The organism is Nonomuraea sp. NPDC049129 (assembly GCF_040648495.1).
Lineage (GTDB): Bacteria > Actinomycetota > Actinomycetes > Streptosporangiales > Streptosporangiaceae > Nonomuraea.
In genome coordinates, this window is the sequence record NZ_JBEZDU010000019.1 from 1 (window position 1) to 54,163 (window position 54,163).

Consider the following 54,163-nt stretch of genomic DNA (forward strand, 5'->3'; position numbering starts at 1 on the left):
ACGTCCTTGCGCCCGGCCTGACGAGCCGCCTCAACCCGGGCCTTCCATTTCTCGTTGCCCAGCAGCCAGTCGAACGACTCGGTCTGCAGAGCGAGGAGGTCAGGAACTTCGAGGGGCTCCTGGATGCGCGAAAAAGAGACGCGACGGGGACCAGCGGGTACGGCGGAGGCGTTGCGCGAGGCTGCCAACAGATGTCCTTCCGAGGGCTCGCGGCGGACTGACTACACGCACGCCAGACAACCTCGCAACGTGAGCAAGCGGAGCGGGTTGTCAGAAAAGCAGCGTGGAAGCATGAGCGTACTCGCTCAAATGCAATTTGTCCACGCTTACGCAGACCCAGCGTTCCGGTCGCATTTCCATGATGACGTATGGAGCCCCCACTTGTCAACGCCGAACGCGACTGAAGATAGTCTCCGACGAACCGTGGGTGCGGCGGCGATGTGCCGCCTCGCGAAGGGGAAAGGGGATTATCCGCACCTTTCCACTCTCAACGTATAGCGCACCGGGGGGCTTGCGGCAAGACCCGGGTCGTGCCGCAGAATCAGCGGCCGAGGCCAGAACGCCAGGAACGGGTCCCCAGTGACCTCAGATCGGAGCTTGTTACGTGAACCCCCTGACCACCAGCGCGTTCGACCTTCCCGACCGTCTCGCCCTCAAGGGCGACCAGGCGCTGATCGCCGGCGATGAGCGACACTTCGCGGCCATCGCGGAGAGCCTTGAGCAGTCGATCGCCGACCTGTCCGACCGCCTCGACGCCGAGCGCAAGGCGCCCGGCGGCATCGGCCGGGCGGCGATGGACCGGGACATGGAGATCCACCGGCTGACCGCTCGCCTGCGCGCGCTCCGCCGGTTCGGTTTGGACCTGTGCCTCGGACACATGGTCAGCGCGGACGACCCCGAGCCCGTGTACGTCGGCCGGCTCGGCCTCAGGGACAGCCAGGGTCGTCAACTGCTGGTCGACTGGCGTTCCCCGGCGGCCGAGCCGTTCTTCGGAGCCACCCACGCCAACCCGATGGGCCTGGCCAGCCGCCGCCGGTATCGCTGGACCCGCGGCCGGATCAGCGACTACTGGGACGAGGTGTTCACCTCGGACGGGCTGGTCGGGCACGCCGCGCTCGACGACCAGTCCGCCTTCATAGCCAGCCTGGGCAGCAACCGGTCGGCCCGGATGCGAGACGTGCTCGGCACCATCCAGGCCGACCAGGACGCCATCATCCGCGCCGGCTCCCGGGGCGCTCTCGTCGTCGACGGCGGTCCGGGTACGGGCAAGACCGTCGTCGCCCTGCACCGCTCCGCCTACCTGCTCTACTCCGACCCTCGCCTCGGTCACCACCGGGGCGGCGTCCTGTTCGTCGGTCCGCACCAGCCCTACCTGGCGTACGTCGCCGACGTACTCCCCAGCCTCGGAGAGGAGGGCGTGCAGACCTGCACCCTGCGGGACCTCGTCGCCGAGGGAGCCGCGGCGGCGATCGAGGCCGACCCGGACGTGGCCCGCCTGAAGTCGTCCGCGAACCTGACGCAGGCGATCGAACCGGCCGTCCGGTTCTACGAGAACCCGCCCACCAAGGGGATGACGATCACGACCCCCTGGTCCGACATCTGGCTGAGCGCCGAGGATTGGGCCGAGGCGTTCCAGGCACCGGATCCCGGCACTCCGCACAACGAGGCGCGTGACCAGATCTGGGAGGAGCTGCTCACGATCCTGATGGACAAGCACGACGGCGACGCCTCGGCTGACCTGCTCCGCAAGTCGCTGCTGCGGGACAGGGAGCTGCTCACGATCTTCAACAAGGCGTGGCCGCTGATCGAGGCGGCCGACCTCGTCGGGGACCTGTGGTCCGTACCCGCCTACCTGCGGATGTGCGCTCCCTGGCTCAGCCCCGACGAGGTGCGAGCGCTGCAGCGCGCGGACGCCCAGGCGTGGACGGTGTCCGACCTGCCGCTCCTGGACGCGGCACGGCAGCGGCTCGGCGACCCGGAGGCGGCGCTCCGTAAGCGCCGGCATGACGCCTCTCTCGCCGCCCAGCGTGAGCAGATGGACATGGTCGTCGACAACCTGCTCGCCGCCGATGACGACGGTGAAGGTCTGGTGACGATGCTGCGCGGACAGGACGCGAAGGTCTCTCTGGTCGACGAGACCACATTGCCCAGCATCGAACCGGACCTGCTCGCCGGCCCGTTCGCGCACATCGTCGTGGACGAGGCCCAGGAACTGACGGACGCGGAGTGGCAGATGCTGCTGCTCCGGTGCCCGTCCCGGAGTTTCACCATCGTCGGGGACCGCGCCCAGGCCAGGCATGGGTTCACGGAGTCGTGGCAGGAGCGGCTGGAGCGGATTGGGCTCGACCGGATCAACCTGGCCTCCCTGAGCATCAACTACCGGACGCCGGAAGAGATCATGACGGAAGCCGAGCCGGTCATCCGGGCCGTGCTCCCGGACGCCAACGTGCCGACCTCCATCCGCCGCGGTGACGTCCCCGTCGTCCACGGATCCGCCTCGGATCTGGGCTCGATCCTCGACACCTGGCTCGCCGCACACGCCGACGGGATCGCGTGCGTCATCGGGGACCCCACCTTCCGTACGACGTCCCGCGTCCGGTCGCTGACCCCGGAGCTGTCGAAGGGGCTGGAGTTCGACCTGGTCGTCCTCGTCGACCCGGAGGCGTTCGGCGAGGGCATCGAAGGCGCGGTCGACCGCTATGTCGCGATGACCCGAGCGACCCAGCAACTCGTCATCCTCACCAGCTCCTGACAGGCGCCCTCCGGTCAGTCGTGGCTGATGACGATCTTGCCGAAGCCGCCGCCCGCCTCGCAGTAGCGGTACGCCTCGTGGACGTCCTCGAACGGGAACACCCGGTCGAGGACGGGACGCAGCCGGTGCGTGGCGACCGCGTGGTTGACCTGGAGGAAGTGGGCGCGGCTGCCGGTCGCCACGCCGCGCAGCACCGCGCCCGCCCCGAACAGCAGCGCCGGGTCGACCGGCCGGGCGCCCTCGGCACCGGACAGCCGGTAACCGACGAACGCCACCTCGCCGCCGAACGCCACCGACTTCAGCGACTGCTCCAGCGGCCCCGCCGGGTCGACGACGCGATCGGCGCCCATGCCGTCGGTGAGCGCGCGGACCTCCTCCGACCATGACGGGTTCGCCCGGTAGTCGATCACCTCGTCGGCGCCGAGCTTCCGCAGCCGCTCCGCTTTGGCGGGGCCGGACGTCGTCATGATCACCCGGGCGCCGCTCAGCTTGGCGAACATCAGCGTGAACAGCGACACCCCGCCCGAGCCGAGCGTCAGCACGGTCTGGCCGGGCCGTGGGGCGCTGCCGGAGGTCAGCGCGTTCCACGCGGTCACGGCCGCCAGCGGCAGCGCCGCCGCCTCCTCGTACGACAGGTGCTCGGGGATGGGCACCACGCCGTCCTCGCTCAGCACCGCGTACTCGGCCAGCACTCCGTCGGTCATGGTGCCGAGCTGGGCGGCGTTCTCCAGCAGGAAGGGCCCGTCCTGCCAGCGCGGGAACACGGTGGCTGCCACGCGGTCGCCCGGCCTGACCCGGGTCACGTCCTCGCCGACGGCCACGACCTCGCCAACGCCCTCGCAGCCGGGTACGACGCCGGGCCTGATCGGCAGCGGATAGTCGTTCGCCAGCACCATCAGATCGCGATAGCCCAGCCCGTTCGCGCGGATCCTGACCACGACCTGCCCGCGCCCCGGCGCGGGCTCGTCCCGGTCCTCGATGGTCAGCCCGGCGAGACCGCGTCCCGGCCGCAGGTGATAGCTCCTCATCGCACGTCCTTTCCCCCGCTTCGGTTACGTGAGGATCCTCCGGGCGAGTCATGACATCGGACAATTCCCCTCAGGGAATCGCTCACGATTGCCAGGCATTGCGGAAGCTCAGCCGGGCCCGCGCCAGCCGGGACTTGACCGTGCCCACCGGCACCGCCAGCAGCCTGGCGGCGGTGGCCTCGTCGAGCCCTTCGACATCGCGCAGCACCAGCACGGCGCGGTGCTCGGGCGTGAGCCGTTCCAGCACGTCGCGGATGTCCACCGCGTTCTCCACGTCCTGCCGCGACGGCAGGTCGCCCGGCTCCGCGGGGCCGACGCGGTTGTCGCGCCTGGCGATCCTGACGGCCTCTCTCACGGCGATCGCCCGCGCCCAGCCGTACAGCGCGTCGGGCTCGCGCAGCGCGCGCAGGTTGCGGAAGACGGCGATCAACGCCTCCTGGACCGCGTCCTGTCCGCTGTCGAGCGCGATGGGCCCGCAGATCCGGCCGAGGTACGGCGTCAGCTCGCGGAGCAGGTCGTTCATCGCCATCGTGTCGCCGCGCTGAGCGGCCCGGACGAGCGCCGCGCTCATCGGGCACGCTCGGCGACCCGTGTCGCCAGCCGGGCCAGGGCCTTCTCCCCGGCTCTCCTGACGCCTAGGGGCACCAGCGCGCTACGTCCGGGCACGCGGATGCCGCCGGTCTGCGCCACCAGCGTGCCTTCCGGAACGGCGGTGGCCGCCAGGCCGACGAGCAGGAACCTGCTCTGCATCCAGCACCAGCCGGGCCGCAGGTCGACGTCGAAGCGGGCGCGCATGCCGTACGTGCTGCGGGCCTCGGCCACCAGCCGCCCGCCTCCGTCGTCCGCGACGATCCGCAGGTTCCGCATGTCCGGCTCGAAGGTGCCGAACTCCCGCTCCAAGTCGCTCGCCACCTCCCAGACCAGCTCCAAGGGGTCGGGCAGAATCCGCTCGGCGACACGCGCACCGGGGACGCCGGCGGCGAGCACGCGCAGCCGGCGCACCGGGTCCAGGTCGGCAACAGGCCAGTTCATCTGAATGGTGGCGCGGAGACCCTGTCCTTCAGGGCCGGGAGGAAGCGCCACCCCTCCTTTCGAAAACAGTATGGAAAGACTCGGTCACGTTCGGTAATATGTGCGGTGAGTGAGGACACTGTGACAGGAGGTGCGCGATGGCGATCCGCCGCTCCGCCACCAAACGCCACGGCCTGCCCACGATCGTGCAACTGCGGCTCACGCCCACCCCGGCCCAGGCCGACGCGCTGGCCGCAGCAGTGCAGGTGTGCAATCAGGCGGCCACCCTCGTCTCCCGCCTGGCCTGGCAGCACCGCACGTTCGCTGTGGTGGAACTGCACCGCCTCGCCTACTACGAGGTGCGCGGGCAGGTGGCCGGGCTGGGCGCGCAAGCGGCCGTGAGGGCGATCGCCCGGGTCGCGGGCGCATATGCCAACCGGCGCGCCAGCAAGAAACGCGCCCATATCTTCCGCCCGCAGGGCGCCGTCCCGTACGACGCCCGGCTGATGAGCTTCAACCGTGACGCCCGGACGGTGTCGCTGTGGACTCCCACCGGCCGCGTCACCGTCCCCTACACCGGTCGGCCAGAAGACCTCAAAGCCGTGGACACGCTGCCGCGCGGGGAAGCCGACCTGATCTGCCGGCGCGGGGTGTGGCTGCTGCAGGTCGCCCTCACCCTGCCCAAACCCGTGGTGCGTGAGCCGGTCGGCGGCTTTGTCGGGGTGGATCAAGGGGTGGCGAACCTGGCGGTCACCTGCGACGGCGTGGTGCTGCCCGGCCCCGCCTTGCCGGGGCCGATCGGCGCTAACGGCCACGTCCGCACCCTGCGGGAGCGGCGACACCGCCAACGCCAACGGCTGCAGAAGAAGGGCACGTCTGCGGCGCGGCGGGTGCTGCGCCGTCTGTCCGGTCGTGAGCGCCGGATGATGACCGACCTCAACCACCAGATCAGTAAGTTTGTGGTGCGTGAAGCCGAACGCACCGGTCGTGGCATCGCCCTGGAGGATCTGCAGGGCATCCGCGGGCGGGTAAGGGCTCATCGGTTCCAGCGGCGCACTCTGCACAGCTGGGCGTTCGCCCAGCAGATCACCTTCACCCGCTACAAGGCCGCCCGCGCCGGGATCGCCTTCGTGCTGGTCGACCCCGCCTACACCTCGCAGACGTGTCCGGGGTGCGGGCATATCGGCAGGGCGAATCGGCCGGCGCGGGGCCGGTTTGTCTGCACAAGGTGTGGCCTCGCTGGGCACGCCGATCACATCGCGGCCCGCAACATCGCCGCACGCGGCGTTGCGGGCTGGGCTGTTATCAACCAGCCGCACGCTACCGGCCTCCTTTCAGCCAGACGGGACCGTGAGAGCAAACCACCAACTTCAACCGGTGGTAGTTGATGTCTATCCAGAGGCGGCTCGGGGGCAGAAGGTTCCATGGAACCATTGGCGAGTTCAGCGCCTCTTCGAGGGCATGAACATCTCACGCCCCGGCGCGTTCGCGGCCGCCGTCCTGCTTCTCGACGCACTCGTCCATCTGTTCTGGGTGGTCCGGCCCATCGCCGACCCCCGCGCGCTCTCGCTGGCCGTCCTCAACGCCGAGGTGCCCTTCACCCCACGGGTGCTGCTGCCGCTCATCCTCGTGCTGAGCGTGGGGGCCCTGTCGGTGGCGGCGGCCTCCGGCGGGCGGGGCGGGTGGCCGGCCAGGGCGGTCACCATGGCCGTGGGCGCCGGTGTGCTGGTACGAGGGCTTGTCGGCGTGGTGTGGGCTTTCGGCCTCGGCACGGACACCGGAAGCCCGTTCTATTGGCTGAACCTGTTCCTCTACACACCTGTCTGCCTGGCCATGACGCTCGCGGTCGGCATCGTCCTGGTACGCGGGCGGCGGCCGGTGAGCATCAGCTCATAGCAGTCGTCTTTGCGTGACATCGGCGATGACGGCGTTCACCACCTTGCCGACTTCCGCCGGCTCCGGCGCGACCCCGTCCCGGCCGGCGAACAGCATGTGCCCGGCTCCGATCAGGGAGAGCGCCAGCGCGTCCACGTCGGCGTCCGCCGCGATGCGGCCCAGCTCGCACTCCTCGTTCAGGTAGGCGGAGATCATGGCCACGGCATCCGTCAGGACCGGGATGCCGAAAGCCGGCCGGGTCTGAGCCAGCCGGGCCCGCAACTCATCCCGGAAGATGACGAGACCGACTATCGACACGGCGACCGAATCGAACAGGTCCATCAGCGCCCCGATCAGGTTGCCGGCGACGGTGCCGGTCCCGGCGGAGTCGCGAAGGGCGGCGGCCTGGCCTTCGAGCCGGGCGATGCGGTCCTGCACGAGCTCGGCGAGGAAGGCGTCGAAGTCCTCGAAGTGCTTGTGCAGGACACCTTTGGCGACGCCCGCCTCCGCCGTGACCGCCCGGCTGGTCAGGCCGGGCGCCCCGTCCCGGAGCAGGACGCGCTCGGCGGCGTCGAACAACTGCTGCCGCACATCACGGAGGGCCACTCCAGTCGGCATCGCCCGTTCCTCCTTGTCGCACTCCTTCGCCCACCCTTCGCTCACCGCGAACGTCTGCCCGATTGCGGAGTGGGCGCCCGCCCACTATGGTGGGCGCATGCCCACTTTATCGCAGGAGCAACCAGAGCCTTCGCGGAACGAGCCCCATAAGGCCAGGCAGATGGCGGAGTCGTTCGGGGTCGACGCCGAACGTTACGACCGGGCCCGCCCCGACTATCCCGACGCCCTGGTGCGGCAGATCATCGCCGCCAGCCCCGGCCGTGACATCGTCGACGTCGGCTGCGGCACCGGCATAGAAGCCCGTCAGTTCCTGGCGGCCGGGTGCAAGGTGCTGGGTGTCGAGCCGGACGTCCGGATGGCCGAGTTCGCCCGCCGTACCGGGATTGAGGTCGAGGTGGCGACGTTCGAGGACTGGGACGCCGCCGGCCGTACCTTCGACGCGGTCGTCGCCGGGCAGTCCTGGCACTGGGTGGACCCCGTAGCGGGCGCCGCCAAGGCGGCGCGGGTGCTGCGGCCCGGCGGCCTGCTGGCGGTGTTCGCGCACGTGTACGACCCGCCGCCCTTCGTCGCGGAGGCGTTCGCCACCGTCTTCCGGAAGGTGGCGCCCGACTCGCCGCTCAGCGCCGGACCGCCGCGGCCGGGCCAGGACATCTACCAGGCGATGTTCGCCCTGTTCGCCGACGGCATCCGGAAGGCGGCCGAGTTCGGCGAGCCGGAGCAGTGGCGATTCGACTGGGAGCGGTACTACAGCCGCGACGACTGGCTCGACCTGCTGCCCACCACCGGCGCGCTCACCCAACTCCCACCGGACCAACTGGCCGAGGTGCTGGCGGGTGTCGGTGCCGCCATCGACGCGATCGGCGGCGGCTTCACCATGGCCTACACCACGATGGCGATCACCGCGTCACTGAACCCCCGGTAGTCGCTGAACGCTCGGTAGTCGCAGAACCCCCGCTAGGGTGCACCTCCGCACACACCTCGAACAAGCCCGGATACGCCTTGACGCCGGGTACGCGCTGCCCGGCTGGGGTGAAGTTCCGGAAGACGGCACGGTAGGACTCGACGTCTTCCCACAGTGCGATGTTCACGTACTGGAAAGTGCTGTCGTTCATGCCGGTGTTGCGGTGCAGGCGGGCCTGGATGAAGCCGGGCGCGCCCGCGAAGTGATCGATGGTGCTCCGCCAGGTCTGGAGGAATTCCTCCTCCTTGTCCGGCGGCACGGTGAAACTGTTGATGAGGGTGATGGTCATTGCCGTCCTCTCTGGGATCAAGGCACGGTGACGATGATGCGGCCCCGGACATGGCCGGTCGCGCTCGCGGCCTGCGCCGCTCCGGCCTGAGCGAGCGGGAAGGTCTGTGCGACGGGCAGGGTGAGCCGGCCGGCGGCGGCCAGGCGGGCGCCCTCGCGTAGGGCGTGGGTCTTGTCCCGGCCGAAGCCGGTGGACACCCGGGCCCCGAGTTCGGGGGCGCTGAAGTCGGCGATGGAGACGACCCTGGCGGGATCACCGGTCAATTCGATGAGTTCGGCGATGATGTCGGAGCCGGCGATGTCCAGAGCGGCGTCGATGCCGTTCGGGGCGAGCGCGCGGACCCGGTCGACGAGGTAAGGGCCGAAGGTCGTGGCGACGGCGCCCAGCGAGGCGATGTAGTCCTGGTTGGACGGACCGGCGATGCCGATGACGGTGGCGCCTCGATCGACGGCGAACTGGACGGCGGCCGATCCGACGCCGCCGCTGGCGCCGTTGACCAGGACGGTGTGCCCGCCGCGTACGCCGGAGTCGTCGAGGACCCGCAGGGCGGTCTCGAACGGGGTGGCGAAGCCGGCCGCTTCCTCGAAGGACACTTCCGGCGGTTTCTGCGCCCATGAGGTGAGTACGGCGTGCTCGGCGTACGTCTCCTGGCCGGAGCCGAACACGGTGTCGCCGACCCGGACGTCGGTGACACCGTCGCCGACCTCGTCGACGATCCCGGCGGCGTCGCCGCCGATCCCGGCGGGCAGCCGCAGCGGTCGGACGTCTCGCAGCAGGCCCTGGCGGATCTTCCATTCGAGGCCGTTCACGCCGGCGGCGCGTACGGCGATGCGAATCTGACCCGCTCGCGCGTGTGGGGCGTCACCGTCGACGAGCTCCAGGACCTCCGGTCCCCCGTAGCGGGCGAAGCGCACAACCTTCACAGCTCATTCCTCCTCAGCGGCGTGCCTCGAGGATCGCCGCCGGGTGCCGTATCGCGCACCAAAGCCCACCACATTGCAAGAATCCGACACGATGTCCACCATGAAGATGGCTTCCGTCACAGTGGACAGCGTCGACCGGAAGCTGCTGCAGGCCCTGCACCTCGACGCGCGAGCGTCGTTCGCGCGTGTCGGCGAGGTGATCGGCGTCTCCGACCGGACGGTCGCGCGCCGCTACGCGCGGCTGCGCGACAGCAAGGTGATCAACCTGGTGGGGGAGGTCGACCCCAGCCGTCTCGACGGCGCGGAATGGGTCGTGCGGATGCGGTGCAAGCCCGGATCCGCCGTGCAGGTCGCGGAGGCCCTCGCCCGCCGCAGCGACACCCGATGGGTCGCCCTGCTCTCCGGCGGCACCGAGATCTGCGCGAGCCTCCAGGTATGGTCCACGCACGAACGCGATGAGTTGATCCTCCAGGGCCTGCACCGCACCGCGCCGGTGGTGTCGGTGACCGCGCACAGCGTGCTGAACGTCTTCAGCACCACCCGGCACGGCTTCGAAGGACCGGGATCGCTCACTGCCGACCAGATCGCCGCTTTGCGGCCGACGTACGACAACCTTGACACCGCCCGCCTGGTCGACACTGCCCGCCTAGCCGACACTGCCCGCCTGGTTGACGCCGACCGGCCTCTACTGGAAGCGCTCGCCGTCGACGGACGGGCGCCGTACCCCGCGCTCGCCGCCGCGACCGGCTGGTCGGAGTCGACCGTCGCCCGCCGTATCCACCTGCTGCGCGCGGCCGACCTGCTCCGTTTCGACCTCGACGTCAACGCGGCGGCGCTGGGCTACCGCACCGAGACGCGCCTGTGGGCCAGTGTGCCGCCCACTCACCTCGCGGCCACCGGCGCCGCCGTGGCCGCCCACCCCGAGGTCGCCTTCTGCGCCGCCACCACCGGACCGACCAACCTCCTCGTCTCCATCGTCTGCCGCGACAGCCGAGACCTCTACCGATACCTCACCGAGCGCCTCGGCACCCTGCCGCTGATCGGCGAGATCCAGACCGCGCCCGTGATCCGGGTCATCAAACGCGCCGGCCTCCGACCCTGAGCACAGCACTTTCACAGCTGAGGGGGCGCTTGATTCCCCCGCCCGCCCCGGTTACGGGCGGCTATGGTGCGCGTTACCCGATTTGATCTAGATCGCAGGAGCGCGCGGTGCTGAACACGAGGGAGCCCGACTGGGCGTACGTGGCCAGATCTCTCGTCAAGGTCCTGGCCGTCACCGCGGCGCTGTTCCTGGCCTTCAGCGCCGTCGATCGGGTCCTGTGGGTGTTCATCGATCCCTCCGACGACGCGCGGATCGGCGAGGTGTACGGCACGGCCGCCCGCATCGCGAACCCGGACAAACGCCTGTCGTACGGGTACGGCAACGGCGGAGGGCTGCTGGAGACGTCCTACACGCTGCAGGGGGAGCCACGCCGGGCCGGTCCCAGCGCGGGCCGGACGGATTACGAAATCGTGGAGAACCTGTTCGGCACCGTCCGCGCCCCTTCCCTCGGCGGGCCGGTGGGCAGCCTGAAGGACGCGATCGATTCCGTGGAGCCGGACTCCGAGGTCGACAACGAGGGGGTCCGGAAGACCATCGACGGACTTCCGCAGACGCTCGAGGCCGTCGCGGTCGTGGAGTTCGCGCATCCGATGGCCACCGACCGGCTCGTCGCCTACGGCCAAGGAGGGTATCGTGTACGGGCTCGTCGTCGACCGCTGGAAACTCGCCGACCTGCGCAAGCTCCTCGACGACCCGGAGGTCGGGACGGTCCGCCTGGCCGACGTCTCCTTCGGTCTTGGCGAGGAGAAGTAGCGGATCATCGTGCGATCAAGGTAGTTCACCGACCGGCGCGACAGTATGCGAGCCGTCGCCGGTGCATCGCCATACGGTGATCCCCTGTTCGCAGCCGACATGCAGGCCACGATCGTGCGTGGCGCAGACCGGCCAGACTTTCCAGGTCAGCTCCATGATTGTTTCTTGGACGGCCTCGGCGACATCAGCGAGCAGGTCATTAATGTCGCCGTCGGCGATAATGCCGGCGCCGTGGTAGCCGCCCTGGAACTCCACCCAAGTAAGAGCGCCGTCGCCCGGGGTGATCAAGCGGAGCGCACCGGTGATTCCTCGGGCGCGAACGTCGCGCTCGACCACCTCCAGCGCCTGCTCCAGCGCCGACGGCATACGGGGTTCGAATGCCGTGTAGATGCGATCGCTCAAATCGTCCATTGCCCTATTCAATAGGGCGTCACAGCCGACACGCCGTACAAGGCGGCCTGCACGATGACGATCCCGGTGGCGACGCGTAGCACGATCAGTTTCCGGTAGAGCGCCAGAGCCACCCGATCTACCTGCGCCGACTTCGACGCGACGCGCTGCTCGCTGGGACTGGAGAGGTCCAGTAGGGATTTACCGGTGCTGGGCCGATACCAGAGCCCTAACAGGAGAATGATGGCGGCCACGGGGGCGCACGCTTGCGACACCACGCCCGTCGCCGCCGATAGGTAGCCTTCGAATGCCGTCTGCCTGCTCAACGAAAAGAAGAACCCTGTTCCTAACAGGACGAGCACGCTCACCGCATCCGCATAGAAAATGTTCCGCCGAATGCGGGCGATATCTGTAGGCGGCGGGAGGATCGACCCAACCATGACCCGACGGTAACACGCGGGTAGCAAATGGCGGCTGAACCATTCTCGCCGCTGCGGTCGAGGCGGCGACAATGCCGTCTCGACCGCTTCTGAGGTGCGCGCGACGCTACCGGATCTTGGACAGGTCGATCATGTACAGGTCGTCCCCGAGCGGGTAGCTGAGGATTCTTCCAGTGGAATCAGCCGTCGGCAGCTTGATCGAATTGCCCACCGGCTTGATGCCCAGGCTGGCCGACTTGCCGCTGACCAGGTCGTACAGTCCGACACCCGCGGGCTGCGGGCCGTACGCCGAGAAGGCGAAGCGGTCCTGGGTCGGTGGTTCGAGCATGAGAGGGTAGCCGATCGCTTTCCTTTCCTGTGAGCCGTCCCGTTGCCGGTAGAAGCTCTCGCCGCTCGAGGTGGTGCCCAGGCAGATGCGCACGCCACACGAGCGGAGTTGCTCGCCGGCGTGGACGACGGCGGTGGCGGTCTCCCCGGTCTCCAGGTTCCGGATCCGTTCGAACAGCGGGCCCCCTCTCCGTTCGACCACTGGGCCCGTCTCGGGCTGGCCGCCCGGCCCCGGTGTGCCGGCCCACGGCCAGGTCAGCAGGTGCATTCCGGCGCTCTCCGCGATCGGCTCCACCGTGCCGCCCCCGAGGGGAACGGTGGAGACTCCGCCCGAGCGCAGCGAGAAAACGATCTTGTCGTTGACCACCTCGAGCCCGTCGATCCTGTTGCCGTCGTCGATCTGGATCTTCTGGTCAGCGACGATCTTCGCCTCGCCGCCCTTCAGTGGCACGGCCCAAAGGTGCGCGACCGAGTCCTCCGTCGCGGTCCACCAGGCCACGTGGCCGCTGCCCACGGCGAAGTCCGAGGCGACCGACACCGTCCCCGCAGGCCGCGGCACATCGGCGATCTTGCGTTGGGCGGCGGTCTCGAGGTCGTAGGCGTAGATGGCCGCCGTGCTCTCGAATCCATCCCTTGTCGTCATGAGCACCGTGCGGTCGTCGATGACCGCGGCCGGCTGCCACGCCGTCCCGCCGTACCCCTTCCCCGCGACCTTGAGCACCGCCTCCGGCCAGACCTTCTCCACGGGCTCGGCCGGCGTCTCGGCGCGCGCCTGCGAGGCGACTTCGCCTTGTACGGCCGTCGTGGTCTCGCCGCCACGCACTACGGCCAGCGTCCCGCCCGAGACCAGCACGACCGCCGCGGCGGCCAGCGCCATCCGGGACCGCCGCCTCCTGCGCAGGTGAACCCGTTCGAGCCGCTCGGGCAGCATCCCCGGCAGTCTGGGCGCCTGCTCGGCCGCCTGACCGAACGTCCTGCGCAGGGTCTCCTCGACCTCGTTCATCGGACCTTCCCTCCGGTCGTCGAATTTCGCTCAGTCGGCAGGGCGGAGCGCAGCTTGCTCAGCGCGCGGGCGGCCTGGCTGCGTACCGTGCCACGGGATATCCCGAGCACGGCGGCGATCTCCGCGTCGTCGAGTTGCTCGTAGTAGCGCAGCACCAGCACCGCGCGCTGTTTGCGTGGCAGCCCGGCCAGCGCCTGCCACATGCTGCGCTCGTCGCCGCTGGGCAGCGGATCGTGGTGCTCGCGCTCCGGCAGGTCCCAGACGAGCAGCTCACGTCGCCGCAATCGCCACTTGGCGATGTGCAACCTGGCCATCGTGGTACGTGCGTAGCTCTCCGGGTTCTCCTTCAGACGTAATCGCGGCCAGGCGCCACGGAGCTTCAGCAGCGCCTCCTGGACCAGGTCGGCCGCGTCATGGGGGTTCCCGGCCAGTACATAGCCGTAGCGCAGCAGCGCGTCGCCGCGTTCTGCGACGAACTCTGCGAATCGGGGATCGCCTTCCAACGGTTCTCGCCCTTCGTCGTTCTTTCACCTCCGAGAGGAGCGAGGGGCAAAAACTGTTGCACGCGAAGACCACGGCCCGCGCCGAATCTTGCATGATCATGCGAAGCAATGCATACTCTTGTCTCATGTCCAAGGTTCTCACCTCCCTGCCCACCGGCGAGCGGGTCGGCATCGCCTTCTCGGGTGGTCTCGACACCTCGGTCGCCGTCGCCTGGATGCGCGACAAGGGCGCCGTCCCGTGCACCTACACCGCCGACATCGGCCAGTACGACGAGCCCGACATCGCCTCGGTGCCCGGTCGCGCGACGGCTTACGGGGCTGAGATCGCGCGTCTGGTCGACTGCCGCGCGGCGCTGGTCGAGGAGGGCCTGGCCGCGCTGACCTGCGGCGCGTTCCACATCCGATCGGGCGGGCGGGCCTACTTCAACACCACCCCGCTGGGCCGGGCGGTCACCGGAACCCTGCTGGTCCGGGCGATGCTCGAGGACGACGTGCAGATCTGGGGCGACGGCTCGACGTTCAAGGGCAACGACATCGAGCGGTTCTACCGCTACGGCCTGCTCGCGAACCCCCACCTGCGCATCTACAAGCCCTGGCTCGACGCCGACTTCGTGTCCGAGCTGGGCGGGCGCAAGGAGATGTCGGAGTGGCTGCTGGCCCACGGCCTGCCCTATCGCGACAGCACCGAGAAGGCCTACTCGACCGACGCCAACATCTGGGGCGCCACCCACGAGGCCAAGACCCTGGAGCACCTCGACACCGGCATCGAGACCGTGGACCCGATCATGGGCGTGCGGTTCTGGGACCCCATGGTCGAGATCCCCACCGAGGACGTGACCATCGGCTTCGACCAGGGCCGCCCGGTGACGATCAACGGCAAGGAGTTCGCCACTCCGGTCGACCTGGTGATGGAGGCCAACGCGATCGGTGGCCGGCACGGCATGGGCATGTCGGACCAGATCGAGAACCGGGTGATCGAGGCCAAGAGCCGCGGCATCTACGAGGCGCCCGGGATGGCGCTGCTGCACGCGGCGTACGAACGGCTGGTCAACGCGATCCACAACGAGGACACGCTGGCGACCTACCACAGCGAGGGACGGCGGCTCGGCAGGCTGATGTACGAGGGCCGCTGGCTCGACCCGCAGGCGCTCATGGTCCGCGAGTCGCTGCAGCGCTGGGTCGGCACGGCGGTCATCGGCGAGGTGACGCTGCGGCTGCGGCGCGGTGAGGACTACTCGATCCTCGACACCTCCGGTCCGGCTTTCAGCTACCACCCGGACAAGCTGTCGATGGAGCGTACTGAGGACTCGGCGTTCGGTCCGGTGGACCGGATCGGCCAGCTCACCATGCGCAACCTCGACATCGCCGACTCGCGCGCCAAGCTGGAGCAGTACGCCAGTCTCGGCATGCTCGGCCCCACCCATCCCGCGCTCATCGACGCCTCCCAGACGCCCTCGACCCCGCTGATCGGCGACATGCCGCAGGGCGGCGCCGAGATCATCGCCTCACGCGGCGAGGTCTCCGAGGACGAGGAGATGCTCGACCGCGCCGCGATGGAGCTCGGCAACGACTGACCGGCCTCGGGCGGACGCGGCGGCGCCGCGTCCGTGCTGAGCAAAAGGCGCAGAAGTCTGTGTGTGTAGCTTCCGACTTATAGGATCTTGCCGAAGTATCATCGAAAAGTTACTCCGTGTAACCCGTCGAGGACGGATGGTGATGGCGTTGCCTTCGGCTACACCCGGCGCAGGCGCGGATGAGTCGGCCCGGATATACGACAGGGCAACAATCAGGAGGCTCGGCGACGCGCTGGTCGACGACGCCAGCGGGACTTCTCCCGTGTCACATCTGGAAGAGGCCGGCGGCTTTCCCCACAATATGCGGCTCGGCTGGGGCGCATTGGGAGTGATCGGATTTCCGTTCGCCCAAGAGCACGACAAAATAGTCACCGCCGCAGAGTCGAAGCTGGGCGACATGGCCCAATCGTTGCGCGGTCATCAAGACAAGTTGTATACGGCATCCGCGAACGTCGACACTGCGGAAGTGGAGAGCATCGAGCATGTCAGACGCATTTAAACTCCCCATTCCGGGTGGCACGCCCAGTCCGTACGAGCCCGGCGGGGGCGGCGATCTCCGGTGGATGCAGCTGACGACGCTCGGCGAATACGCCTTCTGCGCCGCCATATTGCCGGTGATGCAGAGGTCCGTGCTCCACCACGCCCTCACGCTGCCGGCGGATCCGCAGTTGCTGCACAGGGCGGCGGACGGCTGGAGTGCCATCAGCGGCAAGGTGTCCGCCTCCGGTGAGTCCATGCGGGATCGGCACGACGGTGTGTCGGCGGCCAGTTGGCAGGCGCTGGATCGAGCGGCCTTCGGGCAGAAGGTCGAAGAGTTCGCCATGGGCTCGCAGGACGCCGCCAACTCGGCCCATCGTCTTTCGTTGATTCTCAGAATTCTGGCCAACATCTGGACCGCGTGGATCTACTTCAACTTCGTGGCTGCCACGAGCTCGGCGGCGCTGACGGTGGCGGGGATGCTCGGCGGAAGCGGCCGGATCTACGCTGAATTGAAGGCGCGTTCAGTGGCTCTCTCGATCGAGGAACGGATTTTGGTGCTGCGCAAGCAGGTTCTGTGGAAGCTTGTCAAATTGCTCGTGGTGTATGGGGCCGCCTGGGGGTACGACAAGGCACTGACAGACGGCCTGAAGTGACGGGTGCGGTGACATCACCGAATGACTCCGGTCGCCGCACAGTCCGGCGCGGGTCACCCGGTCAGTAGCCGAACTCCTTGCGCATGCGGTCCAGCTCGCCCATCGTGTCGCTCACCATTCGGTCGAAGGCTCTCTGCGCCTCTTCGACCTGCGCTCTGGCGGCTTCTGGGTCGCCGGCCAGGTTCAGGGCGTCGCCGTCGAACGAATCCGTCAGGATCTCCGACAGCTGACGCTTGAGGTCCGCGTCGGCCTCGTGAATCGCTTTGAGTATCGCCGCGGACATCTCTTCCACGCTCATGCGCTTGGCCCGCGGGTCGATGTCGAGTCTGCTCACCCCGGAAATGGTGCACTCGACCGCGATGTGCTCGTCGGCGGTGGTGGCCCGGCCGACCGCGTCCGTGGCCCTCTCCTGCGCTTCCGTGAAACGGGCCACCCGCTTCTGTGAATCCCGCAGGAACGCGTCGACATTAATGTTCGCGAAATCACCGAAGCCAGGTGCCGCCACTTGTCCTACCTCAGCTCTCTACGTGCCGTCAGGGCGATGCAGGGCACAACGATATCGACACTGACCGAGATCGCGTTTCGGACCATGCCCTGACATGATCTTCGCGTATCGCTCCCCCGGTATGAAGGAGACACATGTCGCGTATCCGTGCCGCACTCCTCACGACAGCCATCGCTGTCATGAGCGTCAGCGTGCTCAGCACCCCCGCTCAGGCGGCTGGCTGGGTGTACATCGGCGTCTTCACCACCAAGTCCAAGTGCATCGACATGGGCCAGCAGTACGTCCGGGAGGGCTTCAGTCAGTACGACTGCACAGGTAGCCCCGGCTACTACCCCCTCTGGGTTCGATAGGACTCGCACGGTCGCCGTCTCCCGCAAGGGAGGCGGCGTTCCGTTCAGAGACGGTCAGATCCGGTCGGCCAGTTGCCTGGCGAGGGTCAGTCCCGTGAGGACCGGGTTGACCGATCCGACCGTCGGGAACAACGACTGGTCGCAGGCATAGGCGTTCCGTACGTGATGGAAGCGGCCCACCGGATCGGTCACCGAGGTGGCCGGGTCGTCGCCCATCCACAGCGTGCCGGATTCGTGGTAGGTCGTCCCGAGTCCTCGATGCCATTCGGGGAACGGCCTGTCCAGGGGGAACGGCTGCGCGTGCCATGCGTTGTCGTACAGATACTGGATCTGGTCCGGCGAGCCGGAGACCACCTGGGCGATGGCGACCGCCGCGTTGTCCATCGCCTGCCAGACCTGCTCATCCCGCGGATCGAGCGTGAGGTGCAGGTACGCGCGCGCTATGCCGTACTCGTCGACCTCGTGCGGGCTGAGATTGATCCAGCTCTTGTCCGGGTCCGGTATCTCGGTCGTCCGGTCCCCGTGCATCTCGCCGACGCAGCGCAGGGTGACGGTGATCCAGTCGGGATCGGTGTTGGCCAGCTGCCGTTCGAGCAGGTCCATGTCCGGGAGCATGCGGAACAGGAGTTCGTCGGATCCGCCCTGGCTCGTCGACGCGGTGATCTGGATGTGGAACCGGCCGGCGGGCACCAGCCCGCGCAGCAGCAGCGCGCCGGTCTGCACGTGTTCGGGCAGCGGCGGCAGCGCCGTTCGGCGGATCCTGACGGTGAAGTCGCTGCGTACGTGCGCCATCAGGTTGCGGCCCATGAGCGGGGTGGGGAACGAGCCCAGGGCGAGCCGGGTGGTCTCCACCGCGCTCGCGGCGAGGATCACGGCACAGTCGGGGGAGATCGGTAGGGACTCCGGCCGCCCGGCGGCGTCGACGTCGATCGCGGTCACCACCCCGTCGGCCGCGTGCGCCCGGAGGACGTGCGCCAGGGGCACCACGAAGAGCCGCCGGTCCGCGTCGCGTCCCCCGGAGGCGGTCACATCCTCGCGGACCGCGTCCATGAGCATCGGCACGCTGCTGTACTTGTCGAAGCTGAACAGGCCCGACACCGGCGAGTCTCCCTGCACCGCGAGCGGCGCGACCTCGGCGCCGCGATCGCCGAGGCCGGTCTCGAACCCCGGTGTCACCGCGGCGGCGGACGCGAACGCCTCGAACAGCGTCGTATAGAGGTCACCCGCGATGAAATCGGTCGCGGGCACGACGCCGATCTCGCTCTCCACCTCCAGGTAGGTGCTCTCCAGGTACGCGGCCGTCGACGCCGGCCAGTGCCGGAGATCATCCGCCGTGAGCCGGGGGCACCAGCCGCCCCAGTAGAGGGACTTGCCGCCGGTGCAGTACGCGAGCCCGGGAAAGTCGACGTTGCCCCGCCACGGCAGCCCCCACACCAGCTCCCGGGGCACGCGCGGATCGGCGCCGGGCGCGATGGGCGCGGGGACGTTGAGCCCGATACGGCCGAGGTTCTGCACGTGCTCGGGCACCAGGTAGGGGCCGGCGTCCAGCAGCAGCACCCGCTTGCCCGGGTGCCGCCGGTAGATCTTGGTCGCGCAGTACGCCCCGTACATCCCGCCGCCGACCACCACCGCCGAGAACGGCGGCCCGCCGCTGCCCGTCGCCTCCTGCCAGGTGCTGCAGAAGAAGCGGCCGAGAACATCGAGTGAGAAACTGGTCTTCTGGACGTCCACCGGCTGCCCGGAGGGGACGAGTTCGGGGAGTGCCATGGACGAAGTAGACCCCGCGAAAGACCCTCCCGCAATCCTTCGCGCCGCCGCTCCTCCGCGCCGCCGCTTCGTCGCGCCGCGATCCTCAGAACCGCGATCCTCAGAGCTGCATCAACCCCGCCGCCGTAGGGCGGAAGCCGCACTGGGCGTAGAACCCCTCAAGATGCGGTTCGTAGTCCACGTGCAGCCACTCGGCGCCGCGCGCCTTGGCCTCGTCGGCGGCCGCGCGGACCAGGCGGACACCGAGGCCCGCCCGGCGTTCGGCGGGATGCACGGTGGTGTCCAGGACGAAGGCGTGGATGCCGCCGTCCGTGGCGACGTTCACGAAGCCGACCAGGCGGTCCGCGCGGTGGGCGGCGACCCAGCAGAGGCTGTGGCCGAGGATGGGGGCGAACGAGATCGGGTCGTGGCCGGGCCATGAGGCCGTGAAGAGGTCGTTGAGGTCGTGGTCGGTAAGGGGAGGGCACACGGTGAGTGTGATGCCGTCCTCAGGTGTCGGATTCATGATCGACAAGCTACCTGAGCGCGTCCACCGGCTCCATTCTGGCCGCCCGCAGTGCCGGGTACAGACCGGCCAGCAGCCCGACCACGGCTCCGGCGATGGGCGCCCCGATCGCCAGCCGTACGTCCAGGAGCGGCGTCCACTGCTTGGCGGCCGAGACGGCGACGACGGCGACCACGCCGATGCTCGCGCCGATCACCCCGCCCGCGAGCCCGATCAGCGTTGACTCCAGCAGGAACTGGGCGGCGATGTGGCGGCGGGCCGCGCCCAGCGAGCGGCGCAGGCCGATCTCGGCGACGCGTTCCATCACGGTGACCAGCGTGACGTTGGCGATGCCGACCGCGCCCACCACGAGCGAGACCAGGCCGAGGATCAGGAACAGCGCGTTGACGTCGTCCTGCGCCTGGTCGCGCGCCCTGGTGGGGCTGGGCGGGGCGACGACCTGCAGTTGGTCGCCGTTGCCGGGGGAGAGCGCGTTCGGCGCCTGCCCGGCGATCAGGTCGGCGGCGCCGAGGCTGGTGTTGACCAGCACCCTGGTCACGTCACGCAGCCCGAACTGCTTGCCCACCGTGGGCGGCACGATGACGGCGGCGCTCAGGTTCCGTTCGCGGCGCAGGTCGCCGAGGATGCCGATGACCGTGTACGCGTGCTTGCCGATGAAGATCGCCGGAGCCCGGTCGAGACTGGTGACGCCGAGCATCTTGGCCGCCTGGTCGCCGAGCACGGCCACCCGGTCCGCCCGCTTGACGTGGCCGGCGTCGTAGAACCTGCCCTGCACGACCCGACCCCTGGCGGTCTCGGGCAGGCCGGTCGTGGCGGCCAGTACGGTCAGGGTCTGCGTGGTCACCCTGGCCGGGTCGACGAGGTCGTTGGAGCGGACGGACAGGTTCGAGCTGTCCTTGGTCTCGGCCACCGCCGCGGCGGAGACCACCCCGCGCAGCCTGGTCACCCGATCGAGCGAGTCCCAGGCGACCAGCGGTACGTTCGCGCTCTCCGGTACTTCCACCGTGATGGCCGTGGCGACCAGCTCGTCGAAGCGTCCGACGATCTGGTTGCCCGCGGTGGCGGCCACGCCGAGCGTGATGACCAGCGTGGTGATGCCCAGCACGGTGCCGAGCGTGGTGAGCGCGGAGCGCACCGGCCTGGCGAGCATGCCCGCGACGGCCTCGCCGAGGAGATCCCGTACGTGCATCACGCCTCTTCCACCAGCACGCCGTCGGTGATCCGCACCCGGCGACCGGCGCGCGTGCTGACCTCCCGCTCGTGCGTGATGACCACGATCGTCAGCCCCTGCTCGCGCAGCTCGTCGAACAGGTCGAGCACCGCCTCGGTGTTGCGGCTGTCGAGGTTGCCGGTGGGCTCGTCGCACAGCAGCAGGGACGGCTCGCCCATGAGGGCCCTGGCCATGGCCGCGCGCTGGCGTTCGCCGCCGGACAGCCGGTCGGGCAGGAAGCCCACGCGGTGGCCGAGCCCGACCCGCTCCAGCGCGGCCAGCGCCCGCTCTCGCCTGCCCTTGCGCGGGTGGCCGCCGTAGATCTCCGCGAGCATCACGTTCTCCACGACGGTGCGGTGGGCGAGCAGGTGGAAGGACTGGAAGACGAAGCCGATGCGGTCGCCGCGCAGCTTGGTCCGTTCGCCGTCGCGCAGGGTGGTGGTCTCGGTGCCGTCCAGGCGGTAGCTGCCCGAGCTGGGCCGGTCCAGCAGGCCCAGGACGTTGAGCAGCGTGGACTTGCCCGAGCCCGACGGGCCGACGATCGCCAGGTAGTCGCCGCGCGCCACCCGGAGCGAGACGTCGTCGAGCGCGCGGACGGGCGGCTGCGCGGGGTATTCCCTGCACACGGCGGTCAACTCGATGACCGGCTCAGGCACCGCTGACCACCACTCGGTCGCCGGCGTTGAGCGCGCCGGTGACCTCGACGTTCCCGTCGGCGGTCAGGCCGGTGCGGATCTCGACCTCCTTGGTCTTGTCCGTGGCGTACTCCACCTGCACACGCGCCTTGCCGTCGGCCCCCGTGACGACCGCGGCCACCGGGACCACCAGCACCGGCTCCTTGGTCGCCCCCACGGTCACCCTGGCCGTGACCGTGGCGCCCGACTGGCCCTTGAGCCCCTTCGCCGAGCTCGGCGTGAGCAGGACCGGCTGGGTGCCCTCGGGGCCCTTCTCCTGGACGGGCACCGTGGCCTTCTCGCCGACCGCGGTGAGCGCCGCCGGGTACGTCTTGCCCGAGTCGAGCTCGATGACCGCGCTCATGCCCGTACGCAGCAGGTCGGATTCCGCGCTCTCGACCGACCCCGTCACCATGAACGTCGAGCTGGTCACCGTGGCGACCTCCTTCTCGACGACCTCGCCCGCCTTCACCGCGGCCTTCTGCACCCGCGCGGGCAGCTTCGGCAGGAACACGATCTCGCCCGGCGGAATCGCCGTGCCGTAGGTCCGTTCGAACTCCGCCAGCAGCGACCTGGCCGCGCTCACGTCCTTGGCCGCGTTGGCCACCTTGAGCTTGGTGGGGGAGAGCCGCCGGGCCTGGCGCAGCGCCTGCTCGGCCGTGACCAGCCCGTCCTTCGCCGTGCGCTCGGCCTTGCGCAGCTCTTCCAGCAGCTTCTCGCGGGCCTGCCGCGACTCCTCCTTGATCCGGCCGTACGCCTCCTGCGCCTGGTCCAGATCGGCCCTGGCGTTGCGTACCTTCAGCTCCAGCAGGCTCGTGTCCTGGGTCGGCTGAGGCGCGGCGGTGGCGGTGGGCAGGGCGGTAGATGTGGCGGTCGGGGCGGCGGTCGGCTGATTCCTGGCTGCGGCGAGCGCCTGCTCGGCTTCGAGCAGTTTCTCCTCGGCCGCGCGTACGGTCGCGTCGGCCGTCGCCAGCTTGGCGTCGTCCTCCGAAGTGAGCCGCTGCCGCTCGGCCTCCTTCAGCGCGGCGCGCGCCGACTTCAGGTCCGCCTTGGCGTTGGTCAGCTTGACCTTCAGCGGGAGTACGTCACGCCCCTGGTCGAGCGTGTTCTTCTCGGTCGCCAGGGTCTCCTGCGCCGTCTGTACGGCCTTGCGCAACTGGTCGTGGGTCTGCCGGTCGGTCAGTGTGGGCTGCTGGGCCTCGTACCCCTTCTTCTTGTACATCCTGGTGACGGCGGCGATCGTGGCCTTGTCGAACACCCCCGAGGTGGGCCCGCCGTACCCGAGCCTGCGCAGCGCCTTCTGCAACTGCTTGACGTCCTTGCCCTCGGTGCCCGGGCCGATCGTGCGGTGCATCGGCACAGTGCCGCGCAGCGCGAACACCGGGCGGCCGTTCACCTCCATGAACGCCGCTCCCTCTTTCAGCCTGCCCTGGCGCGGCGCCCGGGTGACCCGCTGCAGCTCCGAGGTGCCACCGACCACTCCCGCGAGGGTGATGGGCAGGGGGGAGCCGTATTCGAGCGTGCCGCTGACCACGACCGTGCTGACCAGCTTGCGGCGCTCGACGGCGGCGGTGACGAGCGACGCCTTCGGCGCGGCGCGGCGGGCGGCCTCGTCGGCGGGGGATCGCAGGCGGGTGCTGACGACCCAGCCGGCGGCGGCGATGGCCACGACACCCGCGATGACGAAGGCGAGCAGCCGCCTAGGGGACTTCATACGGCCAGCTCGACCAGCTGGGGCTGGTGGGACGGCTCTGGCGCGTTCTCGGCGGTGCCCCCGCAGCCGCCGAGTGCGACCAGCGCGGCCATTGCCATGACAGGAGCAAGAGGGGATCTCTTGGGCATGGCAGAGGACCATACTCCGTTTAACAGAGCATGGTCAATCCAGGGCGTGCCGCCGCTGTCGGTAGGGCGCGAACGCCGTCGCCAGGGTCAGTACGACCAGTACGCCCCAGTAGGCGAGGTGCTGCCTGGTCAGCTGGTCGCCGTGCAGACCCAGGTCGCCCGACGTGACCACCAGGTAGATGCCCGAGGCCAGGGCCCAGCGCGGGTCGCGGGCCAGGTACGCGCCCGCCACGGCCAGCCCCAGCGCCACCACCTCGACGGCCATCTTGCTCAGACTGATCGGGAACAGCGTGCCCTCCGGCAGCCACGACGGGCCCGCCCACGCGGCCGCCAGCGCCGCTGCGAACCACCACCACGACCGGACTCGTGGCCGGTGCCGCCGCCAGGCCAGCACCGCCAGTCCGGACAGTACGACCGCGTAGCCCATGGCCACCGCCTGCGGGCTGCTGGTCTCGAACAGGGGACGGTCGGCGAGCGCTGACGGGTAGACCGGCAGGAGGGTGAGGTCCAGGGGCTGCCAGCCGCCGGCGATCGAGACCGCCTTGACGCCGGTGGCGAGAGTGAGCAGGAACGCCGTCCGCGTCCATCCGCGCATGACCGCCAGCAGTGCGAGCACCGACAGTAGCGTCCACAGCGGCAGCGAGCCCGCGAACGGCAGCAGCGCGGCCAGGTTCACCGCCGACACCGCCGTCACCCCGAGATGCAGGCCGTCCGCCCATGCGGTGCCCGTCGCCTGATGGGTGATGCGGGTGCGCACGCCGCCTCGGAGCAGTCCCCACGCCTCCCTGAGCACCGGGGTGGACTGTCCTGGAGCGGCGGATTCGAGTAGAACGTCGAGTAATTCGTCGCCGTGCGCCGCGCGGTATCGCCTCGGGTAGGCCAGCAGCAGCCTGCGGTAGCGCCGTTCGAGCGTGGTCATGCGGTCAGGAGACGGACGAGGGAGGCGAACATGGTCGGCCGCAGGACGAGGGACGCGGCCTCCTGCATGCGTCTCGCCTCGGCTTCCACCAGTGCCTGGCCCTCGTCGGTGATCCTGAAGTAGCGCCTGTTGCGGCCGTTGACCGTCTCCTCGCGGTCCACGGCGATCACGCCTCGCTCGTTGAGCCGCTCAAGGATGCCGTACAGGGTGCCGACAGAGGGCTGGACCCGGCCGCCGGACAGCTCCTTGATCGACTTGCTGATCGCGTGTCCGTGCAGCGGTCCGCCGCGCAGCGCGGTGAGCACGAAGTACATCGGCTCGCTGACTTCTGAGGTTCCCCTGGGCATGGGACGAGATTATTCCGTTAAACGAAGCGTGTGCAACGGCTAGAGCGTCCGGTACGCGATCAGCCAGCTCTGCCCGGCGCACAATCGTTCCACCTCCTCGGCCGCGAGCCAGGCGGCCCGCGTACTCTCCGACCCCGGAGCGGGCCGTACGGCGGGTCCCGGCGAGTCGAGCCGCGCCTGGAACATCACCAGATTCGTCAGCGCCTCATAGCGGTACCCATCGGGCACCGGCCCCGTCAGTTCGATCCGCAACCACGCGAAAACGGACAGCTCCTCGGGCGCCAGCACCAGCCCGGTCTCCTCGGCCAGCTCGCGGACGGCGGCGTCCACGGGGGACTCGCCGGGTTCGAGGTGGCCGCCGGGGATGTCCCAGCCGCGTCCCGCCCGGTCGACGCAGGTCAGCAGCATCCTGTCGCTGTCGTCCCGTACGACGGCGAAGGCCGTGGTGATCTGGCCGGTCGGCGGCAGCCGCGAGGACAGGACGACCTCCAGCCGGTGCGCCACCGGGATCCATGGCACGGTCTCCGTCGCGATCACGTGATCCATGGTCTATTTCACCTCAAAACGGATGACAAGGCATGATCGGTGGTAACTCCGGAAGATTGGGCAACACCCTGTATATGCTTCGTTACATAACGAGACAGTGGATGGTCGCCGTCCCCCTACTCGCGCTCCTCGCTCTGGTCCTGTCATGGGGTCGCGAACTCCCGCCCGTCCTGGTGATCATCGTGGCCGTACTGCTCGCCGGCGCCGTCCTGGCCGCCGTGCACCACGCCGAGGTCATCGCGCACCGGGTGGGCGAGCCGTTCGGATCGCTGGTGCTGGCCGTGGCCGTGACGGTGATCGAGGTGGCGCTGATCGTCAGCCTGATGATCTCAGGTGGCGAGCATTCGGCGTCACTGGCCCGGGACACGGTGTTCGCCGCGGTCATGATCACCTGTAACGGCATCGTCGGTCTGTCACTGCTCCGCGGAACGCTCCGGCGAAAGGTGGCGGTCTTCAACGCCGAGGGCACGGGCGGCGCGCTGGCGACGGTCGCGACGCTGAGCACGCTCAGCCTCGCGCTGCCGACGTTCACGACGAGCGCCAAGGGGCCCGCCTTCTCCGCCGCGCAACTCGGGTTCGCGGCGGTGGTGTCGCTCCTGTTGTACGGGCTGTTCGTGCTGACGCAGACCGTACGGCACCGCGACTACTTCCTGCCGGTCACCACCGCTGAGGCCGCGCCCGCCACGGCTGAGGCCGCGCCCGCCACGGCTGAGGCCGCGCCCGCCACGGCTGAGGACGCGACTGCCGACGCTGAGGAGCACGCGCCGCGGCCCTCGGCGCGGGCCACCATGATCAGCCTCGGGCTGCTGCTGGTGGCCCTGGTGACGGTCGTCGGCCTGGCCAAGGTCGAGTCGCCGGTGATCGAGCTGGCGGTGTCGTCGGCCGGGCTGCCTCAGGCGGTGGTCGGCGTGGTGATCGCGCTGCTGGTGCTGCTGCCGGAGACCATCGCCGCCGTCCGCGCGGCCAAGCGCGACCAGATCCAGATCAGCCTCAACCTGGCCCTGGGCTCGGCGATGGCCAGCATCGGGCTGACGATCCCGGTCATCGCGGTGGCCTCGATCTGGCTGACGGGGCCGCTCGTGCTCGGCCTCGGTGCCACGCATCTGGTGCTGCTGGGGCTGACCTTCGTCGTCACGACGCTCACCGTGGTGCCGGGGCGGGCGACGCTGCTGCAGAGCGGCGTGCATTTGGTGCTGTTCGCCGCGTTCCTGTTCTTGGCGATCAGCCCCTGAACGTCACGTGCCCCGTCACACGCCCCGGCGCATCGCCCGGTTGCCCAGCCAGAGGCCGATCGCGGCGATGAGGCAGGTGGCCGCGGTGCCGTACAGGATGGACAGGTTGGTGAGGTCGCCCGCGAAGAGGGCGCGTTCGGCCTCGACGATGTACGAGATCGGGTTGATCTGTCCGATGACCCGCAGCCACGCGGGCCCGGTCTCCACAGGGAGCAGCACCCCCGACAGCAACAAGACCGGGAAGAGCACCACCTGGGTGACCACGTAGAACAGGTTCCCGCTGGGCGCCGACTTGATCGCGAGGACGAACGAGAGCGCCCCCAGCCCGACACCGAGCACGATCAACATCGCGAGCCCGCCCAGCACACCCGCCGGATACAGCCGGAAACCCAGCGGAAGCGCCAGCAGGATGATCAGCACGGCCTGGCAGAACAGGACCGCCATCTCCTTCATCGTCCTGCCGACCAGCATCGCCGTACGGCTCAACGGGGTGACCATCAGCCGCTCCATCGAGCCGCCCAGCAACTCGACCAGCATCAGATAGCCCGACGACATGGGCGCCATCAGGCACATCATGACGAGAATGCCCGGCACGAACCACTGCCACGACGAGCCCATCGCCCCATCGAGCAGCGAGCCGAACAGGAACAGGAACAGCAGCGGCTGCCCCATCGAGAACAGCAGCCCGACGGGCTCGCGCAGCGCGGGGGTGATTTCGCGGGTGAAGACCGTCGTGGTGTCACGCAGGAATGTCGTCATCGGTGAGACTTCTCCCGGTAAGAGTGAGGAACACGTCATCGAGGGTCGGGCGGGCGGTCTCGGCGGTGGCGACCTTGACGCCGTTCGCCTCCAGGGTGCGCAGATATTCGGGCAGGGCCGTGGCCGCGTTGGCGACGCGCAGCCGCACGGTCGTGCCCTCGACCTCGGCGGCCGCCTCACTGGTCATCCCGGCAGCCGTGGCCGCTTCCTGCTCCGTCGCGGTGGTGATCGTGATGCGGTCGCCGGCCAGGTCGTTCTTGAGTCCTTCTGCCGTGCCGTCCGCGATGATCTCGCCGTTGTCGATGATCACCACGCGTTCGGCCATGCTGTCGGCCTCTTCGAGGTAGTGGGTGGTCAGGAAGAGCGTCGTGCCGTACTCCGCACGCAGCCGCAGGATGTGCGACCAGACCTCGGCACGGCTCTTGGGGTCGAGGCCGGTGGACGGCTCGTCGAGGAAGAGCAGTCCCGGACGGTGGACGAGGCCGAGCGCGATGTCGAGGCGGCGGCGCTGGCCGCCCGACAGCGTGCCGGGCTTGCGCTGGGCCAGCGGCCGCAGTTCGAGCAGGTCGAGCAGCTCGTCGGCGCGCCTGCCCGCCTCCGCCGGTGCCAGGCCGTAGCAGCGGCCTTGGGTGACGAGTTCGTCGCGGACGCGGAAGTTCTCGCCGGCGCTGTTCTTCTGGCCGACGTACCCGATGCGGGCGCGTACGCCGGAGGGGTCGCGGGCGATGTCCCGGCCCGCCACGGTGGCGGTGCCGGAGGTGGGCGGTAGCAGGGTGGTCAGCATGCGGAGGGTGGTCGACTTGCCGGCGCCGTTCGGGCCGAGGAAGGCGACCAGCTGGCCGGCCTCCACATCGAGATCGATGCCGCGTACGGCCTCGACGGCCTCTTTCTTCAACTTGAACACTCGGGTCAGTCCCCGGGCGTGGATCATGGTCGTTCTCCTCCGGGCATGGCGAAGAAACCCCAGGTCGGGGGCTCGATTGAGGATCGGAATCAGCTTGAGCCAGATAAAGCCGGTTTGGCAAACGTGAAAGTGACGTTCATAAACGGCACTGACCTGCGAAAACGTCATCTCGTACACACCCTGTGGATGACCAATTTTCGGCCGCTGAAATGCGGTTTTATACCGATATAAGAAATTTCTTGCGAGGCTGCTCGGCGCTCGGCGATGATCTCCCGCGTGAAACGTCTGTTGTTATTGGCGGCGGTCGCCACGGCCGGGATGACCGGCACCGCGTGGGCCGCCGACGGGGTCGTCGGGGTGGACGTCAGCAACTGGACCGGCGAGGTCGACTGGTCGACCGTCGCGTCCGGCGGTGGCAAGTTCGCGTTCGTCCACGCGACCGAGGGGACCGACTACCGCAATCCCTCCTTCGACGCGCAGTACGACGGCGCGGCGGAGGCCGGATTGCTGCGCGGGGCGTACCACTTCGCGCAGCCGCACGAGTCCGACGGTGCCGCCCAGGCCGACTTCTTCCTGCAGAACGGCGGGGACTGGAAGATCGACGGGCGAACGTTGCCCGGAGTGCTCGACCTGGAGGAGAACCCGTACAAGGACAAGAACGGCAAGGACGGCTGCTACGGCCTGTCGCACAAGGACATGGTCGGCTGGATCAAGTCGTTCACCGCGAAATACCGGGAGCAGACCGGCCGCCAGGCGATCATCTACACGACCCGGGCCTGGTGGCAGACGTGCACCGGCGACTCCGGCAAGTTCGGCGCCCACCCGCTGTGGCTGGCCCGATGGGGCGGCGATCCCGGTGAGCTGCCCAAGGGCTGGGAGCGGCACACGTTCTGGCAGTCCGCCGAGAAGGGCACGCTGGCCGGCGGCCAGAACTCCTTCAACGGCTCCGAGGACGAGCTGGCCGAGCTGGCCAACCCGCCCGCCGAGGTGACGGTCTCCGGCCTGGCCAGGAACAGGAAGACGTACACGGTCACCGTGTCCAACACGGGACCGGTCACCGTCACGCACGTCAAGGTGTCGGGGCGCGCGTTCGGCGGCCAGCGGGTGGTGCGGGCGCCGGGCTGCGACTTCAGCGGCACGGCGGTGCGCTGCGACGTCGCCGAGCTCGGGCGCGGCCAGAAGACGACGCTGACCTTCACCACGAACGCGAGGCCCAAGGGCAAGGGCAAGGTCGGCGTACGTGTCACGGTCGGCTCGGTGAAACTCACCCTCACGGCCCGATAGACCTGGTCTGCTCGCCGGGCCGCCCGATAAAGCAGAATAAATCCCGATGCCTAGGTTGCGAGGGTTAGCGGCGGCATCGGGATGGCGTTGGGTGGCGATCGCCCTCATCCTGCTGACCGCCACCGCGTCGGTGCCGCTCCTGCGGCACCCCGCTCCTTCGGCGATCGTCAGAATCGCGTACGAGATCCAGCAGCGGGGCGTCGTCTACTCCTGGGGAGGCGGCCACGCGACGGATCCCGGACCGTCGAAGGGCACCTGCCTGGGCTACCGGGGAAAGACGCGCCCCTGCCCGGCGGCCAAGACCCGGGGGCTCGACTGCTCGGGTTTCACCAGGTGGGTGTACGCCCGAGCCTTCGGCGCCGACGTACTCGGCCCCGGCACCACCGACGCCCACGTACGCAGACTGCGCCGAGTCGGCTCGGCCGAACCAGGCGACCTCGTCTTCTTCGGAAAAATCACCAAAAACACCGTTAAGACCCACCACGTCGGCGTCTACCTGGGCCACGGCAAGATGATGAACGCCCCCGAAACTGGAGCCTCGGTACGCGTCGACGACATCCGACGGATCAAGGACCTCGCGGGCTTCTACCGCTACTGACCTCAGTGTGTACGGTCCACGGGAGTGAGAGGAGGCCGGTAGTCGTGAGCGATGCCAGGCGCATCGATGGTGAGGTGATCCAGCGCTTGCTGTCCCAACGCGTGACAGGGTATGAGCCGCTGTCTGGATTCGCGGCCAACACGGTCGCCGCAGTGACCCTGGAGTCCGGGGCACGCGCTGTCTTCAAGGCCGCCGCCGCGCGTGAAGTCGAGGTGGAGTTATGGGCCTTGCGATCCATGTCGGAGAGGGGCGTTCCGGTCCCCGAGGTCATCGCCGGCGCGGCCGACGCGGAGATTCCGTACCTGGTGACGCGACTCGTCTCTGGCGAGCCAGGGGCCGCGTCGCTCAAGGCGGCGTCCGAGGTGGGACGGTTGCTGCGTGCCGTGCACTCTCTTCCTGTGAAGGGAGCGGGCTTTTTCAAGGAGGCGTCCGGCTCGCCACCATGCGCAGGTGAGGGAACCTGGGCTGATCAGGTCGCGGGGCTGGCGGATCGACTCGGCCTTGTCGCCAATGCCGGGATCTTGACCCCGACGCTCTTTTCCCGATGTCGGGATCTCCTCGTGGACGGTACTCGGTGGGATCAGCCCTGCGTGTACGTGCACGGTGATCTCCACCCGCGGCATGTCCTATCGGTCGGGTCCCGGATTGCGGGGATCATCGACTGGGCGGACTGCGGTGCCGCCAGCCCATGGTTGGATCTGGCCAGGATGGACTTCCGCGAGCCCGGCTTGCAACGCGCGATGCTCGACGCCTACTTCCCCGCGGGCATTCCACTCGACGCGCCATCGCACATGGCCAGCCACCGACTGCTCTACATGCTGCTGGCACTCGTGTGGGAGTACGAGTGCGGCGGGGACTGGCTGCACGAGCGCGTGCCCGGCATCGAATCGGCACTCATCGCAACCTAGATGCGTCGACGCAAGGACCGCAGGAGCAACTCGGTATGGCGTGTAACGCATGTCGCCTATCGGAAATTGAGAGACCCAGGAGCTACTGTGTGCCGCTATGGACAGGCGATGGGTTGGGTTAGACGGCTACGAGGTCGTTCTCGCCGAGCGTGACGGGCGACAGGTGCTCCGCGTGCGCAGGGACGGGGTTCCCGTCGCCGACTGCGTGTCGGTCGCGGAGGTGGCCCGGCACGTCGATCTGGCCGATCTCTGCGAGGTCGTGGAGCTGCCGTTCCAGCGGGGATACGAGGCGGTCGGCTAGCGGGGCCGACGAGTTCGCGTCATCGCTGAGGGCCGTGTATGGTTACACCTGTCCGCAGCGCCGGACAGGCCCCTATAGCTCAGTCGGCAGAGCGTCTCCATGGTAAGGAGAAGGTCAACGGTTCGATTCCGTTTGGGGGCTCGCACACTGACAAGGCAATTCGCCCGACCCGTGAAATCGCGGAGTCGGGCGTTTCTTGTTGTGCGTGGATTTTGCCCGCCGTACCCCGGCTGCTAGGCTTAATGGTCGGCCAGCCCGGGCGAGCTGGTCGATTACGTATGTGCTCCCCAGGTCAGGTATCCTCTACGGGCCGGGGTCGTTCGTCCGGCTCAAAGGCGGAGTAGCTCAGTCAGGCAGAGCAAACGGCTCATAATCGTTGTGTCGCCGGTTCAAGTCCGGCCTCCGCTACTGCCCCTCCCCAGGTCGCCGACCTGGGCTTGGGCATGTCCCAGTCCCAAACGTAGAAAGGCACTCCCACGTGGCTGCCACCGACGTTAGGCCGAAGATCACGCTGGCCTGCCAGGAGTGCAAGCACCGCAACTACATCACGCGGAAGAACCGGCGCAACGACCCGGATCGGCTTGAGCTGAAGAAGTACTGCCCCAACTGCCGCTGCCACCGCGCGCACCGCGAGACCCGCTAGCTCTTTTCCGAGCGCGGTCTCGCCGGGGGCATTCTCCTGGCCTTAACCAACGCACAACCGGCGTCCTGCACCAGGGCGCCGGTTTGTCGTGTCTTCTGGCCGTCCCGGTGGCGGAAGCCGTCGGGTGTCATGGCGGCAGTGTCCGCTGGTCGTTCCGGTGGGCAATCCGCCAGCCGTCATAGCGGTGGAATTCACCGGCTGTCCCTGCGGCAAAGTCGTGGTCATCCCGGCGACAGCCGAACCTTGTTCTGTTAGCGTCTGCGTAACGGACATGCGAGGGAGCACAGATGGCCTTGAACCGCGACTTCGTGGGCCGGACGTACGCGTCCAAGTCCTCGTACGAGGTCAGCCGGGTGAAGATCAGGGAGTTTGCCGCCGCGATCGGTGACGGCAATCCGATCTACCGAGACCGGGACGCCGCCCAGGCCGCCGGGCATCCCGATGTGGTCGCGCCGCCGACCTTCCCCATCGTGTTCAGCCTGCAGAGCGGCGGTGAGGCGCTGGCCGATCCCGACCTCGGCCTGAACCTGGCCATGGTGGTCCATGGCGAGCAGCGTTTTGAGTACGTTCGCCCCATCTACGCCGGCGACGAGCTCGTCACCAGCTCCACGATCACCGACATCCGCAGCGCCGGGCGCAACGAGTTGCTGACGGTGAGAAGCGACATCACCACGGTCTCCGGTGAGCCGGTCTGCACCACGTACAACACGATCGTCGAGCGCGGAGGGGCGGCCTGAGATGACTGCCACGGTGAAGTACGACGAGATCGAGGTCGGGTACGAGATCCCGGCCACCGGCTACGACGTCCGCAGGCTCAACCTGGTGATGTACGCGGGGGCGTCGGGCGACTTCAACCAGATCCACTGGAACGAGCGGTTCGCCAAGGCGGTCGGGCTGCCCGACGTCATCGCGCACGGCATGTACACGATGGCGCAGGGCGGCCGGTTCGTCACCGACTGGGTCGGCGATCCCGGCGCGGTGGTCGACTTCGGGGTGCGGTTCTCCTCGATGGTGGTCGTGCCCGATGACGACGAGGGCGCGACGATCACCGTCAGCGGCGTCGTGGAGGAGAAGCTGCCGGACAAGCGGGTGGTCGTCGCGCTGACGGCCCGGGCGGGCGACACCCGGGTGCTGTCCAAGGCCCGCGCGGTGGTTCAACTCGCGTAGCGCGGCGAGCCCCAACGACGAGCCCCATAGATGAGCCCGGCGGGATCAGTCGGATGATAGGCGGGGCGGCTCTCGGGTACGCGGGAGCCTATGGATACAGCACCGCACCAAGGCAGGATCTGGCCCACGGTCGAATCGATCCCGGTCTCCGCGGTGACCGACAAGCCGCCCGGCCACCTGGGTCCCGTCAGGACCGAGGACGTGGCGGGCGCCGTCGGTACGGGCCGCGACACGACCGGCGGCGCGGGCGCGGCGACGGGTGTCGGCACCGCGGGGGCCAGGCCAAGAGGCGCTCGCGCCAATCCCGCCGACGAGCTGGGCTTCTCCGGTGACCCTGAGCAGCGGGGCGATCCGGGGGACGACATGCTGCACGCCCAGCGTGTCTGGGACGGAACCCTGGCCGCCAACCGGCTCGACGCGGCGGGCGTCGCCGCCGAGCGGCAGCGGGTGGCGACCGCCGACGTCACGGCGTCCGTGAGCCTCATCGTCGACGGCCGGCCGGAGGACGTACGGGCGTCCATAGAGTCGGTGCTCGAGCACACCGACGCCCATGTCGTGGCCCTCGACCTGGGCGACGTGGACGGCGCCGGCGAGGTGCTGCACAAGCTGGCGTTGCGCCATCCGGACCGGATCACCGAGTGGCGGGTGGCCGAGACCCCGCACTGGCGGGGTGGCTCGGCCACGTGGGGCGCCTGCCGGGCCAAGCTGCTGCGCCTCGACACGTCCGAGGTGCACGTACTGATGGAGACCTCGGTCGTACTGACGGGCGACGCGCTCACGCCGCTCGTCGCGGCGGTCGCGGACGGCGCGGTGGCGGCGGGGTGGCACGGCCTGGAGCGACCGCCGGAGGGCGCCGTGACACCGCCGGACGATACGGAGGCAGCGCAGGGCGGCCTGGAGCGGCAGCTGATCGGCGCGGGGTGGCGCGAGGCGGGACCGGGGCGCGTGCGCGCGTTGCGCGGCGACCTGATGGCGGTACGCAGGTCGGCCGCGATCAGCGCGCTGCCCGAGGACGCCCGCGACGGGGAGAACGCCGACCTGGAGCTCTCCATGGCCCTCAAGGGCGAGCTGGTCGTGCCCTCCGACCGCCTTCCCGTACGCCACCTACGCCGGCACGGGTGAACCAGGACAAGGTGCTGGGCATGCCGAGGGCCTCATAAGCTTGTGCCCCATGGAGAACCTCGCGCCGTACACCACCCTCGGGCTGGGCGGCCCCGCCCGCGAATTCGTCGAGGCCAGTACGGCGGAGCACCTCGTCTCCCTCGTGGCCGAGGCCGACCGGCAGGCCCAGCCCACCCTGGTGCTCGGCGGCGGGAGCAACCTGGTGGTCGCCGACGAGGGGTTCGACGGGCTGGTCATCCGGGTCGTCACCCAGGGCGTGTCCGTCTCCCGTGACGGCGACGAAGTGCTGGTCACGGTCGAGGCGGGGGAGGACTGGGACGGACTGGTCACCCGCGCGGTGGCCGAGGGCTGGTCCGGCATCGAGTGCATGTCCGGCATTCCGGGGCTCGTGGGCTCGACCCCGATCCAGAACGTCGGCGCCTACGGCCAGGAAGTGGCCCAGACCATCAGGTGCGTACGCGTCTACGACCGCAGGACGCGGCAAGTGGTCGACCTGGAGGCGCGGCAGTGCGGCTTCTCCTACCGTGACAGCGCGTTCAAGCGGGATCTGGCGCGGCATGTGGTGCTCGGCGTGACGTACGCGCTCGACGTCTCGGAGTTGTCGGGTCCCGTGGCCTACCAGGAGCTGGCCACCCGGCTCGGCGTCGAGCCGGGCGCCCGCGTGCCGCTCGACCAGGCTCGTCGAGCCGTGCTGGAGCTGCGGCGCGGCAAGGGCATGGTGCTCGATCCGGCCGATCCCGACACCCGCAGCGCCGGGTCGTTCTTCACCAACCCGGTCCTGTCGGCCGCCGAGGCCGAGGAGCTGGCGGCGCGGGCCCCCGGTCATCCGCGCTGGGACATGCCGGACGGCTTGGTCAAGGTGCCTGCCGCCTGGCTGATCGAGCAGGCGGGCTACCCCAAGGGCTACGAACGCGGCCCGGTCCGCATCTCCACCAAGCACACGCTGGCCCTGACCAACCCCAACGGCACGGGCACCACGGCTGACCTGCTGCTGCTGGCCGGGGAGGTGCGTGACGGGGTGCTGGAGAAGTTCGGCGTCACGCTCGTCAACGAGCCGGTGCTGGTCGGCTGCTCGCTGGAATAGGTCCCTGAGGGCCGCTGTTATGGTTATTCGGAATTACCGAAGGGGAGTAGTCCCAATCGCGTGATCGACATGCTGGCGCGCTTGCGCGCCCGGTCACGCGGGCCTGTACGGGCGGACGAGACCTTCGGCCTGGTAGCTATGGATCAAGACGCTACCGGGCCGAAGTCGTGCCCGAAAACTCCCTGGGTGCCTGCTTCCGGCTCGGTCGCGCGGAAGAGGACAGTTGGAAGCGTTCTGGATCAGCCTCGCGGTCATTTTCGTGGCCGAGATGGGCGACAAGAGCCAGCTCATGGCGATGACGTTCGCCACCCGTTTCAAGCCTTGGCCGGTGCTGGCCGGCATCACGATCGCGACGACCGCCGTGCACTTGGTCAGCGTCGCGGTGGGCGGGCTGATCGGCGACGCGTTGCCCACGACCGCCATCTCGGTCGTGGCCGGCCTCGCCTTCCTGGGTTTCGCCCTGTGGACGCTGCGCGGTGACGAGCTGACGGACGAGGAGTCGAGTAAGGCCCGGCGCACCACCAGGAACGCCGTGGTCGCGGTGACGGTGGCGTTCTTCCTGAGCGAGCTTGGTGACAAGACCATGTTGGCCACCATCACGCTGGCGACGCAGCACGGCTGGCTGGGCACCTGGATCGGCTCCACGGTGGGCATGGTCGCCGCCGACGCCCTCGCGATCGTGGTGGGGCGCCTGCTGGGCAAGCACCTGCCGGAGAAGGCGATCAGGTATGGTGCCGCCGCCGTGTTCGCGATCTTCGGAATCGCGCTGCTGGTCGATGCGGTCGTCTAGCGCGGTGAACGGACAGCCGGATGGACGCCGCTAGCGTCGTTCGATGAGGACCTGGAGGCCGTCCAGGACGCGCTCAAGACCGAACTCGTAGGCGTGGTCAGCGCTGTAAGCGGCGTTGTTGGCGGCTCCGGCGGCCGCGCCGACCCGGCTGGCCGTCGGGTAGGCGGCCTCGTCGTAGACGCGGGCGAGCAGCGGAGAGCTGACGGCCCACCACTGCTCATCCGTCATCGCCTCGTTCTGGGCGGCCCGCTGGTCGGCGGCCGAGCGGGCGGAGGAGTGCACGAAGCCGAGCAGGTAGGTCAGGGCGGCGTCCATCTCCACGTCGCCCAGGCCGAGCCCTTCGAAGGCCCGCAGCTCGTGCTCGTACTTGGCCAAGACCCCCGGGCCGAGCGGCGGCCGTGTGGTGGACACGGCGAGCATCCACGGGTGTCCCTCGTACACCGTGCGGTTGGCCCGCGCCACCGCCTCCAGCCGCGCCCGCCACGGCAGCTCCGACAGGTCGGGGCGGGGCATCTGGCCGAGGACCGTGTCGAGCATGAGGTCGAGCAGCTCGGCCTTGCCCGGCACGTACGTGTAGAGCGACATCGTGCCGATCCCGAGCGCCTGGGCGACCCGGCGCATCGTCGTCGCGTCGAGGCCCTCCTCGTCGGCGACGGTGATCGCGGCCGCGACGACCTCGTCGACCGTGTGGCCCTGACGTGGCCCGCGCTGCGCCGGCCGCGTTCCCGGCCGCCGCCAGAGCAGCTCGATGGTGCGGGCGGGGTCTCCGGCGCTGGTCCGGGCGATCGTGGGCGGCACGTCATCCATCTTCTCACTCAACATAACTCCGTACATAGTACGATGTACGACGTACGGAGTTTATCGAGGGCGAGGAGTGGCGTTGCAGACGTCCCGTATCCAGATCATCGGCGCGCGCGAGAACAATCTCCGCGACATCTCCCTGAGCATCCCGAAGGGGCAGATCACCGTCTTCACCGGCGTATCCGGGTCCGGGAAGTCGTCCATCGTGTTCGACACCCTCGCCGCCGAGGCGCAGCGTCAGCTCAACGAGACCTTCACCGCCTTTGCCCGCAACAGGCTGCCGAAGTACGGGCAGCCGGACGTCGACGTGATCGAGAACCTGTCCGCCGCGATCGTGGTCGACCAGAAGCGGCTCGGGGGCGGCTCACGCTCGACCGTCGGCACGATCAGTGACATCTACTCGCTGCTGAGACTGCTGTTCTCGCGGGTCGGCAAGCCGTTCGTCGGCTACTCCAACGCGTTCTCGTTCAACGATCCTCAGGGCATGTGCCCTGAATGCGAGGGTCTGGGCAGGACCGTCGCGCTCCACCTCGACGTCTTCCTGGACAGGTCCCGGTCGCTGAACGAAGGTGCCCTCCTGCACCCGCACTTCGCCGTCGGCACCTGGTACTGGAAGATCTACGCCAACTCCGGCCTGTTCGACAACGACAAGAGGCTGGCCGACTACGACGAGCGGGAATGGGCGACGCTGCTGCATGGCGCCCAGACCAAGGTGCCGCTGGAGTGGCAGGGCGGCACGATCAACTCCAGCTACGAGGGCCTGGTGGCGCGGTTCACCCGCCTGTACATCAAGAAGGACGTCGCCGAGATGTCCGAGGCCAACCGCCGGCTCTTCCAGGAGTACGTCACGACGGCCACCTGCCCGCTGTGCGCGGGCGCCCGGCTCAACCAGGACGTGCTCGGCTGCGAGATCGACGGCTTCAACATCGCCCGGCTCGCCGCGATGGAGGCCACCGAGCTCGTGGAGGTGCTGGCCGGATTCACCGACCCGGTGGGCGCCCCCGTGGTGGCGAGCCTGATCGACCGGGTGCGCGACCTCGTCACGATCGGCCTCGGCTACCTCAGCCTCGACCGCGAGACCGCCACGCTCTCGGGCGGCGAGTCACAGCGCGTCAAGATGGTGCGGCACCTCAGCAGCAGCCTCACGGACATGATGTACGTCTTCGACGAGCCGAGCGTCGGGCTGCACGCGCGCGACGTCGAACGGCTCAACACGCTGCTACGCAAGCTACGTGACAAGGGCAACACGGTCATCGTCGTCGAGCACGACCCCGAGGTGATCGGGATCGCCGACCACGTCGTGGACATCGGCCCCGGGGCCGGGACGCACGGCGGGCAGGTGGTGTACGAGGGCACCGCGGCGGCGCTGCCCGAGGCCGGCACCCTGACCGGCCGGTACATGAAGCGGCGACTACCCCTGAAGACCGACTACCGGCGCCCCACGGGCGCGATGACGATCGCCGGCGCGAACACGCACAACCTGAAGGACGTCACCGTCGACATCCCCGCCGGCGTGCTGACCGTCGTGACGGGCGTCGCGGGATCCGGCAAGAGCACGCTGGTCAACGACGTGTTCCTGAGCCGGCACCCCGAGGCGGTGGTCATCGACCAGTCGGCCGTCAGCGTCTCGCGCCGCTCCAACCCCGCCACGTACACCGGGATGCTGGACGAGATCCGGCGGCTGTTCGCGCGGGCCGGGTCGGTGAGCGCCTCGCTGTTCAGCCCCAACTCCAAGGGCGCCTGCTCCGCCTGCCAGGGGCTCGGCGTCATCTACACCGACCTGGCGTTCATGGACGGGCTGAAGTCGACCTGCGAGGACTGCCAGGGGCGGCGCTTCCGGCCCGAGGTGCTGGAGCACAAGCTGGATGGGAAGTCGATCAGCGACGTACTGGAGATGACGGCGGCCGAGGCGTACGCGTTCTTCCCGCAGCCGAAGCTCAGGCGGGTGCTGCGGGCGGTCAACGACGTCGGGCTCGACTACCTCACGCTCGGCCAGCCGCTCAGCACGCTGTCGGGCGGCGAGTGCCAGCGCATCAAGCTGGCCACTGAGCTGCACAAGAGCGGCACCGTGTACGTCCTGGACGAACCGACCACCGGGCTGCACATGTCGGACGTGAAGCGGCTGCTCGACATCATGGACCGGCTCGTCGACGCCGGGAACTCGGTCGTCGTCATCGAGCACAACCTGGACGTGGTCAAGAACGCCGACTGGGTCATCGACCTCGGGCCCGAGGGTGGCGGGCAGGGGGGTCAGGTGCTCTTCGAGGGCACGCCGCGCGATCTGCTGGCGGCGACCGGCTCCCACACCGCCGAGTTCCTCCGCCGCGACCTGGCCTCCTAAGACGCCCCGGCCGGGGGAGGCTCGCTTCTACCGAGACAGCAGGGAGAGGCGGTGTGCGGCCGCCGCTGCCTCGCCGCGGGTGGTCACGCCCAGTTTGGCCAGGATGTTGGACACGTGCACGCTGACCGTCTTGGCCGAGATGAACAGCTCGGCGGCGATGTCCCGGTTCGTACGGCCCAGCGCCACCAGCCGCAGCACCTCCGTCTCGCGCGGCGTGAGCAGCTCGGGGACGGTCGCCTGCTGCTGGACGACGCCGACCCGCCGGGAGAGTGCCTCGATCTCGTCGATCAGCGGCGTCGCCCGCAGCGCGGCGGCCAGCGGCGCGGCCACGGCGAGCCGGGTCGCCGCGCCCTCCCTGTCGCCCGACCGCGCCACCACGGTGGCCGCTCTGACGAGGGCCTTGGCCTGGTTGTGCGGGCGCTTGAGACGCTCCCAGGCGGCCGCGGCCGCGTCGAAGTCGCGCGAGTACGTCAGTTTGTACGCCTCCGCCACCGGCCCGCTGACCTTGAGGCTCGCGGCCACCTTGGCGGCCTGCTCGCGCACCGCGCGGACCCGGTCGGGCTCGGCGTCCTCGGCGGTGTCGCAGACCAGGGTGAGCAGGGCCAGCCGCCGCCAGCCCAGCATGGCTTTGGGGGACTGCGACGACGGGGACTGCGACGACAACGACAGGATGCGCTCGGTCACGGCCAGCGCGGCCAGCGACTCGCCCTTGAACAGGTGCCAGCCGATCCGCAGCCGGGTGCTGTTGGTGATGTCCTGCAAGAACTCCTCGGGCCGCTCCTTGAGCACGCCCAGCTCCGCCAGGATGCCTTCGACGACCGCGAGTTCGCCCCTGCCCAGCGCGATGTCGGCGCGTACGCGGAGCAGGTGGTTGTGGGTGCGCAGCACGGGGCCGAGGCTGAGCGCCTGCCCGATGGCCTCGAGGGCCTCGTCCCAGCGGCCGATGGCCTCCAGCGCCTCGGCCCTGTTGAGCAGGATGAACAGCCCGTTGAGCCGCATCCGGCCGTACTGCTTGGCCAGCTGCCAGCCCTCGTCGGCCAGCGCGAGGGCTTCCTCGGAGCGTCCCAGGTCGCTCAGCGCGTCGATGTTGTTGCCGATCGCCCGCGTGATGAGCCGTCCCGAGCTCTCCTGACGGCCCATTTCCAGCGCGCGCAGGTTGGTGGCCAGCGTCGCCTCTGTGTCACCGTCGATGGAGTGGCCGAGCGCCAGGTTCAGCAGGAGGTCTCCTTCGAGGCACTTGTCGCCGAGATCCCGGCTCAGGCGCAGGCCCTCCTCGATGAGCCGGGTGCCTTCCTTGACGTCGCCACGGAGCATCAGGTGCTGGCTCATCGGCATGATGACGCTCGCGCGGGCCAGGGTCGGCTCGGGCACCAGACGTAGTGCGTGCTGGAAGTCGTCGACGACGCCCGTCTTGCCCTTGTAGATCTTGAGGTTGGCCCAGCGCACGATCAGCGTGGCGACCCGGGCCGGCTCCCGGGTCTCGTCGAGCTGCGCCAGGGCCGCCTTGACGAACTTGATGCCCCGGTCGAGCTCGCCGCCCGCGAGGGCGGCCTCGCTGGCCCGTTCGAGCACCGCCGTGTGGTCGGCGCCGATGCGCTCGGCCGCGTCCGGCACCCGGTCCCACAGCATGAGTACGCGTTCGAGCAGCGGGATCGCCTCGGTGTACGCGAAGGCCCCGAACGACTTCTGTGCCGCGTCCCAGGCCGAGATGAGCGCCCAGAGGTCGTTGCGCGCGCCGTACCAGTGGTGGGCCAGCTCCACGGCGGCCCGGCCCGGTGGCACCAGCTTGCGGTCGCGGGAGATCTCCTCGGCGTAGCGCGAGTGCAGCCGTTGATGCTCGCCGGGCAGCAACTCGTCGTGTACGGCCTCGCGGATGAGGGAGTGCCGGAAGACGTAGGCGCGGTTGTCGGCGATCTGCAGCACGTTCCCGGCGATGGCCGACCGCAGCGCGGCCTCCAGCTCCAGGTCGGACAGGCCGCTGACCGCGGCGAGCAGGGCGTGGCCGACCCTGATGCCGCCCGCGGCGGCGATGCGCAGCACGCGCTGGGTCTCCTCGGGCAGCCGCTCGACCGAGCCGAGTATCAGGTCCTGCATCGACTCGGGGAACGCGCAGTCCTCGCCGCAGTCCAGCAGTGCCTCGACGAACAGCGGGATGCCCTCGCTGCGCTCGTAGACCTTCTCCACCTTGGGGTAGTCGGGGTCGATGCCGAGGATCCCGGCCATCTGCAGGGCGACCTCGTCCCTGGACAGGCGGGGCAGGTCGAGCCTGAGCACGCTGTTGACCCTGCCCAGCTCGGCGAGCACCGGCCGGAGCGGATGCTGCCGGTGCAGGTCGTCGGAGCGGTAGGTCATGACGATCAATATCTGCGCGGTGCCGAGGTTGCGGCTGAGGAAGGCGATCAGGTCGCGGCTGGACCGGTCGGCCCAGTGGATGTCCTCGATGAGCAGGATCGTCGGCCGGTTGCCGGCCAGCCGTTGGAGGAGCGTCAGGAACTGCTCGAACAGCCGGGCCCGCCCTGTGTCGGTCTCGCCGTCACCGCTGGGCTCGCCGAACTCGGGGAGCAGCCGGGCCAGGTCGCGTTCGGCGCCGCCCGGCAGCAGCGCGGCGATCTGGGTGGTGCCCTGCTCCCTGACCAGCTGCCTCAGGGCAGCCGTGAACGGCGCGTAGGCCAGGCCCTCCGTGGAGAGTTCGACGCACCCGCCGTACAGCACATGAGCGCCGCTCCGCGCCGCCTGCTCGGCGAAGCGCTGTACCAGCCGGGTCTTGCCGACCCCCGCCTCCCCGCCGACCAGCACGGCTGTCGCGGTGCCCTTCCGGGCCTCGTCGAAGGCTTGAGAGAGGGCCGTGAGCTCCTCTTCCCGCCCCACGAAGACGGGACTTACCGAACGTCCCAGCATGTCGTCCAGCATGTCATGCCTCACCAGCCGCTTTCGACGCATTTAGGGCAGATTGACGAGCGGCCTTGGCCCGATGGGGCGGTGGCCGCAAATGGGGTTCCCGGGGGTTCGTCACACCGACCGTCCCGATCCCGTGTGACGGTCCGTCGTGGTCGGGGTCCCTGCGAGGGATGTCCCCTCCGGGGGAGCCCGATGGAGGGAAGGCGGTGCTAGGGAGGGATGGTGGCCCGGCCGCGAGGGAGGGTGCGGCCGGGCGCTTGTGGGGCGGTCATGAGGAGCGGCGCTTGCCGAACAGCGAGCGGCGCTCGGACTTGTTGCCCTCCAGTGCCTCGCGTACCTGACGGTGTCGCGCGGCCGCCTGGCGCAGCTCGTTGACGTGGCTCTTCATGATCTGGTATTCGATCTCGGGACTCATGGTGGTGTGTCTCCTTCTTGTGTCTTGCTGACACTCTTAAGGTTCGGGCTAAGGCCCCTACCGCCACATCGGGCGGATGCCCTATCTCCCGGGAAACTCCAGGCCAGGGAGTACCTAGGAGGCGCGCCGATGCCGCCTTAGAGATCCGGTTTGGACGTAGCCCACCTGGTCGGCGATCCTGTGGAGGTGTCAACTGTGACTACCTCGCTCGCCGACGTCGGCTCGTCCGGCGCGACGCTGCGAGCATTCCTGCACGGCCTGCCCGGTGTCGACCGGGTCGGCGCGGACCAGCGAGCGGCGATGCTCGGCACCCGCTCCATCAAGACCAGCGCCAAGGCCATGGCGATCGACCTGGCCATCTCGATGGTCGACCTCACCACGCTCGAGGGCGCGGACACGCACGGCAAGGTCCGTGCGATGTGCACCAAGGCGAGGCACCCCGGCGAGGGCGCGCCCCGGGTGGCGGCCGTCTGCGTCTATCCCGACCTGGTGGCCGTGGCCGCCGGCGCGCTGCGCGGCTCGGGGGTGAAGGTCGCCTCGGTGGCGACCGCCTTCCCGAGCGGACGCACCTCGCTGGAGGTCAAGGTGAGCGACACCGCGCTCGCCGTCGCCGCGGGCGCCGACGAGATCGACATGGTGATCGACCGCGGCGCGTTCCTGTCCGGCGACTATCTCAAGGTGTACGAGGAGATCGTCGCGGTGAAGGCCGCCTGCGGCTCCGCCCATCTGAAGGTGATCCTGGAGACCGGCGAGCTGTCGACCTACGACAACGTACGGCGGGCGTCCTGGCTGGCGATGCTGGCTGGCGCCGACTTCATCAAGACCTCCACCGGGAAGGTGGCCCCGGCCGCCACGCCGCCGGTGACGATGATCATGCTGGAGGCGGTGCGCGACTTCCGCGACGAGACGGGCCGGCAGGTCGGCGTGAAGCCGGCCGGCGGCATCCGCACCACCAAGGACGCCATCAAGAACCTCGTGCTGGTCAACGAGACCGCCGGCGAGGACTGGCTGTCGCCCGACTGGTTCAGGCTGGGCGCGTCGTCGCTGCTGAACGACCTGCTGATGCAGCGCCAGAAGCTGACCACCGGCCGTTACGCGGGCCCCGACTACTTCACCCTGGACTGATGATGGCGACCTTCGCATACGCACCGGCGCCCGAGTCGCGCGACATCGTCGATCTGAAGCCGTCGTACGGGCTGTTCATCAATGGCGAGTTCGTGGACGGCTCTGGCTCCGCCTTCAAGACGATCAACCCGGCGACGGAGGAGAAGCTGGCGGAGGTCGCCACGGCCTCCTCCGACGACGTCGACCGGGCCGTACAGGCCGCGCGCAAGGCGTTCGGGGTCTGGAGCGCGATGCCGGGCACCGAACGGGCCAAATACCTGTTCAGGATCGCCCGCATCATCCAGGAACGCGCCCGCGAGCTGGCCGTGCTGGAGTCGCTCGACAACGGCAAGCCCATCCGCGAGTCGCGCGACGTGGACCTGCCGCTCGTCGCCGCGCACTTCTTCTACTACGCCGGCTGGGCCGACAAGCTGGAGTACGCCGGGTTCGGCGCGGACCCCCGGCCGCTCGGCGTCGCCGGGCAGGTCATCCCGTGGAACTTCCCCCTGCTCATGCTGGCCTGGAAGATCGCCCCCGCGCTGGCCTGCGGCAACACGGTGGTGCTGAAGCCGGCCGAGACCACGCCGCTGACGGCGCTGCTGTTCGCGGAGATCTGCCAGCAGGCCGACCTGCCGCCCGGTGTCGTCAACATCGTCACCGGAGCGGGTGAGACCGGCGCCGCCGTGGTCGCCCACCCCGACGTGAACAAGGTGGCCTTCACCGGCTCCACCGAGGTCGGCCGGATCATCGCCCGGACCGTCGCGGGCACCGGCAAGAAGCTCACGCTGGAGCTGGGCGGCAAGGCCGCGAACATCGTCTTCGACGACGCCGCGCTCGACCAGGCCGTCGAGGGCGTGGTCAACGGCATCTTCTTCAACCAGGGGCACGTGTGCTGCGCGGGCTCCCGGCTGCTGGTGCAGGAGTCGATCCAGGACGAGCTGCTGACGGCGCTCAAGCGGCGCCTCGGCACGCTGCGCCTGGGCGACCCGCTCGACAAGAACACCGACATCGGCGCGATCAACTCGGCCGAGCAGCTGGCGAAGATCCGCTCGCTCAGCGACCTCGGCGAGCAGGAGGGGGCCGAGCGCTGGTCGCCCGCCTGCGAACTGCCCGACAAGGGCTTCTGGTTCCCGCCGACCGTCTTCACCGGCGTGGCCCAGTCGCACCGCATCGCCCGGGAGGAGGTCTTCGGCCCGGTGCTGTCGGTGCTGACGTTCCGCACCCCGGCCGAGGCCGTGGAGAAGGCCAACAACACGCCGTACGGGCTGTCGGCCGGGATCTGGACGGAGAAGGGCTCGCGCATCCTGTGGATGGCCGACAAGCTCAGGGCCGGAGTGGTCTGGGCCAACACGTTCAACAGGTTCGACCCGGCCGCGCCGTTCGGCGGGTACAAGGAGTCCGGATACGGCCGAGAGGGCGGGTTGCTCGGGTTGGAGGCCTACCTTGATGTGTGAGCACCGCCGTTCCCGCCGGGGTGGACGGCGGGCGCAGGCCACGCGCGGCCACGCTTTCGCCCGCGCCGGAAGGCCCGTACGCACCGGCTGGTACGCCCACCGCTGCGGGGTGAGCCGGTGCGGCCAGGTCTTCGTGCCGGTCGAGATGTCGGAGGAGACCATGCGGAGGGGGCGCGGCGATGAGTAGGTTGGCCGTTCGCAAGACGTACAAGCTGTACATCGGCGGGGCGTTCCCGCGCTCCGAGAGCGGGAGGTCCTACGCCGTGACCTCGCCCAAGGGCGACTTCCTCGCCAACGCGTCGCGGGCCTCCCGCAAGGACGTGCGTGACGCCGTGGTGGCGGCGCGCAAGGCGTTCCCCGGCTGGTCGGGCGCCACGGCCTACAACCGGGGTCAGATCCTCTACCGGATCGCCGAGATGCTGGAGGGCCGCCGCGCGCAGTTCGCCGAGGAGCTGGGCGGCGGCAAGAAGGCGGCGCTGGAGGCCGTGGACGCCACGGTCGACCGGCTGGTCTGGTACGCGGGCTGGTCGGACAAGATCGCCTCCGTGCACGGCACGGCCAACCCGGTCGCCGGCCCGTACTTCAACCTCTCCTCGCCGGAGCCCACGGGGGTCGTCGCCGTCGTCGCGCCCGAGGACCCGCTGGTGGGGCTGATCTCGGTGATCGCGCCGGTGATCGTGACGGGCAACACGTGCGTCGTGATCGCCTCCGAGCGGACGCCGCTGCCGTCCATCACCCTGGCGGAGGTGCTGGCCACCTCGGACCTGCCGGGCGGCGTCGTCAACGTCCTCACGGGTCATCAGCGGGAGCTCGCGCCCTGGCTGGCGGCCCACATGGACGTCAACGGGCTGGACCTGACCGGTGTGTCCGACGCCGAGCTGGCGCTGACCTGCGAGCAGGCGGCGGCGGAGAACCTCAAGCGGGTCCTGCGCCCGTCGCCGGACGAGGACTGGCGGGCGGCCCCGGCCCTCACCCGCATGACGCGTTTCCTGGAGACGAAGACGGTCTGGCACCCGATGGGGGTCTGACCGTCAGGCCGGTGGGATGTTGGCGTTGAGCCGGAACAGGTTGCCGGCATCCCACACGGTCTTCAGCGCGGCCAGCCGCCGGTAGTCGTCCGGGTCGTAGGCCAGGCGGACCTGGTCGGGCGCGGTGTTCTCGCCGTACAGGAAGTTGAGGCCGCGGCCTCCGGTGTCCCACGGCGACAGCGCCTCGCGGACCCCGTCGTGGAGCGGGCGCACCTCGCCGGGGTCGCCGCCCGGCGCGAGCCGGGACAGGACGCCGACCTGATACTGGGCGTCGCGGTTGACCACGGGCCCGAGGCCCGGCTTGTCCAGCGCGCCACCCAGGTGCCTGATCTCCAGGATGGCGCGCTCGGTCTCCAGCAGCGCGTCCACGGCCCGCGCGGGCAGCTCGCGCAGCAGCGAGTGGGTGGCGTAGTAGGCCATCGGCTCGGCCGGGTCGTTGTGGATGCTGCCCGACTCGGTGTACGGCAGCTCCTTCACCGAGTCCACGAGCCGGGGCCCGATCGCGCGCAGCGGCTCCAGCAGGCGCTCGCCCTCCTCCGGGCCGCCCGTGTACGCGATCCGCACGTGGCCGACGCGGCGGCCGCGGAACACCTCGGGCACCTGCGGGGCGTCGGGGAACGGGATCACCGCGATGGACGAGGTCATCTCCTCGGGCAGGTCCCGTGTCCACTCGGCCCAGCGCTTCACCACGTCGGTGGCGAGATCGAAGAACAGGCCGCCCCCGTACAGACTGGTCACCGGGACCAGGCCGATCTCCAGCGCCGTGACCACGCCGAAGTTGCCGCGCCCGCCGAGCAGCGCCCAGAACAGGTCCGGCTCCGTCGCGGCCGTCACCTCCCTGAGTACGCCGTCGGCGGTGACCACTTCGACAGTGCGTACCTGGTCGACGGCGTAGCCATAACGGCGCGCCATGAGCCCGAGCCCGCCGCCGAGCGTGTAGGACACGGCGCTGACGGACGGGGCCGAGCCGGACAGCGGGGCCAGCCCGTGGCGGGCCGCCTCCTCGATGACCCGCGACCAGCGCACGCCCGCCTCGATCCTGGCCGTCGCGGTCTCGGGATCCACCTGTACGCCGGTCATCCTGCGGGTGCTGATGAGCAGGCCGCCGTCGGCCGCCATCGGCATGCCGTGCCCGGTGGCCTGCACGGCCACCGGTAGCCCGTCCGCCGCCGCGATGGCCACGGCCGCGCGTACGTCGGCGGCGTCCGTCGCGCCGACGATCACGTCCGGCCGGTGCCGGGCGAGAGCCTGGAAACCGGCCCGCTCGTCGTCATATCCCTCATCACCCGGTCGGAACACCGGGCACTTCAGCATGTCCATGCGATTCAGCTTGTGTCCGGCTCATCCAGAAGTCAAAGAGATGGATTGTATGGCTGCTAGCATTATTTGTTATGGAGCTCCGGCAGCTTGAGTACTTCGTGGCCGTGACCGAGGAGGCCGGCTTCACCCGGGCCGCGGCCCGGCTCCATGTTGCGCAGCCCGGGGTGAGCGCGCAGATCCGGCAGCTGGAGCGGGAGCTGGGCCAGCCGCTGTTCGACCGCTCGGCGCGGCAGGTGCGCCTCACCGAGGTGGGGGAGGCGGTGCTGCCGTACGCGCGCGCCGCCCTCGCGGCGGTCGCCGCCGCCCGGCTGGTCGTCGACGAGATGACCGGGCTGTTGCGCGGGCACGTCGCGATGGGCACCGTCTCGGCGCCCTCCGTGCTCGACCTGCCGGGGCTGCTGGCCGACTTCCACGACCGGCATCCGTCCGTGGAGATCTCGTTGCAGGAGTCCGATCCGGAGAGCCTGATCGAGGCGGTGCGGGCGGGGCGGATGGACCTCGGGCTCATCGGCATCGGATCGAGCGTGCCGGCGGGGCTGGACGCGCAGGTGGTGATCGACCAGGCTTTGGTGGCCGCCGTCGGGCTCACTCACGACTTGGCGGCTCAGGGTTCGGCGGGGATGCCCGTCATCACGTTGCGGGAGCTGGCGGATCGGGCGCTGATCTGCCTGCCGCGCGGCACCGGTCTGCGGGCCGCGCTCGACGAGGCGTGCGCCGCCGCCGGGTTCACGCCGCATGTCGCCTTCGAGGCCAGCGAGCCGTACGTGCTGGGGCAGCTCGCCGCCAAAGGGCTCGGCCTGGCCGTACTGCCCGAGTCGGCGGTCACCGTCGCGAAGGACGACCTGCACGTACTGGAGATCACCGAGCCGCGGCTGCGCGGCCGGATGGCGATCGTCTGGCGGGCCACGGGGCCGTCGGGGCCTGCAGCGCGAGCGTTCATCGACCACGCCCGCCGCCGACTGCCCGACTTCCCCTGAATCGGACGTCAGCTTGAGTAGCCGCGTGGCCGGACCGGCGGGTGGGCGGCCGACAGCTGGGCGGCCAGGCCGAGGAGTTGCGGCTCGCCGCCGGGTGGGGCGATGAGCTGGACGCCGATCGGCAGACCGCTGGAGTGGGTGGCGATGGGGACGGTGAGCGCGGGCCAGCCGCACATGTTCCAGGCGCCGGTGGCTGGTGCGTACCTGACGTTGGCCAGCAGGTTGCGCGCGAGCCCGCGTTCGCCCCAGCGGTCGGCCTTCGGCGGAATCCGGGCCAGTGTCGGCGTGATGAGCACGTCGGCGTCACCGAACCACTGGTCGGCGCCGTAACCGTGCCAGCGGGCGCGGCCCCGCTCGCCGTCCAGTCTGAGCGCGTGGAGCACCCGGCCCGCGCGGGCCAGCGCGCGGGTGCGCGGTTCCAGGCGCGTGCGGTCGAGGCCGGTGGCCGCTCCGGAAGCGCGGGTCAGCCAGGTGGCGATCGTGGCGGGGCCGAGGGCGGCCGGCAGGCGTTGCTCGTGCTCGACGACCGTGTGCCCGGCGACCCTGAGGGTCTCGGCCGCCGCGCGTACCGCCGCCTGGAACTCGCGGTCCATCGGCAGGCCCACCGGCAGCGGCTGCGGGGCGTAGGCCACGCGCAGGTCGAAGGGCTCCGGGGTCTCGTGCGGCGGCCGGGGCGCCCATACCTCGTCGTCGTCATCCGCCCAGACCGAGCGGAGCATGCGCGGCCGGGGCTCGATCCGCTCGCCGCCGCGCCAGGACTCGGCCAGGCCCTCGTCGGCGGCCAGGACGGAGAGCATCAGCGCCAGGTCGGGCACGTTCCTGGCCAGCGGGCCGTTCTCGGTGAGGCCGCCCCAGGTCTCCGTCGGCGGTGGTACGAGACCCGTGCCCGGCTTGATGGCGAACACCCCGCAGCATGCCCCGGGAATGCGCAGCGAGCCCATCCCGTCGTTGCCCAGCGCCAGCGGCACCATCCCGGCCGACACCGCCGCGGCGCTGCCCGCCGACGAGCCGCCGGACGTACGGGCCAGGTTCCAGGGGTTGCGCACGGTGCCGTAGGCGCTGTCGCCGAAGGCGACCAGGCCCAGCTCGGGCAGGTTCGTCAGGCCGACGACCACCGCGCCGGCCGCGCGCAGCCGGCCGACCGTCTCGTGGTCCTTGGGCGCGGGCGTGTCCGCCGTCGCGGCGGATCCGCCGCGAGTGGCCTCGCCCGCGACCTCCAGGTTGTCCTTCACCGCGACGGGTACGCCCGCCAGCGGCAGGTCGGCCAGGTCGCGGCGCTCCTGCACGGCCCGCGCCTCGTCCAGGGCCCGCTCTCTGACCAGCCGGAACGCCCCGACCCCTGGATCGCGCTCGGCGATCGCGTGAAGGTGTTCCTCGACGACGGCCGCGGCCGTGACCTCACCCCGACGTACGGCCGTCGCGATCTCGATGGCGGACCTGCCTGTCCACAACATGCTTAAAGTGTGCGGCTTTTCACCCTTCGTTGCGAGGCTCCCGGCCGGCCTGCTTCAGCGCGAGCCGCAACGCGTACTCGATCTGCGCGTTGACGCTGCGGAGATCGTCGGCCGCCCACTTGGCGAGGGCGTCGTAGACGGCCGGATCGAGGCGCAGCAGGAGCTTCTTGCGCTCAGGCATACAGGCTGCCGGTGTTCACCACCGGCTGGATCGCCCGGTCGCCGCAGAGGACGACCAAGAGGTTGGAGACCATCTGCGCTTTACGCTCCTCGTCCAGCTCCACCACCTGCTCGGCGGCCAGCCTATCGAGCGCGAGCTGGACCATGCCCACAGCGCCTTCGACGATTCGGGTACGCGCCGCCACGACCTGCGCGGCCTGCTGGCGGACCAGCATGGCCTGGGCGATCTCGGGAGCGTAGGCGAGGTGCGTGATGCGCGCCTCCAGCACTTCGATCCCGGCCAGCTCGGTGCGCTCGCGCAACTCGGCGGTGAGCTCGGCGGCCACCTCCGTGCCGTCGCGCAGGCTGGTGCGACCGGCTTCGTGCGAGTCGTAGGGGTGCGTGGTGGCCAGGTGGCGCACGGCCGCCTCCGACTGAATCTCGACGTAGTCCTCATAGTCATCCACCGAGAACTTGGCCTTGGCCGCGTCGTCCACCTTGTAGACGACCACCGCGGCGATCTCGACAGGGTTGCCGTCGGCGTCGTTGACCTTGAGCTTGGCCGTCTCGAAGTTGCGGACCCTGAGCGTGATCGTGGTCTTGTTGGTGAACGGCAGCACCCACTGTAAGCCCGCGTCCTCGACCGTGCCGATGTAGCGGCCGAAGAACTGCACCACCTTCGCCTCGTTCGGGTTGACCACGGTGAACCCGCTGGCGACCAGTGCGAAGAGGACGATCCACCCGATGCCCAGAACCTCCGGCGAGCCGATGGCCGCCACGGCGGCGAGCACCAGCAGGACGAGGAGGACCAGGAAACCGTTCAGGCGGAAGGCGTATCGTTCCATCCCGACTCCTTGCTATCGAAGTGATATCACAATGATAGCGCGTCTACGCTTGGTCCGCGTGAACGGACCATCTCTGGCCACCGGCCAGCGCTCCCTGGGCGACCCCTCGATCACGTATCCGCTGTGGCCGCCGCTGACCCGCGGCTGCCCCAGGACGAGCACCGCGTCATTGGCCTATCCGGTCGAGGTCGACTACGACTACGCCCGGGTCAGCGCGACCCTGTTCGAGCAGGAGCCGGGGCCCGACCTCGCGCGCTGGTCGCCGCTGCTGCCGCCGCTGCACGCGCCCACGCTGGGCGAGGGCGGCACGCCGCTGATCCCGCTGGAAGGCGTGTACGTCAAGGACGAGTCACGCAACCCCACCTGGTCGCACAAGGACCGGCTCAACCGGGTCGCGGTAAGCGCGGCAGTGGGCGCGGGGGCGCCGGGCGTGGTGGTGGCCTCGTCGGGCAACCACGGCGCCTCGGCCGCCGCGTACGCCGCCCGCGCCGGACTGCCCGCCATCGTGCTCGCCTCGGCCGACGCGCCGCCCGCCGTCCATTCGCTCGTTCGCGCGTACGGGGGCAAGGTGCTCGCCGTGCCGGTCGAGGCGCGCTGGCCGCTGATGCGCGAGATCGTGGACCGGCTCGGCTACCACCCGGTCAGCAACCTGACCGTCACCCACACCGGGCACCCGTTCGGGGCCGAGGGCTACAAGACGATCGCGTACGAGCTGTTCCTGCAGCTCGGCGGGGTGCCGGCGGCGGTGTTCGCGCCGACGGGCTACGCGGAGCTGCTGTACGGGGTCTGGAAGGGGTTCACCGAGTTGCGCCGGCTCGGGCTGGCGGGCACGACGCCGCGCATGTTCTCCTGCGAGGCCGCCGCGGGCGGTCCGCACGCGCGGGCCGTCGCCACGGGGGCGCCGGCCGCGATCGTCTCGCTCGGGCACACGGACGCGTACGGCATCGGCGGTTCGGTGGGCGGCCACCGGGGCGTACGGGCGGTGCGCGACAGCGACGGCGAGGCGCTGCTGGTCACCGACGAGGAGATGCGGGCGGCCCAGCGGGCGCTGGCCAGGCAGGGGCTGTGGCAGGAGCTGTCGGGAGCGGCGGGGCTGGCCGCCTACCGCAAGCTGGGGCGGGACTTCGACGGGCCGGTGGTCTGTGTCGCCACGTCCAGCGGGTTCAAGGATGTGGGGGTGGGGTCGGAGACGGTCGAGGTACTGACGAACCCGACCATGGACGACGTACTGTGAGGTCGTCTGCGGGGTTGCGGCGCGTCTGGGTCACGCCTTCAGCCATACCCGGAGCGGGCCGATCGGGGTGAAGCCGTGCCGGGACGCGGGGGCCGGGTCGGTCTCGTAGCCGACCAGTGGGCGGCCGGGGAACAGCTCGGCCGCCAGCGCCACTGTGCCCGACCAGGCGGCGTCCAGGTCGCAGCCCAAGGCGAACACGTTCGAGACGCCCACCACACTGCCGCTCGCGTTGAGCGCGGACCCGCACACGATGTCGCCGCCGATCCGGCCCGCCAGCACGGTGACCTCGTGCAGCAGCGGCGGCCGGAACAGATCCGTGTCATCCGCCGGAAAACAGGCGCGCTCCCAGTCACGGAGCGTGTCCGCGTCGCGGACCGCCTCCCAGGCGATGAGATCCCCGGTCGCCGCCGGGGCGATGGCCTCGCCGGTCGTCGTGGGGGCCGGGCGGTGGATCCACTCGGCCTCGAACAGCAGGTTCCACCCGGGTGGCGGCTGGAGCAGCGCGAAGCTGTCCTTGACCGAGGCGCTCCGCTTGCCCTCGACCCCGGCCAGCAGGTCGGCCCACGTCGCCTCGGGGGAGAGGGCGACGGCATCGGGATAGTAGGTCGGGGTGACGCCGGCGTTGGTCCAGCTCAGCGCGCTGAACGTGCCGGGGGATCCGTGCGAGCGGCACACCGCGTCGCACCACTCGGCGTTGTTGCGCGCCGCCTCAAGCAGCCGGTCATCGGTCATCTCGGCTCCCGTTCGGCCGCGGGGGTCATCTCGGATTCGCGCGGCGGGTGGGGGCCGCGGTCAGCGGATCCTCCGGCCAGGGGTGCCGGGGGTAGCGGCCGCGTAGCTCCGCGCGGACCGCACGGTAGCCCTCGCGCCAGAACGACGCAAGGTCCGCGGTGACCGCCACCGGGCGTCCGGCGGGGGAGAGCAGGTGTACGAGGAGCGGTACGCCCGCGATCTTCGGCGTCTCCGTCCAGCCGAACAGCTCCTGCAGCTTGACCGCCAGCACCGGTTGCCCGCCCGAATAGTCCACGCGGACGCGGGAGCCGCTGGGCACCGCGACGCGCTCGGGCGCCACCTCGTCCAGCCGCCGGCTCCATGGGATCAGCCGCTTCAGGGCGGTGGCCACGTCGATGCGCTCCAGGTCGGCTCGGCGGCGAGCGCGGGACAGCTCCGGCTCCAGCCAGCGTTCGGCGATCTCCGCCAGGTCGTCCATCGGGAGCCACGGGTCGCCGAGTTCGCGATGGCAGAACGCCAGGCGGTCCCTGAGGGCGGTGGCCTCCTTGGTCCAGGTCAGTACGTCCTCGGTGCGCAGGCCATACAGGATGGCCTCGCGTATGTCGGCGTTCTTGAGCGGGGTTGCGGAGAGCTCGATCGCGCCCAGCCGCTCGACGACGCGGGCGGACACGTCGCCGCGGCGCTCGCCCGGCGGGGTGCGCCAGGCGATCTCCTCCTCGGTGGTCACCGGGAACGCCAGCCTGGCGGTCTCCTCATCGATCACCACGGCCTGACGGATCCGGGCTGACGCCGAGCCGGTCGGACGGTCGGCCACCGCCACGGCCAGCCACTTCGCCTCGCCGAGCCGCGACCCCTCGGCCAACTGCGCCTGGGTGCCGGACGCCATCAGGTATCCACCGCCCCGCCGCCGCGCCACCCGCTCAGGAAACGCCAACGCCACCGCCAGCCCGGCCACGGCGTCGTCGGTCATCTCCCGTCTGGCCGGTGACGCGGGTCCCCGGTCCTGGGGTGGGGTGCTTCTTGTGAGGCGGCGGACCTCCTGGCGCCAGCGGGCTGTGAAGCCGTCGCGGCCATGGCGGGCCGAGCGCCAGATCTCCACGAGGTCGTCACCCGCGTCGCGGGGGAGCTGGTCGGACAGGAGCGCCACCACCTCGGCGGCGCGCGGTCCGAGGTCGAGGAGCGCTCTGGCCAGGCGCGGGTGCACGCCGACCAGTGCCATCCGTCGCCCCCGCGCGGTCACTCGCCACATCACCCGGTCGGTG

Annotated in this window: 60 protein-coding genes and 2 tRNA genes (1 of these 62 cut by a window edge); 29 read left to right on the forward strand and 33 right to left on the reverse strand. The window is 69.8% G+C overall.

Features of this window, described 5'->3' with window-relative positions; translation table 11 throughout:
• Positions 1-188 (reverse strand): hypothetical protein (locus AB0B64_RS42360; protein ID WP_358185310.1); only part of this gene is annotated, 188 nt, incomplete at its 3' end.
• A 416-nt stretch (positions 189-604) separates the two neighbouring features.
• Between AB0B64_RS42360 and helR the strand changes: the two genes are divergently transcribed.
• Positions 605-2,752 carry an RNA polymerase recycling motor ATPase HelR gene (helR, locus tag AB0B64_RS42365; RefSeq protein ID WP_357959299.1) on the forward strand — a complete coding sequence of 716 codons (2,148 nt, stop codon included), beginning with the start codon at positions 605-607 and terminating at the stop codon, positions 2,750-2,752.
• 14 nt (positions 2,753-2,766) lie between these two features.
• On the opposite strand, the gene AB0B64_RS42370 is transcribed toward helR, so the two are convergent.
• From AB0B64_RS42370 to AB0B64_RS42380, 3 genes are all read right to left on the reverse strand, one after another.
• Complete coding sequence (locus tag AB0B64_RS42370; RefSeq protein ID WP_357959296.1) at positions 2,767-3,780, reverse strand: NAD(P)-dependent alcohol dehydrogenase; 1,014 nt, start codon at positions 3,778-3,780, stop codon at positions 2,767-2,769.
• A gap of 82 nt (positions 3,781-3,862) precedes the next feature.
• Complete coding sequence (locus tag AB0B64_RS42375; RefSeq protein WP_357959293.1) at positions 3,863-4,351, reverse strand: RNA polymerase sigma factor; 489 nt, start codon at positions 4,349-4,351, stop codon at positions 3,863-3,865.
• On the reverse strand, positions 4,348-4,812 hold the full coding sequence (locus AB0B64_RS42380) for a hypothetical protein (RefSeq protein ID WP_357959290.1): 465 nt from the start codon (positions 4,810-4,812) through the stop codon (positions 4,348-4,350). Before AB0B64_RS42380 ends, AB0B64_RS42375 begins: the two co-directional genes overlap by 4 nt.
• A 137-nt stretch (positions 4,813-4,949) precedes the next feature.
• Between AB0B64_RS42380 and AB0B64_RS42385 the strand changes: the two genes are divergently transcribed.
• Positions 4,950-6,179 (forward strand): transposase, encoded by a 1,230-nt coding sequence (locus AB0B64_RS42385; protein ID WP_358185314.1) that lies wholly within the window; start codon positions 4,950-4,952, stop codon positions 6,177-6,179.
• 73 nt (positions 6,180-6,252) lie between these two features.
• Complete coding sequence (locus tag AB0B64_RS42390) at positions 6,253-6,687, forward strand: hypothetical protein (protein WP_357959285.1); 435 nt, start codon at positions 6,253-6,255, stop codon at positions 6,685-6,687.
• Here the strand turns inward: AB0B64_RS42390 and AB0B64_RS42395 are convergent.
• Entirely contained in the window at positions 6,682-7,284 is a 603-nt protein-coding gene (locus tag AB0B64_RS42395; RefSeq protein WP_358185318.1) for a TetR/AcrR family transcriptional regulator, read from the reverse strand. The genes AB0B64_RS42390 and AB0B64_RS42395 overlap by 6 nt on opposite strands.
• Before the next feature lie 97 nt (positions 7,285-7,381).
• On the opposite strand from AB0B64_RS42395, the gene AB0B64_RS42400 reads away from it, so the two are divergent.
• Entirely contained in the window at positions 7,382-8,206 is an 825-nt protein-coding gene (locus tag AB0B64_RS42400; RefSeq protein WP_358185322.1) for a class I SAM-dependent methyltransferase, read from the forward strand.
• On the opposite strand, the gene AB0B64_RS42405 is transcribed toward AB0B64_RS42400, so the two are convergent.
• Both AB0B64_RS42405 and AB0B64_RS42410 read right to left on the reverse strand, forming a co-directional pair.
• On the reverse strand, positions 8,181-8,534 hold the full coding sequence (locus tag AB0B64_RS42405; protein WP_357959276.1) for an antibiotic biosynthesis monooxygenase family protein: 354 nt from the start codon (positions 8,532-8,534) through the stop codon (positions 8,181-8,183). The genes AB0B64_RS42400 and AB0B64_RS42405 overlap by 26 nt on opposite strands.
• Positions 8,535-8,551: 17 nt before the next feature.
• Complete coding sequence (locus AB0B64_RS42410) at positions 8,552-9,457, reverse strand: NADP-dependent oxidoreductase (protein ID WP_358185325.1); 906 nt, start codon at positions 9,455-9,457, stop codon at positions 8,552-8,554.
• Positions 9,458-9,557: 100 nt separating this feature from the next.
• On the opposite strand from AB0B64_RS42410, the gene AB0B64_RS42415 reads away from it, so the two are divergent.
• Positions 9,558-10,559, forward strand: a complete 1,002-nt coding sequence (locus AB0B64_RS42415) for an Lrp/AsnC family transcriptional regulator (protein WP_357959270.1) — start codon at positions 9,558-9,560, stop codon at positions 10,557-10,559.
• Between the two features lie 73 nt (positions 10,560-10,632).
• Here AB0B64_RS42415 and AB0B64_RS42420 read toward each other — a convergent pair whose 3' ends face one another.
• The 5 genes from AB0B64_RS42420 to AB0B64_RS42440 form a co-directional block, all read right to left on the reverse strand.
• Positions 10,633-10,857, reverse strand: coding sequence for a hypothetical protein (locus AB0B64_RS42420; protein ID WP_358185328.1), 225 nt, complete (start codon positions 10,855-10,857; stop codon positions 10,633-10,635).
• 470 nt (positions 10,858-11,327) lie between these two features.
• Complete coding sequence (locus tag AB0B64_RS42425) at positions 11,328-11,723, reverse strand: hypothetical protein (protein WP_358185331.1); 396 nt, start codon at positions 11,721-11,723, stop codon at positions 11,328-11,330.
• An 8-nt stretch (positions 11,724-11,731) separates the two neighbouring features.
• Positions 11,732-12,142: a hypothetical protein gene (locus AB0B64_RS42430; protein WP_358185335.1), complete on the reverse strand. Its 411-nt coding sequence runs from the start codon at positions 12,140-12,142 to the stop codon at positions 11,732-11,734.
• 106 nt (positions 12,143-12,248) lie between these two features.
• Entirely contained in the window at positions 12,249-13,472 is a 1,224-nt protein-coding gene (locus AB0B64_RS42435; protein ID WP_358185338.1) for a hypothetical protein, read from the reverse strand.
• A complete protein-coding gene (locus tag AB0B64_RS42440) occupies positions 13,469-13,975 on the reverse strand; it encodes a SigE family RNA polymerase sigma factor (RefSeq protein WP_358185341.1) in 507 nt (168 codons plus the stop codon). Before AB0B64_RS42440 ends, AB0B64_RS42435 begins: the two co-directional genes overlap by 4 nt.
• 125 nt (positions 13,976-14,100) lie before the next feature.
• On the opposite strand from AB0B64_RS42440, the gene argG reads away from it, so the two are divergent.
• The 3 genes from argG to AB0B64_RS42455 all read left to right on the forward strand — a co-directional run bounded on the left by argG (position 14,101) and on the right by AB0B64_RS42455 (position 16,682).
• Positions 14,101-15,549, forward strand: coding sequence for an argininosuccinate synthase (argG, locus tag AB0B64_RS42445; RefSeq protein WP_357959259.1), 1,449 nt, complete (start codon positions 14,101-14,103; stop codon positions 15,547-15,549).
• 136 nt (positions 15,550-15,685) lie between these two features.
• Entirely contained in the window at positions 15,686-16,048 is a 363-nt protein-coding gene (locus AB0B64_RS42450) for a hypothetical protein (RefSeq protein WP_357959256.1), read from the forward strand.
• 64 nt (positions 16,049-16,112) lie between these two features.
• Positions 16,113-16,682: a hypothetical protein gene (locus AB0B64_RS42455; protein WP_358185345.1), complete on the forward strand. Its 570-nt coding sequence runs from the start codon at positions 16,113-16,115 to the stop codon at positions 16,680-16,682.
• 61 nt (positions 16,683-16,743) lie between these two features.
• Here AB0B64_RS42455 and AB0B64_RS42460 read toward each other — a convergent pair whose 3' ends face one another.
• Positions 16,744-17,187: a hypothetical protein gene (locus tag AB0B64_RS42460; protein ID WP_357959250.1), complete on the reverse strand. Its 444-nt coding sequence runs from the start codon at positions 17,185-17,187 to the stop codon at positions 16,744-16,746.
• A gap of 134 nt (positions 17,188-17,321) precedes the next feature.
• On the opposite strand from AB0B64_RS42460, the gene AB0B64_RS42465 reads away from it, so the two are divergent.
• Complete coding sequence (locus AB0B64_RS42465) at positions 17,322-17,537, forward strand: hypothetical protein (RefSeq protein WP_357959248.1); 216 nt, start codon at positions 17,322-17,324, stop codon at positions 17,535-17,537.
• Between the two features lie 54 nt (positions 17,538-17,591).
• On the opposite strand, the gene AB0B64_RS42470 is transcribed toward AB0B64_RS42465, so the two are convergent.
• The 9 genes from AB0B64_RS42470 to AB0B64_RS42510 form a co-directional block, all read right to left on the reverse strand.
• Positions 17,592-19,304 carry a GMC oxidoreductase gene (locus AB0B64_RS42470; RefSeq protein ID WP_357959245.1) on the reverse strand — a complete coding sequence of 571 codons (1,713 nt, stop codon included), beginning with the start codon at positions 19,302-19,304 and terminating at the stop codon, positions 17,592-17,594.
• Positions 19,305-19,404: 100 nt separating this feature from the next.
• Entirely contained in the window at positions 19,405-19,809 is a 405-nt protein-coding gene (locus tag AB0B64_RS42475) for a GNAT family N-acetyltransferase (protein WP_357959242.1), read from the reverse strand.
• A 10-nt stretch (positions 19,810-19,819) separates the two neighbouring features.
• Positions 19,820-20,998, reverse strand: coding sequence for an ABC transporter permease (locus AB0B64_RS42480; RefSeq protein ID WP_358185349.1), 1,179 nt, complete (start codon positions 20,996-20,998; stop codon positions 19,820-19,822).
• Positions 20,998-21,675, reverse strand: a complete 678-nt coding sequence (locus AB0B64_RS42485) for an ABC transporter ATP-binding protein (protein ID WP_358185353.1) — start codon at positions 21,673-21,675, stop codon at positions 20,998-21,000. Before AB0B64_RS42485 ends, AB0B64_RS42480 begins: the two co-directional genes overlap by 1 nt.
• Positions 21,668-23,407 carry a peptidoglycan-binding protein gene (locus AB0B64_RS42490; RefSeq protein WP_358185356.1) on the reverse strand — a complete coding sequence of 580 codons (1,740 nt, stop codon included), beginning with the start codon at positions 23,405-23,407 and terminating at the stop codon, positions 21,668-21,670. The genes AB0B64_RS42485 and AB0B64_RS42490 overlap by 8 nt, the downstream gene beginning before the upstream one ends.
• Positions 23,404-23,535, reverse strand: a complete 132-nt coding sequence (locus AB0B64_RS42495; RefSeq protein ID WP_357959232.1) for a hypothetical protein — start codon at positions 23,533-23,535, stop codon at positions 23,404-23,406. The genes AB0B64_RS42490 and AB0B64_RS42495 overlap by 4 nt, the downstream gene beginning before the upstream one ends.
• 34 nt (positions 23,536-23,569) lie before the next feature.
• Positions 23,570-24,454 carry a hypothetical protein gene (locus AB0B64_RS42500; RefSeq protein WP_357959230.1) on the reverse strand — a complete coding sequence of 295 codons (885 nt, stop codon included), beginning with the start codon at positions 24,452-24,454 and terminating at the stop codon, positions 23,570-23,572.
• Positions 24,451-24,801, reverse strand: a complete 351-nt coding sequence (locus tag AB0B64_RS42505) for a PadR family transcriptional regulator (RefSeq protein ID WP_357959228.1) — start codon at positions 24,799-24,801, stop codon at positions 24,451-24,453. The genes AB0B64_RS42500 and AB0B64_RS42505 overlap by 4 nt, the downstream gene beginning before the upstream one ends.
• Positions 24,802-24,840: 39 nt before the next feature.
• The gene (locus tag AB0B64_RS42510) at positions 24,841-25,347 is read right to left on the reverse strand and encodes an NUDIX hydrolase (protein ID WP_358185360.1); all 507 of its coding nucleotides are present in this window, start codon (positions 25,345-25,347) and stop codon (positions 24,841-24,843) included.
• A 101-nt stretch (positions 25,348-25,448) separates the two neighbouring features.
• On the opposite strand from AB0B64_RS42510, the gene AB0B64_RS42515 reads away from it, so the two are divergent.
• Positions 25,449-26,579 carry a hypothetical protein gene (locus AB0B64_RS42515; RefSeq protein WP_358185364.1) on the forward strand — a complete coding sequence of 377 codons (1,131 nt, stop codon included), beginning with the start codon at positions 25,449-25,451 and terminating at the stop codon, positions 26,577-26,579.
• A 15-nt stretch (positions 26,580-26,594) separates the two neighbouring features.
• Here AB0B64_RS42515 and AB0B64_RS42520 read toward each other — a convergent pair whose 3' ends face one another.
• Together AB0B64_RS42520 and AB0B64_RS42525 are read right to left on the reverse strand one after the other, a co-directional pair.
• Positions 26,595-27,338 (reverse strand): ABC transporter permease, encoded by a 744-nt coding sequence (locus AB0B64_RS42520; protein WP_357959222.1) that lies wholly within the window; start codon positions 27,336-27,338, stop codon positions 26,595-26,597.
• Complete coding sequence (locus AB0B64_RS42525) at positions 27,319-28,269, reverse strand: ATP-binding cassette domain-containing protein (protein WP_358185368.1); 951 nt, start codon at positions 28,267-28,269, stop codon at positions 27,319-27,321. The genes AB0B64_RS42520 and AB0B64_RS42525 overlap by 20 nt, the downstream gene beginning before the upstream one ends.
• A gap of 249 nt (positions 28,270-28,518) precedes the next feature.
• Between AB0B64_RS42525 and AB0B64_RS42530 the strand changes: the two genes are divergently transcribed.
• The 12 genes from AB0B64_RS42530 (at position 28,519) to AB0B64_RS42585 (ending at position 36,139) form a co-directional block, all read left to right on the forward strand.
• Complete coding sequence (locus tag AB0B64_RS42530; RefSeq protein WP_358185371.1) at positions 28,519-29,526, forward strand: GH25 family lysozyme; 1,008 nt, start codon at positions 28,519-28,521, stop codon at positions 29,524-29,526.
• A 91-nt stretch (positions 29,527-29,617) separates the two neighbouring features.
• Complete coding sequence (locus AB0B64_RS42535) at positions 29,618-30,124, forward strand: NlpC/P60 family protein (protein WP_357959215.1); 507 nt, start codon at positions 29,618-29,620, stop codon at positions 30,122-30,124.
• A 44-nt stretch (positions 30,125-30,168) separates the two neighbouring features.
• Positions 30,169-31,032, forward strand: coding sequence for a phosphotransferase (locus AB0B64_RS42540; RefSeq protein ID WP_358185375.1), 864 nt, complete (start codon positions 30,169-30,171; stop codon positions 31,030-31,032).
• Between the two features lie 97 nt (positions 31,033-31,129).
• Positions 31,130-31,333: a transposase gene (locus tag AB0B64_RS42545; RefSeq protein ID WP_357959209.1), complete on the forward strand. Its 204-nt coding sequence runs from the start codon at positions 31,130-31,132 to the stop codon at positions 31,331-31,333.
• Between the two features lie 68 nt (positions 31,334-31,401).
• Positions 31,402-31,474 (forward strand) — tRNA-Thr (locus tag AB0B64_RS42550).
• A gap of 193 nt (positions 31,475-31,667) precedes the next feature.
• Positions 31,668-31,741: transfer RNA gene (locus AB0B64_RS42555), tRNA-Met, on the forward strand.
• Between the two features lie 70 nt (positions 31,742-31,811).
• Positions 31,812-31,976 (forward strand): 50S ribosomal protein L33, encoded by a 165-nt coding sequence (gene rpmG, locus AB0B64_RS42560; RefSeq protein WP_019632658.1) that lies wholly within the window; start codon positions 31,812-31,814, stop codon positions 31,974-31,976.
• Between the two features lie 287 nt (positions 31,977-32,263).
• Positions 32,264-32,713, forward strand: a complete 450-nt coding sequence (locus AB0B64_RS42565) for a MaoC family dehydratase N-terminal domain-containing protein (protein ID WP_357959206.1) — start codon at positions 32,264-32,266, stop codon at positions 32,711-32,713.
• Position 32,714: 1 nt separating this feature from the next.
• Positions 32,715-33,143 (forward strand): MaoC family dehydratase, encoded by a 429-nt coding sequence (locus AB0B64_RS42570; RefSeq protein WP_357959203.1) that lies wholly within the window; start codon positions 32,715-32,717, stop codon positions 33,141-33,143.
• A 90-nt stretch (positions 33,144-33,233) separates the two neighbouring features.
• The gene (locus tag AB0B64_RS42575; RefSeq protein ID WP_358185379.1) at positions 33,234-34,265 is read left to right on the forward strand and encodes a hypothetical protein; all 1,032 of its coding nucleotides are present in this window, start codon (positions 33,234-33,236) and stop codon (positions 34,263-34,265) included.
• Between the two features lie 49 nt (positions 34,266-34,314).
• Entirely contained in the window at positions 34,315-35,349 is a 1,035-nt protein-coding gene (locus AB0B64_RS42580) for a UDP-N-acetylmuramate dehydrogenase (protein WP_357959197.1), read from the forward strand.
• 223 nt (positions 35,350-35,572) lie between these two features.
• Positions 35,573-36,139 carry a TMEM165/GDT1 family protein gene (locus AB0B64_RS42585; protein WP_357959194.1) on the forward strand — a complete coding sequence of 189 codons (567 nt, stop codon included), beginning with the start codon at positions 35,573-35,575 and terminating at the stop codon, positions 36,137-36,139.
• 30 nt (positions 36,140-36,169) lie between these two features.
• On the opposite strand, the gene AB0B64_RS42590 is transcribed toward AB0B64_RS42585, so the two are convergent.
• Positions 36,170-36,946, reverse strand: a complete 777-nt coding sequence (locus AB0B64_RS42590) for a TetR/AcrR family transcriptional regulator (protein ID WP_358185382.1) — start codon at positions 36,944-36,946, stop codon at positions 36,170-36,172.
• 67 nt (positions 36,947-37,013) lie between these two features.
• On the opposite strand from AB0B64_RS42590, the gene AB0B64_RS42595 reads away from it, so the two are divergent.
• Entirely contained in the window at positions 37,014-39,281 is a 2,268-nt protein-coding gene (locus tag AB0B64_RS42595) for an excinuclease ABC subunit UvrA (RefSeq protein WP_358185385.1), read from the forward strand.
• A 27-nt stretch (positions 39,282-39,308) separates the two neighbouring features.
• Here AB0B64_RS42595 and AB0B64_RS42600 read toward each other — a convergent pair whose 3' ends face one another.
• The gene (locus tag AB0B64_RS42600; RefSeq protein ID WP_357959185.1) at positions 39,309-42,179 is read right to left on the reverse strand and encodes an AAA family ATPase; all 2,871 of its coding nucleotides are present in this window, start codon (positions 42,177-42,179) and stop codon (positions 39,309-39,311) included.
• Positions 42,180-42,447: 268 nt separating this feature from the next.
• Positions 42,448-42,594, reverse strand: coding sequence for a hypothetical protein (locus tag AB0B64_RS42605; protein ID WP_357649218.1), 147 nt, complete (start codon positions 42,592-42,594; stop codon positions 42,448-42,450).
• A 195-nt stretch (positions 42,595-42,789) separates the two neighbouring features.
• Here AB0B64_RS42605 and deoC point away from each other — a divergent pair, with 195 nt between their 5' ends.
• Genes deoC through AB0B64_RS42625 form a run of 4 tightly spaced genes read left to right on the forward strand, consistent with a single transcriptional unit; the run spans position 42,790 to position 46,180 of the window.
• On the forward strand, positions 42,790-43,719 hold the full coding sequence (gene deoC / locus AB0B64_RS42610; protein WP_357959308.1) for a deoxyribose-phosphate aldolase: 930 nt from the start codon (positions 42,790-42,792) through the stop codon (positions 43,717-43,719).
• 2 nt (positions 43,720-43,721) lie between these two features.
• A complete protein-coding gene (locus AB0B64_RS42615) occupies positions 43,722-45,152 on the forward strand; it encodes an aldehyde dehydrogenase family protein (protein ID WP_357959305.1) in 1,431 nt (476 codons plus the stop codon).
• Positions 45,145-45,339, forward strand: a complete 195-nt coding sequence (locus AB0B64_RS42620) for a hypothetical protein (protein WP_357959182.1) — start codon at positions 45,145-45,147, stop codon at positions 45,337-45,339. The genes AB0B64_RS42615 and AB0B64_RS42620 overlap by 8 nt, the downstream gene beginning before the upstream one ends.
• Positions 45,332-46,180: an aldehyde dehydrogenase family protein gene (locus AB0B64_RS42625; RefSeq protein WP_357959180.1), complete on the forward strand. Its 849-nt coding sequence runs from the start codon at positions 45,332-45,334 to the stop codon at positions 46,178-46,180. The genes AB0B64_RS42620 and AB0B64_RS42625 overlap by 8 nt, the downstream gene beginning before the upstream one ends.
• A 3-nt stretch (positions 46,181-46,183) precedes the next feature.
• Here AB0B64_RS42625 and AB0B64_RS42630 read toward each other — a convergent pair whose 3' ends face one another.
• Entirely contained in the window at positions 46,184-47,500 is a 1,317-nt protein-coding gene (locus AB0B64_RS42630) for an FAD-binding protein (RefSeq protein WP_358185388.1), read from the reverse strand.
• Between the two features lie 71 nt (positions 47,501-47,571).
• Here AB0B64_RS42630 and AB0B64_RS42635 point away from each other — a divergent pair, with 71 nt between their 5' ends.
• Positions 47,572-48,477, forward strand: coding sequence for a LysR substrate-binding domain-containing protein (locus AB0B64_RS42635; RefSeq protein WP_358185391.1), 906 nt, complete (start codon positions 47,572-47,574; stop codon positions 48,475-48,477).
• Between the two features lie 8 nt (positions 48,478-48,485).
• Here the strand turns inward: AB0B64_RS42635 and AB0B64_RS42640 are convergent, their stop codons facing one another.
• From AB0B64_RS42640 to AB0B64_RS42650, 3 genes are read right to left on the reverse strand one after another with little or no spacing between them, the layout of a single operon-like run.
• Positions 48,486-49,931: an amidase gene (locus AB0B64_RS42640; RefSeq protein ID WP_358185394.1), complete on the reverse strand. Its 1,446-nt coding sequence runs from the start codon at positions 49,929-49,931 to the stop codon at positions 48,486-48,488.
• Positions 49,932-49,950: 19 nt separating this feature from the next.
• On the reverse strand, positions 49,951-50,112 hold the full coding sequence (locus AB0B64_RS42645; RefSeq protein WP_357649351.1) for a hypothetical protein: 162 nt from the start codon (positions 50,110-50,112) through the stop codon (positions 49,951-49,953).
• The gene (locus AB0B64_RS42650; protein ID WP_357959169.1) at positions 50,105-50,935 is read right to left on the reverse strand and encodes an SPFH domain-containing protein; all 831 of its coding nucleotides are present in this window, start codon (positions 50,933-50,935) and stop codon (positions 50,105-50,107) included. Before AB0B64_RS42650 ends, AB0B64_RS42645 begins: the two co-directional genes overlap by 8 nt.
• A 58-nt stretch (positions 50,936-50,993) precedes the next feature.
• On the opposite strand from AB0B64_RS42650, the gene AB0B64_RS42655 reads away from it, so the two are divergent.
• On the forward strand, positions 50,994-52,169 hold the full coding sequence (locus AB0B64_RS42655) for a pyridoxal-phosphate dependent enzyme (protein ID WP_358185397.1): 1,176 nt from the start codon (positions 50,994-50,996) through the stop codon (positions 52,167-52,169).
• A gap of 30 nt (positions 52,170-52,199) precedes the next feature.
• On the opposite strand, the gene AB0B64_RS42660 is transcribed toward AB0B64_RS42655, so the two are convergent.
• Both AB0B64_RS42660 and AB0B64_RS42665 read right to left on the reverse strand, forming a co-directional pair.
• Positions 52,200-52,901 (reverse strand): hypothetical protein, encoded by a 702-nt coding sequence (locus AB0B64_RS42660; protein ID WP_358185400.1) that lies wholly within the window; start codon positions 52,899-52,901, stop codon positions 52,200-52,202.
• Between the two features lie 25 nt (positions 52,902-52,926).
• Positions 52,927-54,163, reverse strand: the final stretch of a protein-coding gene (locus AB0B64_RS42665; protein WP_358185403.1) for an ATP-dependent helicase C-terminal domain-containing protein. The gene runs 1,286 nt beyond the window's last position; only the last 1,237 of its 2,523 coding nucleotides appear in the window; its start codon lies beyond the right edge, outside the window; the stop codon is at positions 52,927-52,929.

What these genes read in the sequence shown, in the direction of transcription:
- AB0B64_RS42645 (WP_357649351.1), bottom strand. Translation starts at nt 50,112, where the DNA reads ATGCCTGAGCGCAAGAAGCTCCTGCTGCGCCTCGATCCGGCCGTCTAC.
- AB0B64_RS42385 (WP_358185314.1), top strand. Translation starts at nt 4,950, where the DNA reads ATGGCGATCCGCCGCTCCGCCACCAAACGCCACGGCCTGCCCACGATC.
- AB0B64_RS42660 (WP_358185400.1), bottom strand. Translation starts at nt 52,901, where the DNA reads ATGACCGATGACCGGCTGCTTGAGGCGGCGCGCAACAACGCCGAGTGG.
- AB0B64_RS42505 (WP_357959228.1), bottom strand. Translation starts at nt 24,801, where the DNA reads ATGCCCAGGGGAACCTCAGAAGTCAGCGAGCCGATGTACTTCGTGCTC.
- AB0B64_RS42470 (WP_357959245.1), bottom strand. Translation starts at nt 19,304, where the DNA reads ATGGCACTCCCCGAACTCGTCCCCTCCGGGCAGCCGGTGGACGTCCAG.
- AB0B64_RS42480 (WP_358185349.1), bottom strand. Translation starts at nt 20,998, where the DNA reads ATGCACGTACGGGATCTCCTCGGCGAGGCCGTCGCGGGCATGCTCGCC.
- AB0B64_RS42490 (WP_358185356.1), bottom strand. Translation starts at nt 23,407, where the DNA reads ATGAAGTCCCCTAGGCGGCTGCTCGCCTTCGTCATCGCGGGTGTCGTG.
- AB0B64_RS42625 (WP_357959180.1), top strand. Translation starts at nt 45,332, where the DNA reads ATGAGTAGGTTGGCCGTTCGCAAGACGTACAAGCTGTACATCGGCGGG.
- AB0B64_RS42415 (WP_357959270.1), top strand. Translation starts at nt 9,558, where the DNA reads ATGAAGATGGCTTCCGTCACAGTGGACAGCGTCGACCGGAAGCTGCTG.
- AB0B64_RS42620 (WP_357959182.1), top strand. Translation starts at nt 45,145, where the DNA reads ATGTGTGAGCACCGCCGTTCCCGCCGGGGTGGACGGCGGGCGCAGGCC.
- AB0B64_RS42545 (WP_357959209.1), top strand. Translation starts at nt 31,130, where the DNA reads ATGGACAGGCGATGGGTTGGGTTAGACGGCTACGAGGTCGTTCTCGCC.
- AB0B64_RS42630 (WP_358185388.1), bottom strand. Translation starts at nt 47,500, where the DNA reads ATGGACATGCTGAAGTGCCCGGTGTTCCGACCGGGTGATGAGGGATAT.
- AB0B64_RS42640 (WP_358185394.1), bottom strand. Translation starts at nt 49,931, where the DNA reads ATGTTGTGGACAGGCAGGTCCGCCATCGAGATCGCGACGGCCGTACGT.
- AB0B64_RS42405 (WP_357959276.1), bottom strand. Translation starts at nt 8,534, where the DNA reads ATGACCATCACCCTCATCAACAGTTTCACCGTGCCGCCGGACAAGGAG.
- AB0B64_RS42575 (WP_358185379.1), top strand. Translation starts at nt 33,234, where the DNA reads ATGGATACAGCACCGCACCAAGGCAGGATCTGGCCCACGGTCGAATCG.
- AB0B64_RS42580 (WP_357959197.1), top strand. Translation starts at nt 34,315, where the DNA reads ATGGAGAACCTCGCGCCGTACACCACCCTCGGGCTGGGCGGCCCCGCC.
- AB0B64_RS42370 (WP_357959296.1), bottom strand. Translation starts at nt 3,780, where the DNA reads ATGAGGAGCTATCACCTGCGGCCGGGACGCGGTCTCGCCGGGCTGACC.
- AB0B64_RS42380 (WP_357959290.1), bottom strand. Translation starts at nt 4,812, where the DNA reads ATGAACTGGCCTGTTGCCGACCTGGACCCGGTGCGCCGGCTGCGCGTG.
- AB0B64_RS42475 (WP_357959242.1), bottom strand. Translation starts at nt 19,809, where the DNA reads ATGAATCCGACACCTGAGGACGGCATCACACTCACCGTGTGCCCTCCC.
- AB0B64_RS42520 (WP_357959222.1), bottom strand. Translation starts at nt 27,338, where the DNA reads ATGACGACATTCCTGCGTGACACCACGACGGTCTTCACCCGCGAAATC.
- AB0B64_RS42510 (WP_358185360.1), bottom strand. Translation starts at nt 25,347, where the DNA reads ATGGATCACGTGATCGCGACGGAGACCGTGCCATGGATCCCGGTGGCG.
- argG (WP_357959259.1), top strand. Translation starts at nt 14,101, where the DNA reads ATGTCCAAGGTTCTCACCTCCCTGCCCACCGGCGAGCGGGTCGGCATC.
- AB0B64_RS42375 (WP_357959293.1), bottom strand. Translation starts at nt 4,351, where the DNA reads ATGAGCGCGGCGCTCGTCCGGGCCGCTCAGCGCGGCGACACGATGGCG.
- AB0B64_RS42455 (WP_358185345.1), top strand. Translation starts at nt 16,113, where the DNA reads ATGCAGCTGACGACGCTCGGCGAATACGCCTTCTGCGCCGCCATATTG.
- AB0B64_RS42590 (WP_358185382.1), bottom strand. Translation starts at nt 36,946, where the DNA reads ATGGATGACGTGCCGCCCACGATCGCCCGGACCAGCGCCGGAGACCCC.
- AB0B64_RS42515 (WP_358185364.1), top strand. Translation starts at nt 25,449, where the DNA reads ATGGTCGCCGTCCCCCTACTCGCGCTCCTCGCTCTGGTCCTGTCATGG.
- AB0B64_RS42390 (WP_357959285.1), top strand. Translation starts at nt 6,253, where the DNA reads ATGAACATCTCACGCCCCGGCGCGTTCGCGGCCGCCGTCCTGCTTCTC.
- AB0B64_RS42570 (WP_357959203.1), top strand. Translation starts at nt 32,715, where the DNA reads ATGACTGCCACGGTGAAGTACGACGAGATCGAGGTCGGGTACGAGATC.
- AB0B64_RS42425 (WP_358185331.1), bottom strand. Translation starts at nt 11,723, where the DNA reads ATGGACGATTTGAGCGATCGCATCTACACGGCATTCGAACCCCGTATG.
- AB0B64_RS42450 (WP_357959256.1), top strand. Translation starts at nt 15,686, where the DNA reads ATGGTGATGGCGTTGCCTTCGGCTACACCCGGCGCAGGCGCGGATGAG.
- AB0B64_RS42435 (WP_358185338.1), bottom strand. Translation starts at nt 13,472, where the DNA reads ATGAACGAGGTCGAGGAGACCCTGCGCAGGACGTTCGGTCAGGCGGCC.
- AB0B64_RS42395 (WP_358185318.1), bottom strand. Translation starts at nt 7,284, where the DNA reads ATGCCGACTGGAGTGGCCCTCCGTGATGTGCGGCAGCAGTTGTTCGAC.
- AB0B64_RS42565 (WP_357959206.1), top strand. Translation starts at nt 32,264, where the DNA reads ATGGCCTTGAACCGCGACTTCGTGGGCCGGACGTACGCGTCCAAGTCC.
- AB0B64_RS42600 (WP_357959185.1), bottom strand. Translation starts at nt 42,179, where the DNA reads ATGCTGGGACGTTCGGTAAGTCCCGTCTTCGTGGGGCGGGAAGAGGAG.
- AB0B64_RS42605 (WP_357649218.1), bottom strand. Translation starts at nt 42,594, where the DNA reads ATGAGTCCCGAGATCGAATACCAGATCATGAAGAGCCACGTCAACGAG.
- AB0B64_RS42650 (WP_357959169.1), bottom strand. Translation starts at nt 50,935, where the DNA reads ATGGAACGATACGCCTTCCGCCTGAACGGTTTCCTGGTCCTCCTCGTC.
- AB0B64_RS42400 (WP_358185322.1), top strand. Translation starts at nt 7,382, where the DNA reads ATGCCCACTTTATCGCAGGAGCAACCAGAGCCTTCGCGGAACGAGCCC.
- AB0B64_RS42495 (WP_357959232.1), bottom strand. Translation starts at nt 23,535, where the DNA reads ATGCCCAAGAGATCCCCTCTTGCTCCTGTCATGGCAATGGCCGCGCTG.
- AB0B64_RS42500 (WP_357959230.1), bottom strand. Translation starts at nt 24,454, where the DNA reads ATGACCACGCTCGAACGGCGCTACCGCAGGCTGCTGCTGGCCTACCCG.
- AB0B64_RS42525 (WP_358185368.1), bottom strand. Translation starts at nt 28,269, where the DNA reads ATGATCCACGCCCGGGGACTGACCCGAGTGTTCAAGTTGAAGAAAGAG.
- AB0B64_RS42465 (WP_357959248.1), top strand. Translation starts at nt 17,322, where the DNA reads ATGTCGCGTATCCGTGCCGCACTCCTCACGACAGCCATCGCTGTCATG.
- AB0B64_RS42615 (WP_357959305.1), top strand. Translation starts at nt 43,722, where the DNA reads ATGGCGACCTTCGCATACGCACCGGCGCCCGAGTCGCGCGACATCGTC.
- AB0B64_RS42635 (WP_358185391.1), top strand. Translation starts at nt 47,572, where the DNA reads ATGGAGCTCCGGCAGCTTGAGTACTTCGTGGCCGTGACCGAGGAGGCC.
- AB0B64_RS42430 (WP_358185335.1), bottom strand. Translation starts at nt 12,142, where the DNA reads ATGGTTGGGTCGATCCTCCCGCCGCCTACAGATATCGCCCGCATTCGG.